At 43.2% G+C, this 57,671-nt stretch carries 48 protein-coding genes (1 of these 48 running past the window's edge); 17 read left to right on the top strand and 31 right to left on the bottom strand.

Annotated features, from left to right (window positions below; genetic code table 11):
* From VIR50_RS05575 to VIR50_RS05500, 16 genes are all read right to left on the bottom strand, one after another.
* On the bottom strand, positions 1-949 hold the beginning of the coding sequence (locus VIR50_RS05575; protein ID WP_331934148.1) for an inorganic phosphate transporter. 1,319 nt of this gene lie to the left of the window's left edge; 949 of the gene's 2,268 nt are visible here — the first part of the coding sequence; its start codon is at positions 947-949; its stop codon lies off the left edge, out of view.
* 282 nt (positions 950-1,231) lie between these two features.
* Positions 1,232-2,689, bottom strand: a complete 1,458-nt coding sequence (locus VIR50_RS05570; protein WP_331934147.1) for an NADH-quinone oxidoreductase subunit N — start codon at positions 2,687-2,689, stop codon at positions 1,232-1,234.
* A 20-nt stretch (positions 2,690-2,709) separates the two neighbouring features.
* On the bottom strand, positions 2,710-4,221 hold the full coding sequence (locus VIR50_RS05565) for a complex I subunit 4 family protein (RefSeq protein ID WP_331934146.1): 1,512 nt from the start codon (positions 4,219-4,221) through the stop codon (positions 2,710-2,712).
* 30 nt (positions 4,222-4,251) lie between these two features.
* A complete protein-coding gene (gene nuoL / locus VIR50_RS05560) occupies positions 4,252-6,219 on the bottom strand; it encodes an NADH-quinone oxidoreductase subunit L (RefSeq protein ID WP_331934145.1) in 1,968 nt (655 codons plus the stop codon).
* A 4-nt stretch (positions 6,220-6,223) separates the two neighbouring features.
* Positions 6,224-6,535, bottom strand: coding sequence for an NADH-quinone oxidoreductase subunit NuoK (nuoK, locus tag VIR50_RS05555; protein ID WP_314755077.1), 312 nt, complete (start codon positions 6,533-6,535; stop codon positions 6,224-6,226).
* Positions 6,532-7,053, bottom strand: coding sequence for an NADH-quinone oxidoreductase subunit J family protein (locus VIR50_RS05550; RefSeq protein WP_331934144.1), 522 nt, complete (start codon positions 7,051-7,053; stop codon positions 6,532-6,534). The genes nuoK and VIR50_RS05550 overlap by 4 nt, the downstream gene beginning before the upstream one ends.
* 6 nt (positions 7,054-7,059) lie before the next feature.
* Positions 7,060-7,593, bottom strand: a complete 534-nt coding sequence (locus VIR50_RS05545) for a NuoI/complex I 23 kDa subunit family protein (RefSeq protein ID WP_331934143.1) — start codon at positions 7,591-7,593, stop codon at positions 7,060-7,062.
* Positions 7,594-7,618: 25 nt separating this feature from the next.
* Positions 7,619-8,692, bottom strand: a complete 1,074-nt coding sequence (gene nuoH, locus VIR50_RS05540; RefSeq protein WP_331934142.1) for an NADH-quinone oxidoreductase subunit NuoH — start codon at positions 8,690-8,692, stop codon at positions 7,619-7,621.
* Between the two features lie 37 nt (positions 8,693-8,729).
* Positions 8,730-10,301: an NADH-quinone oxidoreductase subunit D-related protein gene (locus tag VIR50_RS05535; RefSeq protein ID WP_331934141.1), complete on the bottom strand. Its 1,572-nt coding sequence runs from the start codon at positions 10,299-10,301 to the stop codon at positions 8,730-8,732.
* Positions 10,302-10,321: 20 nt separating this feature from the next.
* The gene (locus tag VIR50_RS05530; protein WP_331934140.1) at positions 10,322-11,044 is read right to left on the bottom strand and encodes an NADH-quinone oxidoreductase subunit B; all 723 of its coding nucleotides are present in this window, start codon (positions 11,042-11,044) and stop codon (positions 10,322-10,324) included.
* Complete coding sequence (locus tag VIR50_RS05525) at positions 11,035-11,385, bottom strand: NADH-quinone oxidoreductase subunit A (protein WP_331934139.1); 351 nt, start codon at positions 11,383-11,385, stop codon at positions 11,035-11,037. Before VIR50_RS05525 ends, VIR50_RS05530 begins: the two co-directional genes overlap by 10 nt.
* A gap of 201 nt (positions 11,386-11,586) precedes the next feature.
* Positions 11,587-12,768, bottom strand: coding sequence for an AGE family epimerase/isomerase (locus tag VIR50_RS05520; protein WP_331934138.1), 1,182 nt, complete (start codon positions 12,766-12,768; stop codon positions 11,587-11,589).
* 38 nt (positions 12,769-12,806) lie between these two features.
* Positions 12,807-14,156, bottom strand: a complete 1,350-nt coding sequence (locus tag VIR50_RS05515) for an MFS transporter (protein WP_331934137.1) — start codon at positions 14,154-14,156, stop codon at positions 12,807-12,809.
* Between the two features lie 80 nt (positions 14,157-14,236).
* Complete coding sequence (locus tag VIR50_RS05510) at positions 14,237-15,403, bottom strand: glycoside hydrolase family 130 protein (protein WP_331934136.1); 1,167 nt, start codon at positions 15,401-15,403, stop codon at positions 14,237-14,239.
* 66 nt (positions 15,404-15,469) lie between these two features.
* Positions 15,470-16,534 (bottom strand): glycoside hydrolase family 26 protein, encoded by a 1,065-nt coding sequence (locus VIR50_RS05505; protein ID WP_331934135.1) that lies wholly within the window; start codon positions 16,532-16,534, stop codon positions 15,470-15,472.
* Positions 16,535-16,590: 56 nt separating this feature from the next.
* Positions 16,591-17,883 carry an acetylxylan esterase gene (locus tag VIR50_RS05500; protein WP_331934521.1) on the bottom strand — a complete coding sequence of 431 codons (1,293 nt, stop codon included), beginning with the start codon at positions 17,881-17,883 and terminating at the stop codon, positions 16,591-16,593.
* Positions 17,884-18,913: 1,030 nt separating this feature from the next.
* Between VIR50_RS05500 and VIR50_RS05495 the strand changes: the two genes are divergently transcribed.
* From VIR50_RS05495 to VIR50_RS05465, 7 genes are all read left to right on the top strand, one after another.
* Positions 18,914-22,198: a SusC/RagA family TonB-linked outer membrane protein gene (locus VIR50_RS05495; RefSeq protein WP_331934134.1), complete on the top strand. Its 3,285-nt coding sequence runs from the start codon at positions 18,914-18,916 to the stop codon at positions 22,196-22,198.
* A gap of 24 nt (positions 22,199-22,222) precedes the next feature.
* Positions 22,223-23,956 carry a RagB/SusD family nutrient uptake outer membrane protein gene (locus VIR50_RS05490; RefSeq protein WP_331934133.1) on the top strand — a complete coding sequence of 578 codons (1,734 nt, stop codon included), beginning with the start codon at positions 22,223-22,225 and terminating at the stop codon, positions 23,954-23,956.
* A gap of 33 nt (positions 23,957-23,989) precedes the next feature.
* Positions 23,990-25,306 carry a glycan-binding surface protein gene (locus tag VIR50_RS05485; RefSeq protein ID WP_331934132.1) on the top strand — a complete coding sequence of 439 codons (1,317 nt, stop codon included), beginning with the start codon at positions 23,990-23,992 and terminating at the stop codon, positions 25,304-25,306.
* Positions 25,307-25,325: 19 nt separating this feature from the next.
* Positions 25,326-27,296 (top strand): IPT/TIG domain-containing protein, encoded by a 1,971-nt coding sequence (locus VIR50_RS05480; RefSeq protein WP_331934131.1) that lies wholly within the window; start codon positions 25,326-25,328, stop codon positions 27,294-27,296.
* A gap of 71 nt (positions 27,297-27,367) precedes the next feature.
* Complete coding sequence (locus VIR50_RS05475; protein ID WP_331934130.1) at positions 27,368-27,829, top strand: T9SS type A sorting domain-containing protein; 462 nt, start codon at positions 27,368-27,370, stop codon at positions 27,827-27,829.
* A complete protein-coding gene (locus tag VIR50_RS05470) occupies positions 27,826-30,171 on the top strand; it encodes a cellulase family glycosylhydrolase (protein WP_331934129.1) in 2,346 nt (781 codons plus the stop codon). Before VIR50_RS05475 ends, VIR50_RS05470 begins: the two co-directional genes overlap by 4 nt.
* A gap of 64 nt (positions 30,172-30,235) precedes the next feature.
* Entirely contained in the window at positions 30,236-31,285 is a 1,050-nt protein-coding gene (locus VIR50_RS05465; protein ID WP_331934128.1) for a hypothetical protein, read from the top strand.
* Between the two features lie 919 nt (positions 31,286-32,204).
* Here VIR50_RS05465 and VIR50_RS05460 read toward each other — a convergent pair.
* Entirely contained in the window at positions 32,205-32,951 is a 747-nt protein-coding gene (locus VIR50_RS05460) for an MvaI/BcnI family restriction endonuclease (protein WP_331934127.1), read from the bottom strand.
* Entirely contained in the window at positions 32,941-33,228 is a 288-nt protein-coding gene (locus tag VIR50_RS05455; RefSeq protein WP_331934126.1) for a helix-turn-helix domain-containing protein, read from the bottom strand. Before VIR50_RS05455 ends, VIR50_RS05460 begins: the two co-directional genes overlap by 11 nt.
* Positions 33,229-33,331: 103 nt before the next feature.
* Here VIR50_RS05455 and VIR50_RS05450 point away from each other — a divergent pair, with 103 nt between their 5' ends.
* Complete coding sequence (locus VIR50_RS05450) at positions 33,332-34,609, top strand: TRM11 family SAM-dependent methyltransferase (protein WP_331934125.1); 1,278 nt, start codon at positions 33,332-33,334, stop codon at positions 34,607-34,609.
* Between the two features lie 40 nt (positions 34,610-34,649).
* Here the strand turns inward: VIR50_RS05450 and VIR50_RS05445 are convergent, their stop codons facing one another.
* The gene (locus VIR50_RS05445) at positions 34,650-35,885 is read right to left on the bottom strand and encodes a glycoside hydrolase 5 family protein (RefSeq protein ID WP_414703536.1); all 1,236 of its coding nucleotides are present in this window, start codon (positions 35,883-35,885) and stop codon (positions 34,650-34,652) included.
* Positions 35,886-36,229: 344 nt separating this feature from the next.
* Between VIR50_RS05445 and VIR50_RS05440 the strand changes: the two genes are divergently transcribed.
* The 5 genes from VIR50_RS05440 (at position 36,230) to VIR50_RS05420 (ending at position 42,379) form a co-directional block, all read left to right on the top strand.
* Positions 36,230-38,665, top strand: coding sequence for a mechanosensitive ion channel family protein (locus VIR50_RS05440; protein ID WP_331934123.1), 2,436 nt, complete (start codon positions 36,230-36,232; stop codon positions 38,663-38,665).
* Positions 38,666-38,670: 5 nt separating this feature from the next.
* On the top strand, positions 38,671-39,441 hold the full coding sequence (kdsA, locus tag VIR50_RS05435; RefSeq protein WP_331934122.1) for a 3-deoxy-8-phosphooctulonate synthase: 771 nt from the start codon (positions 38,671-38,673) through the stop codon (positions 39,439-39,441).
* A 24-nt stretch (positions 39,442-39,465) separates the two neighbouring features.
* Positions 39,466-40,443, top strand: a complete 978-nt coding sequence (locus tag VIR50_RS05430; protein ID WP_331934121.1) for a KpsF/GutQ family sugar-phosphate isomerase — start codon at positions 39,466-39,468, stop codon at positions 40,441-40,443.
* 74 nt (positions 40,444-40,517) lie between these two features.
* On the top strand, positions 40,518-41,747 hold the full coding sequence (gene cls / locus VIR50_RS05425) for a cardiolipin synthase (RefSeq protein ID WP_331934120.1): 1,230 nt from the start codon (positions 40,518-40,520) through the stop codon (positions 41,745-41,747).
* A 38-nt stretch (positions 41,748-41,785) separates the two neighbouring features.
* A complete protein-coding gene (locus VIR50_RS05420) occupies positions 41,786-42,379 on the top strand; it encodes a LuxR C-terminal-related transcriptional regulator (RefSeq protein WP_331934119.1) in 594 nt (197 codons plus the stop codon).
* 153 nt (positions 42,380-42,532) lie between these two features.
* Here VIR50_RS05420 and rny read toward each other — a convergent pair whose 3' ends face one another.
* The 4 genes from rny to VIR50_RS05400 form a co-directional block, all read right to left on the bottom strand.
* Complete coding sequence (gene rny / locus VIR50_RS05415; protein WP_331934118.1) at positions 42,533-44,068, bottom strand: ribonuclease Y; 1,536 nt, start codon at positions 44,066-44,068, stop codon at positions 42,533-42,535.
* 41 nt (positions 44,069-44,109) lie between these two features.
* A complete protein-coding gene (locus VIR50_RS05410; RefSeq protein ID WP_331934117.1) occupies positions 44,110-44,409 on the bottom strand; it encodes a cell division protein ZapA in 300 nt (99 codons plus the stop codon).
* Positions 44,410-44,413: 4 nt separating this feature from the next.
* Positions 44,414-44,710, bottom strand: a complete 297-nt coding sequence (locus VIR50_RS05405) for a hypothetical protein (protein ID WP_331934116.1) — start codon at positions 44,708-44,710, stop codon at positions 44,414-44,416.
* 77 nt (positions 44,711-44,787) lie between these two features.
* Positions 44,788-45,405, bottom strand: a complete 618-nt coding sequence (locus VIR50_RS05400) for a hypothetical protein (protein ID WP_331934115.1) — start codon at positions 45,403-45,405, stop codon at positions 44,788-44,790.
* A 430-nt stretch (positions 45,406-45,835) separates the two neighbouring features.
* Here VIR50_RS05400 and rfbA point away from each other — a divergent pair, with 430 nt between their 5' ends.
* The 4 genes from rfbA to VIR50_RS05380 all read left to right on the top strand — a co-directional run bounded on the left by rfbA (position 45,836) and on the right by VIR50_RS05380 (position 50,009).
* On the top strand, positions 45,836-46,720 hold the full coding sequence (rfbA, locus tag VIR50_RS05395; protein WP_331934114.1) for a glucose-1-phosphate thymidylyltransferase RfbA: 885 nt from the start codon (positions 45,836-45,838) through the stop codon (positions 46,718-46,720).
* 37 nt (positions 46,721-46,757) lie between these two features.
* Positions 46,758-49,310 carry a GumC family protein gene (locus VIR50_RS05390; protein WP_331934113.1) on the top strand — a complete coding sequence of 851 codons (2,553 nt, stop codon included), beginning with the start codon at positions 46,758-46,760 and terminating at the stop codon, positions 49,308-49,310.
* Positions 49,310-49,744 (top strand): BT0820 family HAD-type phosphatase, encoded by a 435-nt coding sequence (locus tag VIR50_RS05385; RefSeq protein WP_331934112.1) that lies wholly within the window; start codon positions 49,310-49,312, stop codon positions 49,742-49,744. Before VIR50_RS05390 ends, VIR50_RS05385 begins: the two co-directional genes overlap by 1 nt.
* A 73-nt stretch (positions 49,745-49,817) precedes the next feature.
* The gene (locus VIR50_RS05380) at positions 49,818-50,009 is read left to right on the top strand and encodes a hypothetical protein (RefSeq protein WP_331934111.1); all 192 of its coding nucleotides are present in this window, start codon (positions 49,818-49,820) and stop codon (positions 50,007-50,009) included.
* A 398-nt stretch (positions 50,010-50,407) separates the two neighbouring features.
* Here VIR50_RS05380 and VIR50_RS05375 read toward each other — a convergent pair whose 3' ends face one another.
* The 8 genes from VIR50_RS05375 to VIR50_RS05340 all read right to left on the bottom strand — a co-directional run bounded on the left by VIR50_RS05375 (position 50,408) and on the right by VIR50_RS05340 (position 57,442).
* Positions 50,408-50,932, bottom strand: a complete 525-nt coding sequence (locus tag VIR50_RS05375) for an HAD domain-containing protein (protein WP_331934110.1) — start codon at positions 50,930-50,932, stop codon at positions 50,408-50,410.
* A 14-nt stretch (positions 50,933-50,946) separates the two neighbouring features.
* On the bottom strand, positions 50,947-51,852 hold the full coding sequence (locus VIR50_RS05370; RefSeq protein ID WP_331934109.1) for a helix-turn-helix transcriptional regulator: 906 nt from the start codon (positions 51,850-51,852) through the stop codon (positions 50,947-50,949).
* A gap of 162 nt (positions 51,853-52,014) precedes the next feature.
* On the bottom strand, positions 52,015-52,632 hold the full coding sequence (locus VIR50_RS05365) for a hypothetical protein (RefSeq protein WP_331934108.1): 618 nt from the start codon (positions 52,630-52,632) through the stop codon (positions 52,015-52,017).
* Positions 52,629-53,546, bottom strand: a complete 918-nt coding sequence (locus tag VIR50_RS05360; RefSeq protein ID WP_331934107.1) for a PDDEXK-like family protein — start codon at positions 53,544-53,546, stop codon at positions 52,629-52,631. Before VIR50_RS05360 ends, VIR50_RS05365 begins: the two co-directional genes overlap by 4 nt.
* Positions 53,512-53,811: a PD-(D/E)XK nuclease family protein gene (locus VIR50_RS05355; RefSeq protein WP_331934106.1), complete on the bottom strand. Its 300-nt coding sequence runs from the start codon at positions 53,809-53,811 to the stop codon at positions 53,512-53,514. Before VIR50_RS05355 ends, VIR50_RS05360 begins: the two co-directional genes overlap by 35 nt.
* A gap of 160 nt (positions 53,812-53,971) precedes the next feature.
* A complete protein-coding gene (locus VIR50_RS05350) occupies positions 53,972-54,496 on the bottom strand; it encodes a hypothetical protein (protein ID WP_331934105.1) in 525 nt (174 codons plus the stop codon).
* Between the two features lie 118 nt (positions 54,497-54,614).
* Positions 54,615-55,886, bottom strand: a complete 1,272-nt coding sequence (locus VIR50_RS05345) for an RtcB family protein (RefSeq protein ID WP_331934104.1) — start codon at positions 55,884-55,886, stop codon at positions 54,615-54,617.
* A gap of 899 nt (positions 55,887-56,785) precedes the next feature.
* Positions 56,786-57,442, bottom strand: coding sequence for a flavodoxin family protein (locus tag VIR50_RS05340; RefSeq protein WP_331934103.1), 657 nt, complete (start codon positions 57,440-57,442; stop codon positions 56,786-56,788).
* Between the last annotated feature and the right edge of the window lie 229 nt (positions 57,443-57,671).

Raw genomic sequence — 57,671 nt, 5'->3', positions numbered from 1 at the left:
CAAGATAGAAAAATGGTGAAGAAGCAGAAGACTCAAGGCTGGTCATCATGAATGTATCAGCATGTCCCATTCCGTTAGCCGCATAATCCTGATAAGCAGAAAGACCAGCTAAAGGCACTCCGATAAAATTAACCAAGTCGTTTCCTGCAAATGCCAATGCCAAAGAGAAAGTACCAAAGAGAACAATGATTTTCAATACATTTACACGCAACAGATGGAGAACCTGAGACAAAACAGTGCTGGCCACAAAAATACCACCTAACAAATAAAGGAAGTTTTGATTTACCCACTCGCGATCAGCCGGTGTTACAAATGAAGCCGACTTTAATCCCTGATAGAAAACAAAGAAGAGCATTACTGTAATAGAGAAGCCTCCAAATATACCTATACAATACTTCAGATGTTTCTTATATTTAAAGGTAAATGCCAAACGAGAAATCCACTGAACAACAGTTCCTAATATAAAAGCAACCAGCACCGAGAAGAAGATTGCCGCAATCATTTTCAATGCAGAACCGGCATTAAGAAGATGTATAAACTCTAAATTCGAGTCATTCGCAATCTTTATACAAGCCAAGGCAAAGGTTCCACCGATAAGTTCAAAAACCATGGAAACTGTTGTCGAGGTAGGCAAACCAAGGTTATTAAAAATATCAAGAATAATAACATCAGTTACCATAACGGCCATAAAAATAGTCATGGCTTGCTCAAAAGTAAACTGCGAGGGTATCATCACCCCATGACGAGCCACATCCATCATTCCATTACTCGTCACCGCGCCAAAGAAAACACCCAAAGCAGCAATTACTAAAATAAGCTTAAACGGCGCAACTTTAGCTCCCACAGCCGAATTCAGGAAGTTAACCGCATCATTGCTTACACCAACCCACAAATCAAATATTGCAAGAAGGACAAGAAAACAAATAACAATTACATAAAATAATTCCATAGTCTTTGCTTAATTAATTGAAATTATATAAAACATTTATAGTTACTGAATGATAACGGTAAAAACAACTTCTGATTCCCGTAACATAATATAGCATTTCCATATATCGATTGCAAAAATAAAACGATGGTGTTACAGATACGTTTCAAGCATATTATGATTATGTTACAGTTAAAACAAATCAAAACATTTAAAGAAAATAGTATAGAAATAAAACAGCCCTTAAAGGCTTTAAAACCTTTAAGGGCTGTCATATTAGTTATAATCTACTGGATATAAAACTTACATTAATGTTGCAGCATTAATCCACTCATAGACTCCTGAGCATACACCAAACGCAACAATTCCGGCAACACAAAGTGCTAAAGCCAACTTCGTATTAACACAACTATTGAACGCTGGCAATGGATTGTCGTTACGCTTAATGTACATAGCCTTAACAATCAACAAATAATAGTAAAGACTCACTACTGTATTTATCAAAGCTACAAACATAACTCCATAAGCAAGTGCTCCACTTGTTACAGTAATGTCAGCACCTTTCACCGCAGCCATGAACACAAAGAACTTTGAGAACATACCTGCGAACGGAGGTATACCACCAAGGGAGAACAGCGCTAAAGTCATCAAGAAAGCCAATCGAGGATTTGTCTTATAAAACCCGTCATAGCTGTTCATCTGCACCGTTCCATTATTATGTTCTTCCACTGCGCTTATAATTGTAAACACAGCCATATTTGCAACAACATAAATCAGTACATAGAAAGAAAGTGCCGTCACGCTCATTGCGCTGTTGCCAACCACAGCCAACATGATATAACCAGCTTGTGAAATAGAACTGAAAGCCATAAAACGCTTAAGATCGCTCTGACGAATGGCAAAAAGGTTTGCAATGGTAATAGACAATACTATAACTATATATAATAAGTACTGCCAATATTCAACCATAGGAGCAAAGACTTTCATAAGTATAGCACACAATGCAAATGCAGCGGCTCCCTTAGAAACAACCGAAAGATAACCGGTTACTGTTGTCGGAGCACCTTGATAAGAATCGGCTGTCCAAAAATGGAATGGTACCAAGGAAATCTTAAATCCTAAACCACTAAAGAAGAAAACAAGTCCCATGATCGTCAGCGGGGTTATTGTTATCTTTGAAGCGATGTCATCGAAATAGAGTGTACCAGCTGCACCATAAAGGAAACTGATACCAAAAAGCATTACACCGCTGGAGAATGTTGCGGTAAGGATAAACTTTGCACCTGCCTCTGCTGAATTATGACGATATTTATCAAAACCAACAAGACAAGCCATTGGTACAGACGCCATTTCAAGACCCAAGAAGAATAAGAGGAAGTGATTAGCACTTACCATCATGTTCATACCCAAGAGCGTAGAAATGACCAACATATAAAATTCACCTTCCTTAAAAGCCGTATCCTCGCGGGAAAGCCATTCCTTGGCTTGAATGAGGACGATAAGAGTTCCCAAAGCCAAAATCGACTTAATAACACCTATGGATGAATTTGTAATATACATTCCACCAAAAGCTGTTGCAAGGTCAGTAGGAGCAAGATTGATGAGTATATGAACCAACATCAATACACATACAAGTGGATTAAACCACTTTCTGAGCACATTTTTTGCGCTGCAAAAGTCTGCAATAAAAGCGATAACCAAAAGTACTGTCAAAGAAACTTCCGGTATCATATTGAGAAATTGACTATAATCTATATTCATAATTTAATGCAATTAATATATTACAAACCTGCAACTGCTGTAAAATGACCAATATGACTAATAACAGGTGCTACTGCTTCATTGATAATCTCATCAGCCCAAAGCGGGAACATACCAAGACCTGCCACGCAAGCTATCAAACCAATCACGGCAACACGCTCGTCCCAAGTTGCATCGTGCAATTTATAAAACTCCTGATTTGGAATCTTCTGATAAAGAATCTTACCAACAACACGAAGAATATAAACAGCAGTAATAACAATAGATGTACAAGCAATGATAGTACAAACACGATGGAATAAATCCTCATTTTGGAATGAACCCACAAAAATAGTCATTTCTGCAACGAAGCCTGAGAAGCCGGGAAGACCAAGGTTAGCCAAACCTGCTACTACATAACCAACAGAAAGGAAAGGAACAACCTTCATCAAACCACCTAAGTAGCGAACATCACGTGTTCCTGCACGGTGATAAATCATACCAATAACAGCAAAGAAAAGTGCTGTCATCAAACCGTGTGAAAGCATTTGAAGCACTGCACCGGTAATAGCTGTCTGCGTCATCATCAACAAAGCGAACAACACCATTCCACAGTGAGACACTGACGAATAAGCATTGATATACTTCAAGTCTGTCTGAACACAAGCTGAAAGTGCACCATAGACAACAGAAATGGTTGTCAAAACAAGGAACACCGGTGCCCACGCATCAAGTGCACCGGGCAAAAGATACATAGCAATGCGGAAACAACCGTAACCACCCAACTTCATCAACACACCGGCATGGAGCATTGACACTGCTGTTGGTGCCGAAGCATGACCGTCGGGCGACCATGTGTGGAAAGGAAATAAAGCTCCAAGAATACCAAAACCGATAAAAAGGAAGGGGAAAAATATCTTCTGAACCTCAACCGGAATATTTGCCATAGCGGCTATTTCATTGATATTCATTGTTGTAGCACCACTAAAATAGTAGATTCCAAGGATACCGATAATCAGCAAAGCAGAACCACCCATCAACATCAAAGTCAATTTCATAGCTGCATACTCTTTAGGACCGGTCCCCCAAACACCAATGAGCAGATACATCGGAATCAATGCTACCTCATAGAACATAAACATGGTAAAGAGGTCCACTGAAATAAAGAATCCGAAGACTCCAATGCTCAGCAAGACAAACCACAAGAAATATTCTTTCTTCATTGGTTCCATCTGCCAAGAAGCAAATGTTCCAGTGAAGATAATGATAGCCGTAAGCAATATCATGACAACAGAGATACCGTCTACACCGATAGCATACTCTATATTAAGAGAATTAAACCAAGGTGTGCTGTAGGTAAACAACATTGGATATTGGTCTGCCGGCATTGTCTCCCGCAGCTCTAAAAACGCAAATACCAAATAGATTGATAGGCCCAACAAGGCTGCCGCACCTGTCACCATGACACCACGTACCTGATTATCATTCTTACAAAGCCAAAGGCCTATAAGCATCAGGACCGGGATAACTACGAATAATGTTAATATATTCATTTTCTTATTGATTCTATTATTATTAAGACATTATAGGTAAACAGCCAACAGAGCAAGTGTCAAGGCAACCGTACCTGTCAAGAACCATACCGCATAAGAACGTACATCGCCACTCTGCCACGGACGAATTGTTTCTCCAGCCTCTTGAGTTCCCCAAGCCATAAAATTGAAAGTACCATCTATAACTCGACGATCAAACCAAGCTATAGGCTTAGAGAATAATCCAAAGACAATCTTATGTGTAAAGAATTGCCAAGCATCGTCTATATAGAAACGGTTGAGAGCAGCTTTATGCAAGCGTGGCATTCTACGCTGAAGCATGTCAGGCACGGGATTGTTACCCTTGGCATACATCCATGTGGCAAGCCCGAAGCCGATAAAAGCTACACAAAGGCTCATCCAAGCTGTGCTACCAAAGTGAAGACTTTGAAGAGCAATGTCTTCTGCATGACCATCAGCACTCACAAAATGACCAAATGGAATCCAACCTGCGAAACATGAAATGATGGCAAGGAATACCAAAGGTCCCCACATGATAAAGGGAACTTCAGCCGGCTTACGGCGATTCTCTGGGTCTGCCTCATAATAAGAATTGCCCCAGAATATTACATAATACAAGCGGAACATGTAGAATGCGGTCATACCGGAAACCAATGTCATGAAATATCCCATAAAAGGAGAGAAGTGGAAACAAGCGTCTACAATCTCATCCTTAGAGAAGAAACCTGCTAATGGGAAGAATCCACTAATGGCTATCGTACCGATTAAGAAGCAAATGTTCGTTATCGGCATATATTTATGCAAGCCACCCATGTAGTCTTTAAAGTTACTTCCAATGATAACAATGATGGCACCTGAGCAAAGGAACAATAAAGCCTTAAACATCGCATGTGTAAAAAGGTGGAACATACTGGCCATATAGCCTACACTACCCTCGCCTTCCACTGCTGTACAAACGCCAAGCGCCACAAGCATATAAGCAATTTGGGATATAGTAGAGAATGCCAAGCCACGCTTAATATCACGCTGACAGCAAGCCACGGCCGCAGCATAGAACGCTGTAAACGCAGCAATGTACGCAACCCAATGCAATTGGTTAGGAGCGTACTCTACCCAAATGGGGAACAAGCTGGCTACTTGGTAAACACCGGCCACCACCATCGTAGCAGCATGGATCAAGGCACTGACAGGAGTTGGACCTTCCATCGCATCCGGCAACCATATATGTAATGGGAACATAGCACTCTTACCTGCACCACCAATGAACATCAGGAACAAAGCCGTAGGCAATACCCAAGCAGCACCGGCTAATTTAGACTGCAAATCAGGAGTAGCTTCAAAATCATAGTTGAACGTTCCTACATAGAAGCTGTAGAAAAGGATACCTATGAGGAAGAATAAGTCGGCAAATCGCGTGACAATAAAGGCTTTCTTAGAAGCATGAACGGCCTCATGTTTGGGATAATAAAAGCCTATCAATAAGTAAGAACATACACCCACCAACTCCCAAAAAAGATACATTTGGAAAATATTGGTTGCCACAACGAGGCCCAACATACTCATAGTAAACAGCGAGAGGTAAGCGTAAAAGCGCTGGAATCCCGGCTCATACTCTTCCTTTTTATAGTTCTCATCACGCTCGGCCATGTAACCAAACGAATAAATATGAACCATAAAACTTACTGTTGTAATAACTATCAACATCATCACACTGATAGGAGTCAGTCTGAAACCAATATTGAAAGTAAGTAGCTCTGTAAATTTCAGCCAAGTGAAATTAAACACGGTAACTGTAGGATATAATCCTGTAGCCGCATCTCTACCAATTGCAAAGAAATATTGATATGCCGTATAAAGAGACATCGCAAAAACGCTGCCCAGCATAATCGTTCCAATAAGTCCAGCTACCGGCTTCTTCATCTTCATTCCCGCAAGACCAATAAGCAAAAAGCTCAAGAACGGGAGAAGAAGTATCAAAAATGCATAACTGTATTCCATTTTCTTATAATTTCATGTTTTCGATACTGTTCACCTGATCACTATGGAAATTACGGTAAACATTAATAATTATAGCAATAGCCACTGCAGTCTCGGCGGCAGCAACACCCATGGAGAACAGCGTAAAGAAGAAACCTTCCAACTGCTCGGGGAATAAAATTCGATTGAATATCGCAAAATTCAAATCCGCGGAATTCAATACCAATTCTATAGAGATAAGCATTGCTATCAGATTACGACGGGTTACAAAACCAAATACGCCAATAAAAAACAAAAGTGAACTAAGCACTAAATAACATTCTACGGGAATATTCATTTTTGTTCCTCCTTTCGTGCTATCATAATACCGCCAATAATACATGCCAATAGGAATAAAGATATGAACTCAAAAGGCAACACATACTCATATTTTCCAGAGCCTACAAGCGCTTGACCAATCCTATCCATAGGTATTTCTCCCTCTGTCATGCCTACCGCAGCATTAATAAACTGATTCTTTAACAAAATAACGACAACCGTAACAAGTCCGGCCAACGTAGCCAAAACACCACCTACAACGCGGCTGCCCTTCAAACGTTCTACAAGACCTTGAAGCGTTCGCTTTGAAACCAACTGAATAGCAAAGATATATAACATTGTTATACCTCCCGCATATACAGAGATTTGAGCTGCTCCCAAGAATGTGTAATCAAGCAGGAAATAAATACCTGCTATACCAAACAAGACAAACAGCAGGAATGTTGCTGCCCGCATAATCCGTTTGGTCATGACGCACATCACGGCTGAACCAAGAATGACTACAGCCAAGATGCAAAACATAATAATATTTGCCATAATCTATTACTTGGTTTTGGTATTAAACTTACCGATAGTCAATGGTGCTCCACCATCTATCAACTCCGGCAGTGAGCCGCCGGTATAAACTTCTTTATCCAAATGCAATACCAACTTATTGCGATCAAAAACAGAGTTTTCAAAATCATTGGTAAACTCTATCGCATCAAAATTACATGCGTTAACGCAAAGTTGGCAAAACATGCAATCGCCTAAATCGTACTGATAATCATCCAGCTTTTTCTTCTTACGTCCCGTTTCCGGATCTTCCTCTATATGAGAAAGAAGCTTGATGGTATCATTAGGACAAGCCTTTTCGCACATCGTACAAGCTGTACACTTGTAGCTTCCGTCTTCATTACGCTTAAAGACGAGGCGACCACGATGGCGTTTTGCCACATGAAGTGTTGTCTTACGGTTTTCAGGATATTGCTCTGTAGACTTAGGAGTAAAATATTCCTTCATGGTCACCTTTAATCCGGTACCAAGCGTCTTAAGAGCAGCTCCTATCTCGCCGAAATATGATTTATTATTTTCCATTTTCCTTAATCCTATTATTAAAGAGTTATACGAGTGCTACCCATGCGGTTGTCAACACCAAAACAAGCAACATCAATGGCATAAGATATTTCCACTCCAGCTTCAATATTTGATCAATGCGCAAGCGGGGGAACGTCCAACGCACCCACATAAGAACCCATACGACTAAGAATGCCTTACCCAAGAACCAGAAGATACCCGGAATAAGATTCATCACATTGTCAAAAGCTTCCAATCCGATATTTATAGGAGCCCAACCACCAAGGAAAACGGCAGCGGCCAAACCTGAAATAACGAAAAGATTCAAATACTCAGCCAAATAATAGAAGCCAAAGCCCATACCGGAATACTCCGTATGATAACCTGCTGTCAACTCACTCTCAGCCTCTGCAAGGTCGAAAGGACCACGGTTAGCTTCCGCATTACCCGAAATCAAGAACACGATAAATGCAATAATAGCCGTTGGACTTTGGAAAATCAACCAATTCCAAGGACCGGTTTGAGCTTCCACAATACCACTCATCTGCATGGTTCCCGTAAGGATTACCGCACAAATCAGGCAAAGACCCAATGACATTTCATAAGAAATCATCTGCACCGCGCCACGCATGGCACTCACAACCGAATACTTATTATTACTACCCCAGCCTGCCATGAATATTCCTACTACACCTATCGAACTGATAGCTGTAATCATGAAGAGGCCAACATTAAAATCAAGGACACCCATACCTTTATTCCAAGGCAAGAAAGAGAAGGTTCCCACAGAAGCAATGATAACGAGGAAAGGCGCGATATAATAAAGCAAGAGATCTGCCTTATCAATTGCGAAGATTTCCTTTATCAACATTTTCAATACATCGGCAAACACTTGGAAGATTCCCCAAGGGCCGACACGCATAGGGCCGATACGGCATTGGAAATAAGCACAGACCTTACGTTCCATGAAAATCAATATAATGGCCAGCAAAGCATAGCCAACCAAAATACCAAGTCCCACCAAAACGCACTCTACCAATATTGTCCAAAAATCTCCAAGCCCCAATGACTGACGCAAAAGATTGTCGACAAATGTAGTTACTATACTAAAATCAAACATATTCTTTTCTTTTTAATTATAATCATTAATTTTAGTATTATCTGTCAAGATCAGGAATAACAAAGTCTATCGTTGCTCCGGTCGTAACCAAGTCCGCAACCTTCTGACCACGTAACATCGTATCGAAAGCACCGGTCAAAGTCAGTCCCATCGGGCGCATCTTCAAACGGTAAGGACTCTTATCGCCACGACTGTCAAGATAAACTCCAAATTCACCGGCACCACCTTCTACAGAGAAATACCACTGTCCTTCAGGAACTTTTATAATAGGCTTTTGCTTTATATAGTACTCTCCTTCAGGAATGTTGTCTATCAACTGCTCGATAATATCCAAACTCTGGTACAACTCCTTGATATGAACCATGTAACGATCCATCGCGTCACCACCATCAAGCGTGATTTCGTCAAACTTCACCTGACCGTAACATGCGTAAGGATGATTCTTTCTCACATCGTTATGCCATCCGGCAGCTCTACCCGCAGGACCTGTCAAAGCATAATTAATGCTATCGTCCAGTCCCATTGGTCCAACGCCTTCAAAACGATTATGGGTAATTACATTATCACCAAAGACATCAAGATATTCTTGAATCATCGGACGGAGATATTTACACAATGTCTTTGTATTCTCAACAAAGTTTGGATCAATATCATCCTGCAAACCTCCGATACGATAGTAGTTCTGTATCAAGCGACCACCGGTAGTTTCTTCCATCACGTTGAGCACATGCTCACGGTCACGCATGCAATAAAGGAATGCTGTAAGCGCACCCATATCTTGGGCAGCCGTACCTAAATAAAGCAAGTGGTTATCAATACGTTGCAACTCATCCATGATGGTACGGATGTATTGTATGCGCTCTGAAAGCTCTACACCCAAGGCTTCTTCTATCACTCCTACCAACGCATGACGGTGCATCATGGCACAAAGGTAGTTCAAACGGTCAGTCAAAGCCAAGGTTTGCGGATAAGTCATACTTTCCATCATCTTTTCCATACCGCGATGGATATAGCCCAAATGTGGATAAATATGCTTCACCGTCTCACCATCCAAAACAGCCTGCAAGCGCAACACGCCGTGCATACTCGGGTGGTTAGGGCCAAAGTTCACTACAAAATCATCTTCATCAAACAAACGATGACGTGTAGCGACAAGGTTTCCATTCTTATCCAAGTTCCATTCTGTCGTGAAATCTGTCTCAGGCTCATCCGTTGTCGGGAAAGGATTAGCTTCCGGACTCTCGTCAAAATCCTTGCGCAGAGGGTAACCCTTAAAGTCATTGCGCATGAAAAGACGACGCATATCAGGATGACCTAAGAATTTGATTCCCAAGAAATCAAAGACTTCACGCTCAAGTAAATTAGCGGCATTCCAAAGATTCAGGACTGAAGGTATAACATAATCTTCACCTATTTGCTTTGCAATGACTCTCGTAGAGCAGCGCTCATGATTGCTTGTATTCTCAAGAATATAAATACATCCCAATCCTTCTTCGCCGAAGTCTTCACCTATAATGGTAACAAGGTAGTCAAAATGCTTCTCACTCTTCAACTTTGCCATTTCCACGGCAAAGTTATCAAAATTGAGTTCTATGTTATTCAGTTTCATATTTTCTATACCTTATTATATTATTCGGCTAATCCTTTCTGTGGGTCAAAATCAGCCGGCACATTGGTCACGATAATCGGTTCACGATGTCCGAGCTTCTCCTTGTCTGTAAGATTCTCATTCGACAATCCATGAAGACCACCCTTGCTCATTGAAAGCTCACGTTCTTCAGCCGTCATCTTATGATTAGCGCCACCAAAGAATTTCTCCACTTTCACCTTACGCTGCAATTGCATCATACCGTAAAGGATAGCTTCCGGACGCGGAGGGCAACCCGGGATGTAAACATCTACCGGAACCAACTCATCTATACCACGTACTACGTTGTAGCTCTTCTTGAACGGTCCGCCACTAATCGTGCAACCACCAACGGCCACTACGTATTTAGGCTCCGCAATCTCGTCATAGAGACGCTTGAACACAGGTGCCATTTTATTGGTAATAGTACCTGCGCACATAATCAAGTCAGCCTGACGAGGAGAGTTACGGGTAACCTCAAAGCCAAAACGTGAGAAGTCATAACGAGCACAGCCCACTGACATGAACTCTATACCACAGCAAGAGGTTCCAAAAGTCAATGACCACAAGGAATTACTACGTCCCCAGTTGATGGCTTGGTCCAAAGAGCCTACCACTACATTCGTACCGCCCTCATTCAACTGTCTGGTTATCTCTTCCAGCGTGTCATTGTCCTTAAACTCTTCGTAAGGAATACTTTTTATTTTGGGTTTTCTTACTTCCATTCCAAAGCTCCTTTCCGCCAAGCATAAGCTAAGCCAAATACCAATACCAACAGGAAGAAACCTATGCTCACAAGGGCAAGAGGACCAAACTGTTTAACAACGACTGCCCAAGGATAAAGCAAGACGGTCTCTATATCGAACACCAGAAAAAGGATGGCAAAGAGATAATATCCCACATGCATTGGCAGCCAACTGCTTCCACGCGTAGGAATACCACACTCAAATGGCTCTCCCTTAACCGGATTGTACGAACGAGGACCGATCAGCTTAGCGATGACATAAGCGCCAACAACCAAGACTACAGCCGTCAACAAAACGGTAATAAATAAAGTAAAGTACATAAAAAATATAACGTTATTAATAATTGGCTAACATAAAAAGCAGAGGCCTATCTGCCCATTAGCGTTGCAAAGGTAAGAATATTTTGTGATAATAGCCCAATATTCATAAAAAATAATAATAAAATGTATATATACCAAATGATTAATCCTCGCCGTTCACAAACACGACGAGGATTAATCATTTTCTTTATAAAAAGGTATTTAAAAATCTCTTTCCATCAGTTCCAAACACATACGGCTGTTATGATACGGGCATTTCCAAAATCCGGCTTTATCATCTTCCCGATTCAAGCTGCCATCGGGTAACACAGCCCAATGCCACTCCCCATTTTCATGGTCCACCAAATGGGATTCCACGTAATTCCAGCAGCGACATGCCTTATCATAGGCCTCTTGATCATCAAAATACTGATAGAGATTGACATGCCCAATGATAAATTCACACTCAACCCACCATTGACGTTGCATATCCATGTGGCCCGTGTCTTTCCACCGCTCATAAATCATACTGCCATCAGCCATCAACCCTTCATCGGCCGCCGCCGCGATATTCTTTATCACCGGCTCCACCCGTTTCAGCAGGCCAGCGTCACCTAACACCATGGCTGACTCATGCAGAAGCCAACTAGCCTCAATATCATGACCGAAACTCTCGACATTCCTTTTTCCCTGCCATGCGTCATTAAAGAACAAGTCCAAATGATTTGTCGACGGATTCAGGAATTTCTCTATAAACAAATCTATCAGATTACGAATCCGTTCGGCCAATCGCTCGTTCTTCCAAACACGATACAAATTGGTGTAAGGCTCTATAATATGAAGATGTGTATTCATCGTTTTACTGCCATTCTCGTCCTTGTCACTCAACCGCATGTCCGCTATCGGCGACCAGTCGCGTGCCAAAGCCTCAAAATAGCCATTGTTCTGATTATCAAAAGCGTGGCGTTCTATATCCTCAAACAAGGCTATGGCTGCCTCCAAAGCCCCCTTGTCACCGGTAGCCCGTGCATATTCACTCAAACCATAGATGGCAAATCCCACCGCATAGGTCTGCTTCTTCGTATCCAAAGGAAGTCCCTCTGCCGTCAGGCTCCAATACACACCACCCCATTCTTTGTCTATAAAATAATTGAGCAGGTAGTCCTTGGCCCGCGTAGCCATATCCAAATACTCTTGTTTGCCCAATACCCGATAAGCCGCGGAGAAAGCCCACAAGATACGGGCATTGAGAACGGCTCCTTTTTCTGCTTCCGGATGGGGCATATCATGGCCGTCTACCCGCCCCACAAAGCCACCGTGCACATGGTCTACCACACGATTCATCCAATATGGCAGGATATTTTGGGTTAAAATATCCTCCATCTTCTGTTTTAACTGTTCCATTGTCAAACGATCCTCTATACCGTTACAAAATTTCCCACCTATTTATTAATAGGATATTTACGAATCAAAAAGAGCATAATAACCGTGATGAAAGCCGGGAACAGCGAGAATAATGACCACACCATTGTCAATACCGAGTCCGTAATCGACGCAGGGTCAATCATCGGGGCGCCAAACTGATCGGGAATCATACGTGCACCGGCCAAACCGAGAAGCAACGCTATCAGCGAACCTGATATGGCTGTACCAAACTTCTGCGCCATTGTGCCCGAGGAGAAGATAAGTCCCGTAGATGATGTTCCGTTTTGCTCAGTGGCGTAATCGGCCACATCCGCATACATGGACCACAACAACGGCGAGTAAATACCCACACCGGCAGAAGTAATAACGACAATAGCTATTAATATCCAAATGCTTGAAGCCTTCATGGGCACAAAGAAGAAGAGAACCGAAGTGATGAGACAAATCCATGCGGCCAGCATGAATGTCTTTTTCTTGGAGCCAACCATAGCTGTCACTTTAGGCGACAAACCACCGAATATCATACAAGTAACCTCACCAAAGGCCATAAACACCGTGTAATTAATAATCAATCCACTCATTGTGATGTCTCCTCCCAAGCAGTATTGGAATAAATAACCCGCTACCGCATAACGGAAACCGTTGAAGAAATTGGTACTAATGGCAATGAGTGTCATGTATATCCACGGCTTGTTCTTAAACAAATCGGAGAACTGACGCAGCGAGAATTTCTCCGCACGAATAGGCTTGAGGCGCTCCTTGGTCAAGAGCCCGCAACCTAAAGTCATCACAGCGGCCAGCACACCGAAGAACGCTCCCAACACCGCATACTGATGAGCGTCGCATCCTCCCACGAATTTCTGCAAATAAGGGAACGACAGCAAGGTGACAAATCCCATGGCATAAGCACCTACCATGCGATAGGAGGAGAACTCGTTTTTCTCATTGTCATCATCTGTCATCACACCCAAAAGCGAACCATAAGGCACGTTCACCATCGTGTAGACAGCCATCATCAGCAGATAAAGCGTATAAGCATACACTCGTTTCAGGCCCGGCTCCAAATCAGGAGTATAAAGCAGCAGGGCAAAAACCAAGCCCAAGGGAACGGAACCAAAAATAATCCAAGGCCGGTAGGTACCCCAGCGTGAGCGGGTACGGTCGGCCAAACTTCCCATCAACGGGTCGGTCACCACGTCAAACATTCTTGCTACGAGCATTAACAAGGCCGCATCGGCAAACGTAAGGCCGAAAACGTTGGTAAAGAAAAGGGGAAAGGCTATCGACATGACCTTCCATGTGATACCGCCCGCGGCCGCATCACCCATGGCATAGCCTATTTTCTCAATGAATTTTGTTTTAGACATAAGGCAATTTGCTTTAATAGATTAATCGGACCGTAAAAATACTACTTTCCTACGGTCCGACCTTATCTATTCCATAATTATTAATATTTTTTATTCTTAGCTATCAACTGCTTGATAGTCTCCACCGAAGCCGACGACCTGAAGCCATCTTCAGGAGTGTTCTTACAGTAATCTATCAACCGGTCTATTGTCGAAGTAGCCACGTGCATGCGTGTATCAGAAGAAGCATAGTAAATAAACACCCGTCCATCTTCATCGGCAATCCAGCCATTGGAGAACACAACATTCATCACGTCACCGATATATTCCTCACCCTGCGGCACGATGAAATAACCTCCGGGTTGAGCGATGACCCGAGTAGGGTCGTCAAGCGCCGTCATATACATGTAGAGAACATAGCGCAATCCAGACGCACAGCCTCTGACACCATGGGCCAAATGCAACCAACCTTGGGGCGTCTTGATAGGATGAGGGCCTTCTCCGTTCTTCACTTCCATGATGGTGTGATAATGACGAAGGTTGATAATGCGCTCCTCTTTTACCTCAGCATGCGTAATATCATCTACCAGCGCCCAACCAATGCCGCCACCTGAACCCGCGTCGATAAAGCCATCTTGCGGCCGGGTGTAGAAAGCATACTTACCATCAATGAATTCCGGATGCAACACTACATTGCGTTGCTGCGACTTCGATTTCAAATCGGGCAATCGCTCCCAATTAACCAAGTCCTTTGTACGGGCAATGGCAGCCGTGGCGGTGGCCGCGCTCAAGTCCCCGGGCTGCGCGTCGTCATGACGCTCAGCGCAGAACACGCCGTAAATATATCCATCCTCATGGGCCGTCAGTCGCATGTCGTACACGTTGGTAGCCGGAATCACGTCCTCGGGCATGGTGATAGGCTCATCCCAAAACTTGAAATTATCAATTCCGTTGGGACTTTCCGCCACGGCGAAGAAGCTCTTACGATCGGCTCCCTCCACTCTTACGACCAGCAAATACTTGCCATTCCACTTGATGGCTCCACTGTTGAGCGTGGCATTCATCATAATGCGCTGCATCAGATAAGGATTATCGCTCTCACTGAAATCATATCTCCACTCCAACGGAGTATGTTCCGCAGTCAAGATAGGGTTCTGATAGCGAGTGTAAATGCCATTACCAAATGGCTCGGCGATATTTTCTTTCGTCAGCAACTGCTCATGACGCTGGCGCAGCTCGGCCAGTCTTTCTTTAAAATCAGTCTTCATAGATTTGTCTTTATATACGTTTGTATCGTTTAATAATACGCGTGTTTACCAATACTTTCTCTGCTCTTACTTCTTTATTTTCGCAATGTCGTTCACGAAAAGTGTTTTCTTTTCCTTGGCGAACTTCACGAAATCAGGAGCGGCAGCCTCACCCTTGGCAGGCAGGTAATGTTCCTTCACCGAATCCCAAGCATTGCGCCAAAACAGTACATAGCTCAGCTTGTAGTCGCGAAGCACGGGCCAAAACGTCTGAGTAAACCAATTCGGGTCTTTCACTTCCTGATAACCGGTCTCCGTCAACGCCGCTATCTTATTGTGTTGTGCGGCAATCACCGCGATTTCGTCCAACGATGTCTTCAGCGCGGCGGCATACTTAGCGTTATCTTGGTCAAACTCATAAACGTCAACACCCAACACGTCCACGTACTCATCACCCGGATAATACTTCATAAAGTCATCATATCCGGCATTGGGTGAGTAAGCCCACACGATATTATCGCACTTGTATTCGCCCGAAAGCTTATGGTAGGTAAATGTGAACAGGCTTTTATACTCCTCGGCGGTACAATGTGTGTTGCCCCACCAAAACCATCCGCCGCTCATTTCATGCCAAGGACGGAAAATAACGGGCACTTTCACGCCATCGGGTGTCTGCAGGGAGTTGATAAAATTGGCCACCAAGCGCAGCCATCCCTCAAACTTACGATGCTCGCTGCCACCACGCAACACCTGACGAACGGCGTTTCCTTCCGTGTTCCAAGCTGTCTTTCCGTTAACAGGATTGTGAGGGTGCCAACTAAGCGTAACGACTCCACCGCGCAGATATTGGTCGACTATCTCCGACCGCATGCGATCAAACGTCACACCATCGAGATTTTTGCCATTTTCCAACTCAATCTCACCCAAGTCAAAGCCCATAACAGCGGGATAGCTGCCTACAAGCTCTTTGACATCGCTGCGCTGCTTGTCCCATTTCCACGTTGTTCCGTACACGGGATCGTCCTGATGGCCGATCATCACTCCTCGCTTCTGAATCTTCTTCAAACGCTTAATCAGTTTCTCCGCGGGTGTCTGTGCCCACAAACTGGTGGCCAAAAACAAGCCACTCAATACCATTGTTATCTTTTTCATGTTTGTAGTTTGTTTATTTATACCTTATTATATATGGTTCCACACATTATTATATATTACTCCACGCCCAATTGCTTGCGCAGATAATCCTGCCACTCGTCCCACTGCTCTTGGTACCAAAAGTGGCCCGTTTGCTGATAAATGCTCAATTGCTTGGGCGCTTTCACTGTGTTATAAAGCCCGTATGCCGACGTAGGAGGCACCACCTCATCGTTGTAGCCAAAGGAATACCATCCCGGAACGGTAATGCGATGGGCAAAGTTCACACCATCATAATAGCCGGCACCGGCCAATCGCTCCGCCAAAGAAGCCTCTTTATTCTCCTTCGATTCGGAATAGAAATAATGGGGCCAACCTCCGGCCACATGGTTCAGCTCTGCCTCATAGTCGCACATGGCGTCATGAACCGCTGCCAAGAACGTAATGCGCTTATCCAACGCCGCCACTGCCAACGAGAGAAAACCTCCCTGACTGGCTCCCGTCACACCTATCGTCTTGCCATCCCATTGGGGCAACGATGCGATATAGTCCACGGCACGCACGGCTCCCGTCACAACCCGCTTATAGTAGTTGCGATGAGGGTCTTCCAAGTTCACGTTCCAATAATTATTCAGTGCGCCGGCCAAGAGGTCATCGTACACTTTCTGCTCCATCGTAACGGGTATTCCGTGAATTCCTATCTCCAAAACGATGGCCTTACCGGGCGCCGTATAGGTGTCACCGCTATAAGGACGCACGCCCGCACCGGGCACACGAAGCAGTGCCGGATACTTACCGGCCTTCACGGGAACGGAGAGAATGCCATACATGCGCGAGTTCCACTGGTTATTTACATAGCTCACCTCATACACATTATTAGATTCGGTGCAACGCTCGGGCAGCAATCGCATGGTGGGGTTCAAGCCATTCTTCCGTGCTTCGCCCAATGCACCCTGCCAAAAAGCCTCAAAATCACGCGGGCTTTTCGCATAAGGACGAATTTTCTCGGGCGAGAACGCCACCGTGCACAGCCCTTCATAGGCCTTACCGTTCACATGGGCCGTCACTTTCAGCCTATAGAAGCCCGGACGGTCAAGGGAACCCGTATGTTGCATTTCGCCTTTCGACAAGACGGTCGACCGCTTCTCACGCGGATACATCTCCGGTCCGGCCTCGTAATCCACGCTCACTTGCGACAACAAAGTGCTCGACTTGAGTACGCTCACCTTAAAACGAGCCTTCTCCCCCACCTTATAATTCCAATCGGCATGGTCGGGTTGCACCAACACTACAATATTATTACCTCTGATTTGCGCACTGACGGCCAGCGCCAAGCAGAGCAAAAATGATAAAAACAGATTTCTTTTCATCATGAATGATACAAGATACAAGAGTTGATTGATTAGTAATATAAATTCTACGCAAAATTAATCAGAAAGTTTAAGACCCACTGATACTATCTTGACCAAATCTAACACTTTGATGCAAAACCCACATCTTAATTGGGAAATATCTTTACAAACGACCTCAAAAAAGTGGACTTATTTTAAAATACTTTTCCTTCAACCCTAAAAACGACAAAAATTCACGCTTTTACAATTCTCTAATTACCAGCAACTTACACAACTATTTATCCATAGCCTTCCTTTAATTACACCTTATTATATATACTTTAGCCCCATCAAGACGCCACTATGAGCCCAAAAGAAGCCAACTATAACATCACCAAAGGGCCACAACCACAGAACAACAACACTACTTTGGCTACACAAAACGCCAAAAACAAGACCTTCACAAGCCCACCAAGCCACCCTCGCAAGCTAAATGAGAAAGAAAAGCCGACAAGAAAATAGACCATAGAATTTTACAAAACACCGATATAAAGCCTACCGACGGCAATATGAAAAATAATCTGATAAAAATTTGGAAGATGAACAAAAAAAGCATAAATTTGCGGTGTTGATATGTGAATATCATACGATAAACAAACTGTCGAATAGAGATTAAAACAAATCAAAGCAAAAAGCAAACAGAAGATTCTTAGCATTTAGCAAAAAAGTATCAGTATTTATCAATATTGTATCATTGCTATTTGTATTTTATCTCTATCTTTGCACAAAATAGATTAGGTGTACCAAACAGAGCCTTTACGCTCTGCCTACCCCCACCTACTATCTTGGCAAACATTGGGGAACCAACCATTCTCCGCTCCTACATGACCTAATAAAATAAATTAAATCATATATCAAAAAACTGAAAGGAACAAACTATGGAATCAGAATCATCCTAAAACAGCTATCATCGCATTAGCTGACAGATCAAAAAAAAGAAAACTAAAATTGTAAACCTAAAAAAACAAGGCACATTAAGACATGTGCCGAAGACCTAAATTTAAAATGTATGAATCCAAACAGTAAAGTTACGTTGCTTGCGGGATTGTGCTCACTCACCATGTTGGGCTACGCTCCGCATACGTTCGCGGCCGGTGCGATGAATACTCCGGCCATCGTGCAACAAGCAAAGAAGATTACAGGTACCGTTTCCGACGCACAAGGTCCGATTATCGGTGCTACTGTTAAGATTAAAGGTTCGTCTACCGGCGTCATCAGCGACTTAGACGGAAACTTCACTATCAACGCCGCCCCGGGACAAACCATCGAGATTTCTTATGTGGGTTTTGTCACACGCTCTATTAAAATAGGTAATCAGACCAATTACAATGTCGTTCTTCAAGAAGATAATAACAATCTTGACGAAGTTGTGGTTGTGGGCTATGGTACCATGAAAAAGAGCGACTTGGCAGGTGCTTCCGCGTCAATGGACGAGAAAACATTGAAGTCGGCTCCCATGACCAACATCGACCAGAGCTTCCAAGGCCGCATTGCCGGTGTCAACGCCGTGCAGACTTCGGGTGCCCCGGGCTCTGCCATTTCGGTGAATGTGCGTGGTATCGCTACCATCAATGCTGGTTCTGAACCGCTCTACGTGGTCGACGGTGTTATCTTCCAAGGCGGAGGTAGCAATAGCGGAGCCTCTTACGGCTTGGGCGATAAGCTGGGTAACGGTGCCCACTCCACTATTTCTCCACTGTCAACCCTCAACCCCTCTGACATCGTTAGCGTGGAAGTATTGAAAGACGCTTCGGCTACAGCCATCTATGGTGCCCAAGGTGCCAACGGTGTTGTGCTCATCACGACCAAGAAAGGAAAGGCCGGTGAGGCCCGTTTCTCTTACTCCGGCTTGTTGACCGTACAGCGCCAGACCAAGCGTCTCGACATGCTCAACCTGCGTGAGTTTGCTCAGTACTATAATGATTTGGTCGACCAAGGTGAGCTTTCCAAGCCCGACCCCATCTACAGCGACCCTTCCATCTTAGGCAGAGGTACCAATTGGCAGGACGCCATCTTCCAAACAGCGCTCATGCACCAGCATGTTATCAACGCTGAAGGTGGCAACGACAAGGTAAAATACTTTGTTTCGGGTAGCTACATGGATCAAGATGGTACCATCATCGGCAGTAACTTCAACCGTTTCTCCGTACGTGCCAACCTCGACGCACAGCTCAAGAGTTGGTTAAAACTCGGCCTTAATGCCACTTACAGCCAGTCGAAGGATGACTTGAAGTTGGCCGACTCTAACCAAGGTTTGATATTCTATTCGCTCGTAACGCCTCCCGATATTCAGATTTACAATATTGATGGCGGCTACTCCAGCGTCTCTAAGGAAGGTTTTACCAATCCTAACCCCATCGCAATGGCCATGATGGACGAGATACTCCTCAAGCGTCAGACGCTCAACGGTAGTATCTACTTCGACGTGACGCCCATCAAGAACCTCACATGGCATACACAGTTCGGCTTCGATGTCAACGCATCAAAGGGTGACACCTACAACCCCATCGTACAGTTGGGCTCTTGGTATCGTCTTCAAAACGAAGCTCGTACACAGAAGAACAGCGGCAATTACTGGTCGCTCAGCAACTACCTGACTTATGCCATGCAGTTTGGCAAGCACGGTCTCACGGCCATGTTGGGTCAGGAATGCTGGGAATCAAACTACGATTATCTATCGGTCAGCAATACAGGCTTGCCCAATGACGCCGTTCACAACCCCGCTCTTGGAACCGCGGAACCCAAAGCAGGTGAAGGTTGGGGCAGTTCATCAATGGCTTCTTTCTTCACGCGCGAAACCTATAATTACGACGACCGCTATCTCGCTACTTACACCTATCGCTATGATGGTAGCTCTAACTTCGGTCCAAAAAAGCGCTGGGCCGGCTTCCACTCTTTGGCTTTGGCATGGCGTTTCACCAATGAAGAGTTTATAAAGAAACTTACCGGCAGCTGGTTGAGTAACGGTAAGCTACGCATAGGCTGGGGACAGACCGGTAACTCCAATATCGGTGGTTACAAATGGGGCTCGGCCATGTCTGTAATGGAGACCGGTTTAGGCGTTTCTTTCCGCCCTGCTAACTTGAAGAATACAAGTATCAAGTGGGAAACACAAGAGCAGTGGAACGTTGGTCTTGACCTTGGCTTCCTCGACAGCCGTATCAATCTGACCATGGACTGGTATCTTAAGGAATCAAAGGATATGCTTATGCCACTCAACTTGCCCTCTATCATGGGTACAAGTGGTAATGGTTCTTCCGCGCTTGCCGCTCCTTGGGGTAACTATGGTAACATTAGGAACACCGGTTTTGAAGTGGATTTGAAGACCAGACCTATCGTAAGCAAGGACTTCGATTGGAGTTCGGATGTCAATATCTCTATCAACCGCAACAAACTAGTTAGCCTTTCAGGCAGTACAGCGCTGCCCGGATATGGTCAATGGAATGACGCCGTAGCTCGTTCGGTACCCGGCGAGAGCTTGTTTGCTTTCTATGGCTATGAGGTAGACGGCGTTTACAAAAACTTTGAGGACCTTGTAAACTCTCCGGTCAATACGCTTCAGAAGAACAATCCTATCATCACAAATCCTGACGGCACCAAATCGTGGAGCAAAGATCCTACGGCTTATGCACGCACAAATACCACATGGGTAGGTGACTTGAAGTTCAAGGATGTTAACGGTGACGGTATCATCGACGAAAACGACAAGACCAACATCGGCTCACCACTGCCTAAGTTCACTTATGGTTGGAACAATACATTCCGCTACAAGAACTTTGACCTCAATATTTTCATCAACGGAACTGTTGGAAACAAGATTGGTAACTATACCAAAATGCTCGTTTCACACATGAATTCAGCATGGCAGAACCAGTTGAGTTCAGTAAAAGATCGTGCCATTTTGGCTCCCATCGATGGCGTAAAGGGTGATTTCTGGTATGACAACATTGCCAACCTTACTGTTGTCAACCCCAACACTTCTATTCCGAGAGCCTCTATCAACGATCCCAATGACAACGACGTATGGAGCTCACGCTACATTCAGGACGGTTCTTACCTGCGTCTGAAGAGTATCACATTGGGCTACACCTTTGATAAGTCTATCATTCAGAAGCTCAACCTCTCTAACCTGCGCGTGTCGCTCAACGCAACCAACTTGTTCACAATCAGTGGATATGACGGTTACGACCCCGAAGTGGGTGCCTCAACACAGAGTCAGTATGTAATGGGACTTGACAACGGACGCTATCCATTGCCGACAACATTCACATTCAGTCTGAACGCTTCTTTCTAAACTCGTTATAACATAGAACATTATATGAAAACCAAATCTATTAAATATATTGCGGCAGCCATGCTTCTCGGAGCAAGCATGACTTCTTGTGAGAGTTTTCTGGATAAGCCTGTAGCCGATAACTACAACACAGAAAACTACTACACATCGGATGAAGCCTGCATTTCGGGTGTTAACTATCTGTACAATTCACCTTGGTATGACTTCCAACGTGGCTTCATTAAAGTAGGTGAAGTGTTCTCCGGAAACATGTATATGGGTAGCAGTCCTTATCTTAACTTCAGTGTGAACGGTACGGACGCCGACCTGATCAACATGGCTTACTCGTTGTGGTCTGAGATCGGACACTGTAGCACGGTGTATGAGTCACTGAAAAATGCCACTGCTTCCGAGAAAGTTAAGAGACAATGTATGGGCGAATGCCTTACATGGAAGGCCATGGCCTACTTCTATTTGGTACGTACCTTTGGCGAAGTGCCCATCATTCACAACAATAGTGACATTTTGGCCAGCGGCGAATATCGCACGGCAAAGAAGGTTGAGAAAGCCGATGTGTATGAATACATCTGCATGACTTTGGAAAAGGCGATGGAACTCCTGCCAAAGGAGAAATCAACTACGGGTCATATCGACTATTACAGCGCCGAAGGTTTGCTGGCAAAGGTCTATCTGACCAAGGCAGGTGTCAGCGGTCAGCTCAACAAAGATGACTTGCAGAAGGCTGCCGAGTATGCGAAGGACGTGGTAGACAACTCCGGTAGAACGCTGTTGGCTAACTATGAGGACATCTTCCGTGGCAGCAAGAACATCAGCGACGAGAGTTTGATTGCATGGCGTTGGACTGTTGGTGCACATTGGACCAGCCAAAACACGCTGCAAAGCGACCTCGCGCCCGAAGGTTTTGATGAGAACGGCGACGTATGGGGCGGCTGGGGTGGCCCATCATACGACTTAATGCTGGCCTTTGGTGTGGATCCGAAGGACGATCCGTCGAAACGTATCAACAAAGACATCCGTCGTAAGGCTACCATCATGATGGCAGGAGATAGTTATAGCTACTTCTGGCGCGACCACACGATGAAGAATGGAAACAAGGGTTTCGACTATCTGCAGTTCTGGTATGACAAGAACTACAACAAAGCAGCCACAGGATTGTGCCAAGGTCCTTGCGGTGGTAACAACGTTAAGCACCTATATGGTAACAATGCTGACCATATCGCTGAGACAGGTATCACTCCTGCCCGTATGGCATACGCCGTAGCGACACATATTCTTCGTCTTTCCGACGTTTATCTTGTACTTGCCGAGGCTAAAGTTCTCATGGGTCAGCCTTCTGACGCCGACGCTTTGGCTGCGTTCAACGCCGTTCATCAGCGTGCCGTTCCCAACGACGTAGAGAAGAAATCGCTTACTTTTGACGATATATGGTTGGAGCGTCGCTTGGAATTTGCGGGCGAAGGTGACCGCTGGTACGACTTCGTACGCCGTTCATACTACGATGTAGAAAGCTGTATTAAGGAAATCAAGGCTCAAAAACGTAACGCCGTATGGAATTGCGACACTGCTTATAAGACCTACTTTGAAAGCGGCGTATGGAATCCCGCTGAGATTCAATATGATGAAGACACAGCTGCGCCTAATATCACAGCGGCAAGTTTCACTCTCCCCTTCCCAACAGAAGACGTTATTTTGAATCCTAACTTAGGCAGCGGAGCCACACCTATCCACGTGGATGTTCGTAGCACTTACAGTTATTAATCACTTTACCATTAAGAACAATTGATTATGAATATGAAAAAATATAGATGGACGCTGATGGTTATGCTGGCAGCAGTGGGCGCCGGACTTACTTCTTGCGAGGATGAACCTGACAAGTATGAAGTTGCAGACGGAACTCCTACCATCAGTTACATACGACCCGTTGACGTGAACAGCAAAGACTCATTGCTCACCGACGCAACAATGAACAGCACAATCTGCATTGTCGGAAATAATTTGCGTAGCATTACAGGGATAAACTTCAACGACCAGAAGGCCGTTTTGAACACAAGTTACATGACGGACCACACCATCATCGTAACGGTTCCCAAGACAATTCCGAGCCAAATCAGTGATAAGATGTACTTGATAACAAGCGGGAATGACACCATTCCTTACGATTTCAAGGTTACCATCCCCGCTCCTATCGTTTCTCAGATGACCAATGAATGGGCAAAAGCCAATGAAGAAGTTCAGATTATCGGTGACTACTTCCTCGACTATGACAACTTCCCATTGGAAATCAAGGTTGGTGAAAACTATACTTTGCCCCGTGAGAATATCAAATCTATCGCCAAAACAGCCATCACACTCACCATTCCGAAGGATATGCCTAAGGACTTTATCTATGTGAATACGAAATTCGGTAAGACAAAAGCCGCTTTCAAGTACATGGATAAGCGAGGATTGCTGTTCGACTTTGACACGCCATGGGATGGAACCAACGTTTTGGGTAACCACGGATGGCACAACAGACCTATTCAAGCTGACGACACATCACTCGAAGGCAAATATATGCTCATTGGTGACGCCGACTTGGACGCCGACGCTGCATGGAATGATGGCAGCTTCGCCTTTGAATATTGGGCCGGAACATGGAACCAAACCTTTGACGCAGATGGCCCGAAACTGAATAAGGTAGCCGACTTCTCTAACTGGAAGAACAAGAGCTTGAAGTTTGAATTGTATATTCCATCTTCTAATCCTTGGAAAGCAGGTCCCTTGCAGATTATATTTGCCGGCCCGGACAAGGTAACTTTGCCAACCGCCAACAACACTTACTTCCATAAAGAAGATGGTTGGCCACGTGCACTTTACCAGCCTTGGGTTGCCACAGGCTCATTCGACACCGGTGACAAGTGGATAACGGTAACGATACCATTCACCGATTTCAACATGGATTGGGACGGTAACAAGGCCACAGGCTCATTCGCAAGTGAAGAAGACTTTGCCAGCTTAATCTTGTTTGTGACCAAGGGTGCCTACGGAGATAAGTCCGTAACGCCTACCGGTCAAGATTGTCACCCCATTATCAAGATTGATAACATCCGCGTAGTTCCTAATAAGTAACTATAAACCATAATTAGATATGAAAAAACATTATAATATCGTAACCTTACTTGTGATAGCCCTCATGGGACTATCACTGGTAAGCTGCAGCAACGATGACCTCAATACCGATCAATACGGTAAAGAAATATCGCTCCTTTCGTTTGGTCCATGCCCTATCCTACGTGGTGGAACGCTCCACTTATTGGGTAGCCATCTCGACCAAGTGACTGAAATAGACCTCCCCGGAGCCGATCCTATTACTCAGTTTGAAGTTTTATCAAGCGGCGAACACAGCGAGATAACCATTCAGGTGCCCGCAGAGAAGTGTGAATCCGGCAAAATCATCCTCAAGACTGCCAAGGGTGGCACGATAGAATCTGTTTCTCCTATCACATATCGTGAAGATATTGTCGTTAAGGACTTCTACGTTGGTGCCAACACAAGCAACAAAGCCGGTAATGTAGGTGATGTTGTTACCATCACGGGTGACTACCTCAACCTCTTCAAGGCCGTAATCTTCGCGGATAAAGATACCGTAAAGGCAGAGCAGTTTGTCGCACACGACCGCTATACTATTAAGGTAGCGATTACAAAGGGAGCCAAAACCGGCGTATTCAAACTTAGCGATCTCGCCGAGACTCCTAATGAAATCGAGACCGAAAAAGCACTTACGGTTAATCTTCCTACGGTAACTTCACTCTCAAATGATAAGCCCAAAGCCGGTCAAAGCATTACCGTCAACGGCAAGAGCCTCAACCAAATTAAGGGAGTAACCCTGAAAGGCGCGACCATTGAGGAGAAAGACCTGAAGAAATCGGCAGATGGCACCAAGGTAACATTCGTTGTTCCCAACACAGCTAACGACGGTGAAGTACAGCTTCTCACTTATTCTGAGGTTTCAATACCCGCCGGAAGCATTACAACAGTTGTTCCTACCGAACTGACAGCTACTCCCGCACCCGTAAAGAATGAGGCTACCATCACCATCAACGGTAAAGACCTCGACCTTGTTACCACCATCAGCTATCCCAATGCTGAAGGAACGGTTAAGACGGTAGCTGCCAACAAGGTTACCTCCGTTGTTCCCGCAACAGCTCAAGAAGGTGACATCACCCTTGGATTGGCCAACGGTAAGACTGTAACAGTGGCCTACACACTTGTTAAGCCCAGCGTTACCAGCTTCACACCTAACACCATTGTTGCCGGCAACAAGGTCATGATGAGAGGTACTAACCTTGACTTGGTTGAGTCGGTTACCTTCCCCGGCGACGCAGACATCATGGCCGCCAAGGAAGAAACACGCATTACAGCCACAGCCATCGGCACCCTCATCCCGACAGCCGCTTATGGTAAAGGCTGCACTCTCAACCTCAAGAACGGTACAAGCGTGAAGGTTGACGGCCTCACTATCAACGCCGCAACCGATCCGGCCCTCAATGAGGAGAAGGTAGAAGCAGTCGTTGGCGAATACGTTACCGTACAAGGTAAGAACTTCAACAACGTAGAATCCATTTACATTGGCGACACTAAGATTACCAAGGTTAAGTCACGTTCCGACAACTCGCTGACATTCCAAGTTCCAACAACCCTCACCACTGGCGTTGCACAGCCATTCACAATGATTGGTCCCGATGGAACAAGATACAATGTAGGCCAGTTTACTCCGTTATCCGCAGAGAAGACGATTTGGACCGGCAGCTTCAACAACGCCGGATGGGCCGGTAATCAGGACTTGGCATGGGGCGCCTTCGATTGGTCTACCGCCAAAGCAGGTCAAGTTCTTACATTCTATGTGGAAGGCAACGACCCGGCAGCAGGTTGGGCTTGCATCAGCCTTCGCTACGGAGACGGATGGGGTAACATGCCCAATGACCAAATCAACCTGACAGGAAGCAGCACTGTTGCGACCTATACACTCACTCCTGAAGCCTTAGATCTGCTGATCAATAAGAACGGATTAGTGATAACAGGCGATGGAGTGACCATCAAGAAGGTTACATTGAAGTAATTTTCTACTTATTATTATCTTTGTGGCGTGGTAAAAAACTTACCGCGCCACAATCATATCATTCATCATGTATGAAAAAAATCATTATCACCCTCATTGTCCTTGTTTGTTCAATCACCCATCTGAGCGCACAAAGCCCTAAATCACTCATTGTCAGTTTCAATGATGGAACAACCCAATTGTTCGCTCTCTCGGCCCTACCCGACATCAAGATGGAAAACAACAAGATGACCATAACGGCCGGAAGCGCTGTCGCAGAGTACGAACTTTATAAGATAAAGTCTTTTACTTTCAGCGGGACAGCAACCGACATAAAGGACATTGTGCAGCAAAACGGGCTCACGATTGAAGGTAATCAATTGATTATCCCGGGCAAAAACGCTGACGTTTCGGTATATTCCATGAATGGCAACCATGTGAATATCATGCCGACCCGACTGCCGCAAGCCACCATTCTGAATTTAGAATCACTTCCCAAGGGCTTTTACATTATTAAAGCCAACGGTAAATCTACCAAAATCACCAAGCGATGAAAAATCTATTTACTACCCTTTTGTGCCTGATTTGCACACTCCCCGTGCTTGCCCAGTCAGCGCAAGACTCTTACACGGTGCATACCAAGGACGGCAATGCTACCCCTGTAAACATTGAAGAGAACAATCATCTTCGATTCACAGACGCCAACACGCTTGAAAGTTACATGACAGGCTTTGAGGAATTTGGCGCAAGCAACTCATGGAAAGTCGCCGACATCCAAAATATTACTTTCAACATACAACATGAAAGTCCCATTAACACCTCCGGAATAGAGCTTGCCGACAAGCAGGCAAACGAACAAACCAAACGCCTTTATCGCTATCTGAACCTTGTCTACGGCGTTCACACTATCTCGGGTGTCATGGCCGACGTGTCATGGAATCACAAAATAGCCGACCAAATCTTTCAGAAAACGGGCAAATACCCGGCACTCAACTGTTATGATTTCATCCATATACAAGTGCCCGAGGGCAATGGTTGGATTAATTATAACGACATTACCCCCGTCACAGAGTGGTATGAGGCCGGTGGTATCGTAAACCTGATGTGGCACTTCAATGTTCCCAAAACTGCCACCACTGTCATTGAAAAAAATGGAAGTGGCGTTACCACCCGTCCCGAGGAGACGACTTTCAAGGCCTCAAATGCCCTTGTAGCCGGCACTTGGGAGCATAAATGGTTCATGGAGCAGATGGAATCCGTTGCCAATGTCATTCTCAAACTTCAAGATGCAGGCGTAACTGCCCTATGGCGCCCGTTCCACGAGGCTGCCGGAAACGCCACATTGAAATCCGGAGCAGCATGGGGAAAGGCATGGTTTTGGTGGGGAGCCGACGGCGCCGAGACCTATAAACAGCTTTGGCAGACCATGTTCAACTACTTCCAGTCGAAAGGCATCCACAACTTGATATGGGAATGGACGTCGCAAAACTATAACGGAGACGCTAATCAGTTCAATAATGACCAGTCATGGTACCCCGGTGACGCCTATGTAGACATCGTAGGACGCGACCTCTACGGCTACAACGCCGCAAAGCAGGCCACCGAGTACAACCAGCTGAAAGCCCTCTACCCGCACAAGATGATCACCCTTGCCGAATGTGGAATCGAAAGCAACAGCAACACAGCTACCGCCGACGTGAACGAAGCATGGCAAGCCGGAGCCAAATGGCTAAACTTTATGCCATGGTATGGCTCACCTATGCCCTCCGACCAATGGTGGAAAGACGCATTCAAATCAGAGGCAACACTTACTCGTGATGAAATAAATATCAACACGTCCTTCATAGAAGAGAGCGCACAAAGCGCCGTCAACAACTTCGGAATAGGCTGCAACTTGGGCAACACGCTTGACGCCTACGGTGGTGGCAAAGGCAAGACGCTGAAAGAATACGAAACTTATTGGGGCCAACCCGTCACCACGCAGGCCATGATGACATTCCTCAAGAACAACGGAATGGGTGCCATCCGCATTCCGGTGACATGGTATGAGCACATGGACGAGGCCGGCAATGTGGACGCAGCATGGATGGGACGTGTCAAAGAAATAGTAGATTACGCCATCAACGCGGGCCTTTACGTCATCGTCAACGTACATCACGACACTGCCGCAGGCAAAGGCGCATGGGTAAAAGCCGACATGGGTGTTTACGAACAAACCAAGGAACGCTTCAAGAAGCTATGGACTCAAATAGCCAACACCTTTGCCAACTATGACCATCGCCTGCTTTTTGAAGGCTATAACGAAATGCTCGACGCTGCCAACACATGGAACGCCCCGAAGAACACCAGTAGCTATACCGCTCTTAACAATTACGCACAAGACTTCGTTGACGCCGTGAGAGCCACGGGAGGCAACAACGCCAAGCGCAATCTTATCGTCAACACCTACGCCGGAGCCAAAGGCAAGGAAGTATTGCAGAACTTCAACATTCCCAACGACCCTGCCCAGAACCACCTTATCGCACAAGTTCACTCTTACGACCCGTGGAACTGGATCAATACGTACGGCGAATGGAACGAAACCTGCCATACCACACTAACCAACATCTTCAATGATTTGAAGCAGAAATTCACGAATATTCCCTTCATCATCGGCGAATATGGCACCGCAGGCGAAGCTGACGCCAGCGGACAAGAGACCACCGTCACCGCCAAATCGAGCGAAAAGCTCAAGAAAGCGGCCGCCGATCAGGCCGCGGACATGGCCCGTCAGGCCAAGGCTTGCCATGCGGCAACCTTCAATTGGATGACTATTTTCGACGCAAAGGACCGCACCGTGCCACAATGGACCCTGCCCAACGTGGTAGAAGCCCTGCGTGCTGTCTACAGCGAATAACCAACAACCACGCATGGGGCTTTCTCCGTAGAGAAGGCCCCATGCCTTTTATACGACTATCATAATGAAAACTCACAGTATTTTTGCCTTGCTGGCACTCCTGCTGGCACTCTCCTCCTGCGGAAAAAAGAACAAAAGCTATGACGAAACCGGGCTTTCAGGCTTGACGACACGCACTGAAAACCTGAAAGAAAACATCACCCAACTACCCGAGAAAGGAGTGCTCATCGGCCAATTTTACGGCACCTTGGAAGGCGTGGAATGGCAAAACGACTCCGCCCGTAGCGACATTCACAGCATTTGCAACGACTGGCCGGCCGTCAACGGCTATGAGTTGGCAGGCGTGGAAAGCGGTAAAAAGAGCAACGTGGACGGTTTTTCATTTGCTCAAATCAGGAAAAACGCCCTTACGTACTTCAAACAAGGCGGCCTTATCGTCATGAATTGGACGATGCCCGATTATCAAAACAACGATAAGCAGCTGGCTTCCTACGTTCAAAAGCTGGCAGAATTCATCAACAATCTGCAAAACGAATACGGCATAAAGGCCCCCGTCGTGCTCAACCTGCTGCCCTACGACCATAAAGCATGGTACTGCCAACTGTCAGCAGAGGACTATCAGTCGCTCTATTCCGACATTCAAAACCAATTAAATGACCACGATGTCAACAATGTTGTCTACGGCTACGCGGAAAACTACACCTCGGGAAGCGACTTCCTAAGCCACTGCCCCGACGACATCAGTTGTCTGCAACTCAACTACTGTCAACCCAAAGCCCAAGCCAACACCCAACTTTACCGACAGACCTTGGAAGACATGCTGGTCAAGGGCATACCTTTCGCGCAAGAACACCAACTTTCTCTCGGTTTGATGACAGGCATGGAAGGCATTACCGACGCCGCTTACTTTGAGCAGGTGCTCATTCCTTGCATCGAAAGCCATCGTTTGCTCTATCTCATGATGGGCCGTAATCACGGCAATCGCTCGGGAAACAACTTCTACACGCCCTTTCCCGGCCATGACAACACAGCCATATCAGGCTTCATGACCTTATTCAATAACGAGAAATCCATCTTCCTGAGCCAGCTTAACGGCCTTTACCTCAAGCGCTAAGCAGTTATGACGATAGAAGATGATGTGATGAAAGATGACATGATGTGGCCTCCCGGCATTGGAAATAGATACACAACATAATAAGATGATGCGATGAAGGACAATTCGATGTAGCTTTTGTGCTTCAACAATAGCCGTACGACCACACAGAAATCTCTCCTCACCTATCCCCCTTATAAAGTCCCTCCTATCGACCGATACGAAACATCCGTCGCATAGGAGGGGCTTTTTATTTTTACCAATAACTCATTTTTCCCATTTACCAATGATTGTTTTGCCCCATCAGCCCTATTTAAATCACTCATTTTTGTAAAGAAAATTATCCGAAAAAACCGTCCCATTTTTCTATACAATGAGCACATTCCCCCACCCTGAATCCCCCTTTTTCAATCCCATACCACAACCTTTCCCGGTCTATCGCATGCCTTTATATATGCCAAAACAGCCCTTTCGCTTCTTCAAAAAAGGCTTTTCATAAAGTAGGATCAGCCCTTTCATAGCCTCAAAGGGCCACAATCACCCTACCCTTTTATACGTTATGGCAGTCCATTTCCATGCCTTTGACTCACTACACCCGACAAACCATTGATTATCAAACTATTATAAAACCACTCAAAATTACGATATTTCCACCCAACTATTTTATTTTTTGAAATATCGAAGCCTGCAACTGCCTTTTGTAAAATAAATTCTTAATTTATCTTTATACCACACTACAAATATTTAAACCAAACTCTATCTTATAACACTAAAACTAATCAGGTATAATACTTTAACTCCATATAGATTATCTTACATCTTGCAGAGTCTTCCACAAATAGTTAATAAGGAAGAGAATATATAAAACAACATGGTCTTTTAATGTGATAAATAAGAACGCCGACACTCTACTATTGTAAAATATCGGCATTCTTATTTATCATTCAATAATTTCATGGTTTTCATAGAGCAGTTTAACATTATGCTCAAGCATACGAAATCCTGACCCATGATCATGAGCCTTACCCATGTTTTTCCCTGTTTTATACGAACCTATTCGTATATCATACATAATAAGACCTTCATCTAATAGCTCTAAAAACTTATCCAAAGATAGTTCACTATAAATATCGGCAGATGTAAAATGAAAATATTCATCAGCCCCTATGTATTGACGTTCTGCCGTAACATAAAATAATTCCTTTAGCTTTCTATGCAGAATCTGATCTATAATGTTATAATTATATCTAACAATATCATCTATAAGTTTATGAGTTTCTATATCAAAGAAACCTATTTTTACTACTTGAGCTTGACGGTCATTAATTAATTTAACAGCATACTTCTTATAGCAAGAATTAAACTGATTTGCAAACATTGAGACGTGCAACCGGTTGAGGGCTGGATTATCATCATAAGGCACACCAAATTTATCTTTAAGATAATTGTTTGCACCCTTGGGGAAAGAAGGAGCTTTGGTGAATAAAGTGACGTATGAAGCAGAATCATCACGGTGAGATTTAATCTCATATCCTGCTAAATCTGGCGCATCCAAATTATTCTCTGCCACTCCCATTAAATCCTCAAAAGTCTTTCCTATTCCCGTGTTATCTATACGATTTGACTTAACAAACCCCATTTCTCTTACAGCTTTAAATCTATTGACTACTAGTTCTTTATTGTTCATAATCTATTATTTTATCAATTAACAAATTTATAATACTAACGCATTCCCTATAATCAGAATCCTCAAAAAACAACTGCTCTATTTGAATATGAAATTCCTTACAAATATCTCTAATTTGAGCAAGAGTATATTTATGAGGTTGCGCAAGACTTTCTATATTTCCTACCTGCCCCGGGGATATACTTAGGATCTTTGCCAACGCGTATTGACTACAATTATTCTCTTCTCTGATTTTTTTAATCCGAGAAATTATTTTTTGTTGAAATTCCGTTTTCATCGTTCCTTTCTGATATTCTTTTGTTACTTTTGCACAAAAATAGAGTTAAACCACAACAAGCCTACTCTCATTTTGAAAGTATTTACATCTTTTGCACTCCAAAATGAAGGTAACACAACCATACAAAATGAAAATATACGAAAGAGTATTTGATGATACGTGGAGTTTTTGGGGAGCAGATACCAAAGAATTTACACACAAATACCATATCTATCCTGCCATGATGATACCACAAGTGTGCAGAACCCTTATTGAGAAATACAAGCCCGAGGGGAAATTAGATATGATTTTTGATCCCTACTGCGGCTCGGGAACGACTCTTGTGGAAGCTTCTCTTATGGGGATAAATTCAATAGGTACAGACTTAAATCCTTTGGCTCGACTGATAGCAAGAGCCAAAACTACACATTATAACTATAGTGATATTTCTTACCAATTTCACTCCATACAAGGAGAACTAACTTTCTACACAGAAGATAAAGTAATTAATAAAAATTTTGATAGGATAACCAATTATAGTTTTTGGTACAGAGACGAAGATTTACTTAAATTATCTTATCTACAACAATTAATCGATCAATTTGCAAATATAACAACAGCAGATTTTTTCAACATCTGTTTAGCCGAAACAGTACGTGACGTTTCTTTCACTCGTAATGGTGAATTTAAACGTTTCAGGATTAAACAACAATCTATTGAGTACTTTAATCCAAATACATTCGACCTATTTGAACGTAAAGTTATACGCAATATGAATGGACTTAAAGAATTTAATTCCATTTCTAAAACAACTCCAACAACTAAGGTATGTGATTTTAATTCATCAATTAAGATTCCTTCTAATATTATTGCACCACAATCTATTGATATGGTCATAACCTCACCTCCTTACGGTGACTCACAAACAACTGTTGCTTACGGACAATTTTCTCGTTGGGCAAACGAATGGTTCAACTATCCTAATGCCAAAAATTTAGATAAACTTTTGATGGGGGGAACTAAGGAAAAAGGTGAGAGATTTGAAACAATATCTATTAGGGAAGTATTAGACAAGATAAAAGCACTTGATGAAAAGCGTTATATGGAAGTTTCCACTTTCCTAAATGACTATTGGGAGTCCATTCATCATGTCGCAGAAACAATTAGACCTGAAGGAATAGTATGCTATGTAGTAGGGAATAGGACTGTAAAAGGCATTCAAATACCCTTAGACTATTTCACGGCAGAAATGTTTGAGAAATGTGGATTTAAGCATTTAACAACTATTGTTCGCCAGATTCCCAATAAAAGAATGCCAGCTAAAACGTCTCCTACTAACAAACCCGGCAACAAAATAGACACAATGTCTAAGGAGTTTTTAGTTATCCTAAAAAAATATTAATGGGCTTCATCTTTTATACAAATGAAGCCCATATAATGTCCTACAAGCGCAGTTTCTTCATTCTTTTTACTTGTTCTTTAACAACAGAAAGGGTCGACTTATCAGAAGCAAACACGGAGTTAAGGCCTTGCTGCTCCTGTGAGGGATCGCCGGTATAGTCATCGCCCACCGTCCACTGCTCATGACGAGGATTGGCAAAGCCACCCCAGCCCCAGAAATTACAGCCTGCAAAGAGGCCGCCTTGCTCGGCATTATCGGCTACCAATTTGAACACAAACTTATAGTAGCCATCACGGGCCCGGGTAGTGGACGACTTTGTAAAGGCAAAACCATCACGGGGATAACCAAACTCCTCCATTACGAGGGGCTTACCAAGTTCTTTACATACCTGCAAATGGTCGTTGATATAATCCTGCGTGTGCTTACAACTGGCCTGCAAGTCATCCAAGAGGTGGTCTTTCCGTGCCCATCCCCAGTTATAAGGCCACAAATGAACATTGCAGTAGTCAATATTCTTATCCGCACAAATCTGCCGATAGACCTCCATATCGTTCTCGCAGCCCCAAGAGCCCTCGCTGCCAATAGAGATAAGATGGTTCTTATCGAGCGTCCGAATGAGCGAAGACGTCTCTCCCAGCCACTTTACAAAACCGGGTATGGCCTCTTTCGAGAAAGCCCTTGGCTCATTACCTATCTGCCAACTCATAATGGCCGGATCCTCCACATAGCGTATGCCCGTGTAACGATTGGTCCTGCCAAGAATAAATTTTACGTAATCATAAAATAATTGGTGGGCTTTCTGATTATCTGCAAAGCGGCTTACGAAATTCATAAAGGCCGGGTAGCCATCAATACTAGGCTGAGGAGCCTTGCCGGCTCCGGCATGCTGCAAATAAAAAGAGTAGCCTCCACTCCATTCCCATGAGTTGTTGAGATAGAGAACAGCCACCATATCGCGCTTCTTCATTTGATAAAGCAAGTAGTCAAGCCCAGCCAATATCGTGTCATTATAGACGCCGGGCGCTTTTTGGAGCGTAGGTTCCACCTTCGCGGCTACCCCATGCTCACCATCAGAGCCGACAAGAATGCGAAGATTGTCAATACCTTTCTTCTTCATAAAGTCGAGTTCCTTGCAGAGACGCTTACGATCGCCTCCCTGCCCTTCTGATCCCAAGATGGCCCCATACCAAAAATTGGTGCCTACATAATAATAAGGTTTACCATCTCTTTCAAAGTGACCATCCTTTACTTTTACAAAAGATGACTGTCCCATCATGGCAAGAGAAAAGCCCAAGCTGCCCAAAAGGCTAAAAAAACGGAAGTATTTCATGAATTGATACTTATATGTAAGTGTTTGTTTATGTATTAACTATTTGTTGCAAAATTAGGCAAACACTCCTGAAAACACTGATACTATTTTAACATTGTCTGATACTTTCTTGTAAGAAAGCACGAAAAACAAGCCCGACAGCACCATGAAAAGCGACAAAAATATCATTTCCACACTGAAAAAAATAAACAGTGGCAGCCTTTTTATCCATTCTTTTAACTACCTTTGCACAAATATCATTAGATAGGCTTCCCACATTTTGGAAGTCAGCTATACGAAATGGGGCATTTATGAACAAAAGAACATTTGTTTGGCTGCTATTGGTCAGTCTTATAGTTTTACCCTCAAAGGCCGTGCTGAAAGAGCGTGACCTCTCAAAAACTCTCTCCATACTACGTCAGGAACTGAACGAACAGCATATTGATTTGGAACGTCAGTCCGACTATCTGAAAGAACAGCAACAGCAGGTGCAGCAGAACATGTACCGCATCATGAATCAAAGCAACCAAAACTCGCTCATGCTTTACTCGCAAAAGCAAGGTTATGTGTTTGATTTGAGTTATGCGTGCCATGAAGCAACCGCACAATACCACGAGTTCAAGGAGACGGTAAAGCCTTTTAATGCCTTCATCACACAGACCAACAATGAGATTGCGCGCTTCGACAGCCTCATCATCAACCTGAGCAACATGCCCTTGGTATCGCTCTCGCCCAGAGAACAGATAGACCGAAGCGTATGTTTGGCCTTGGCGGTCAACATCAGGCGTACCCTAAACGAGAACGCCACACAGTTTAAGGAGTTCATACGTTACTATAAACAGACGGAAGAACACCTCCGCAATCTTGACGACTACGCCAACAAGCGTTATAAGGAGATACAGAGTAACATATTCAACAACAGCAGTTCCAACTATCTGACAATCCTTAAAAACCTGCATCATAACCTGCGGGAAACCAGTCAGACCGTAATAGATAAATACCGAACGGATCGCAAAGTAAAATCCGATTGGGACGCCCGTGTGCTTTTGGGACTGCTCATGCTCATCGTCGGTTGGGGTATTTTCTCTATATTCCTCAATTTTATCTTCATCAGATTGTTGCTATCCAAGGTCTTGAGCAGTGCAAAAGCCAATGCCTTCTTCTCAAAACTGATGAACAAGACAAAAGAACGAACGTTGACCGAGTCGTTCTTTGCCAAGCGCACCTGCATATTTTTGGCCACTACGGTTATCACGTTTGCCATTGCGCTTGGTATCATCCGTGTAATTTGGATAGACCAAAACTTCATCATCATGGCCAGTCAATTGCTGGTGGAATACGCATGGCTGATGGGTGTTATCTCCATTTCGCTACTAATACGTCTCGACGGCGACCAAATCAAGGCCGGTTATCGCAGTTACATTCCGTTGTTGGTAGTAGGTTTCCTTGTAATAGCATTCCGCATAGTCCTTATTCCTAACGACTTAGTAGAACTGATATTCCCTCCCATCCTATTGGTATGCACCATTTGGCAATGGACAGCCATTCGTCATAACAGCCGCCACCTGCCTAAATTCGATATATTTTATACCTATATGTCGCTCGTGGTGTTCTTGTTCTCGCTCATTTGCTCATGGAGTGGCTACGTGCTATTGTCCGTGCAATTACTTATTTGGTGGATTATGCAACTTACATGTATCCTCACCATTACATGTATTCAGGGAATCTTGAAACGCCACGGAGAAGATAAACAGTACTTCTCCCCCGACACCACCATCGTAAAGACATGGGCCTTTAAGCTCATTTATCAGGTCATACTGCCTATTTTGGGCATTGCCTCGGTCATTATCTCCATCTATTGGGCCACCGACGTGTTCAACCTCAGCGACACTACTTGGAGAATATTTACCGAGAAGATTATCAATACAGCCAACTTCTCGCTCAGTATATTTGGCATATCCCAAGTATTGACACTATATTTCTTATTCAAATACCTCAACCATACGGCTATAGAGTGGCTGGAATACCATTTCCAAAGAATGGACCCCACAACGTATATCAGCCGCACGGCCATGTCGAAGAATGTCATGCAAGTGATAATATGGGGTATTTGGCTGTTGATAAGCCTTTCCATATTCCATGTTAACAACTCATGGCTGGTGGTTGTATCAGGAGGTTTGTCTACCGGTGTGGGCTTTGCCATGAAAGACATCCTCGAGAATATCTATTATGGCATTTCGCTGATGGCCGGTCGTATCAAGATAGGAGACTGGATTGAATGCGATGGTATTCGCGGAAAAGTAAGTTCCATATCCTATACCAGCACGCAACTTGACGCCATCGACGGCAGTATCATCGCGTTTCAAAACAGCCAACTCTTCACAAAGAACTACAAGAACCTTACGAAAAACCATGGCTATGGCCTGTCGGTTATTCCCATTGGTGTGGCCTACGGCTCAAACGCAGCGGAGGTTAAGAACATGCTGACAACAGCTATTCAAAAGCTGGACTGCCGTGACAAGGCACGCGACGTGAAGGTTGTATTTGCCGGTTTTGGAGCCGATAGCATAGATTTTAAGGTCATCGTATGGGTTCCCGTATTGGTACAAACCTATGCCGAAGGCGAAATCATGGAAACAATTTACAATACTCTCAACGAAAATCATATAGAAATTCCATTCCCGCAGCGGGATATACATATTATCCGGGCCGACGACGAACAGGAACTGAAATTGACTTCAAAATAAACATTATGAGCAATCACCATTTAAACCCTATACTCATAGCAGGTCCTTGCGTTATAGAATCAGCAGAATTGCTGGATACGGTAGCCCAAGAATTGGTAAGGCTGAATAACAAGCTTGGAACTGACATTATTTTCAAAGCCTCGTTTGACAAGGCCAATCGCACTTCCATCCAATCATTCAGAGGGCCCGGATTAGACAAAGGGCTGACTATGCTGGCTGACATTAAAGAGAAATACGGTCTCAAAATCCTGACCGATATTCACGAAAGCTATCAAGCAGAGCCTACGGCTGCCGTCTGCGACGTAATACAAATACCGGCCTTTCTCTGTCGACAGACCGATTTGCTCGTGGCTGCGGCCAAGACCGGACGCATTGTCAATATAAAGAAAGCCCAATTCTTGAGTGGAAAAGACATGCGCTATCCCGTGGAGAAAGCCTTACAAAGCGGCGCCAAGGAGGTGTGGCTCACGGAACGCGGCAACAGCTTTGGCTACAATAATCTTGTAGTTGATTTTAGGAATATCCCCGACATGAAAGAGATTGTGCCTCATGTCATCATGGACTGCACGCACAGTGTGCAACGCCCCAGCGCCGGCGATGGCAAGACGGTCGGCGATAGGAAGTTTGTTCCCATGATGGCTATGGCAGCCAAAGCCTTTGGAGCCACCGGTTATTTCTTTGAAGTGCACCCCACTCCCGACCAAGGCTTGTCTGACGCGGCCAACATGTTGGAACTAAGCAAATTGGAAGAAGTAGTTCAGAATATTATTAAATAAGACTATACCTTTAAACACACTCAAATGAAGACAAGTATAGAGGACAGAATAAAAAGCGCCAAGCGGTATGGAATACAGTGCCTGAAAGATGAAGCGGAGGCGATCCTGAATCTGACAGAGCAGCTGGATGACAACTTTGAGAAGGCTGTAAAAATGATTCATGCCTGCCACGGTAAAGTTATCGTGACGGGAGTTGGCAAAAGTGGGAATATCGGAGCCAAGATAGCAGCGACACTTGCTTCGACAGGAACACCGGCTTTCTTTATCAATCCGCTTGACGTTTACCATGGTGATTTGGGCGTCATGACCGCTGACGATGTGGTCCTTGCGCTCAGCAACAGCGGACAGACCGATGAATTACTCCGATTTATCCCTATGGTACTCCACATGCACGTGCCTATCATTTCTATGACGAGCAACCCTGATTCGCTTTTAGCAAAATATAGCAATGCCCACATCAAGGTTTGGGTGGATCATGAGGCATGCCCGCTCAATTTGGCGCCGACCAGCAGCACCACGGCAGCATTGGCCATGGGTGACGCCTTGGCCGTAGCACTCATGACGGTAAGGGATTTCAAGCCCAAGGATTTCGCACAGTTCCATCCGGGAGGAGAATTAGGTCGCAAACTATTGACCACGGCTGAAGACGTCATGCGCACTGAAGAGCTTCCTATCATTCCACAAGACATGAATTTGGGAGAGGCCATCATCCATGTGAGCAAAGGCAAATTAGGACTTGGTGTGTCTTTGGAAGATAATCAGGTAATAGGCCTTATTACCGATGGAGACATACGTAGAGCAATGGAGAAGTGGCAGGCTGAGTTCTTCAACAAGACTGTAAAGGACATCATGACCCGGGCTCCGAAACAAGTTTCTCCACAAACCAAGATTTCGGAAATACAGAAAATCATGCACGACAACAAGATTCACAGTGTACTGGTCGTTGATAAGAATAATCATCTGATGGGCGTCGTGGATAGCTACGCTGCTACCCTACTGTAACAATAAACCGATAAATGAAGCTTTCATATAGATATACTCTACATTTTTTCCTCCTTTTAATACTGCTATGCGCAATGTGGGACGGGAACGTCCAAGCGCAAACAGCAGACTCTCTGATAGCCAACGACCTTAGAAAAGAAGGCGTCAGCTTTAGCCATAACAACTCCGTAGCGCTCTTAACAGATGGGCAGCAGAAGTTTGATGACATGTTCAAGTCTATCAGGCAGGCACGAGAGAGTGTTCATTTAGAATACTTTAACTTCAGAAATGACTCTATTGCCCGCATGCTATTTGAACTACTGGTTGAAAAAGCCCGGCAGGGAGTAGAAGTAAGGGCACTGTTTGATGCGTTTGGCAACTCATCCAACAATCGCCCTCTCAAGAATTATCACTTGGATAGCCTAAGAACAGCCGGGATAGAGATTTATAAATTCGACCCGATTACTTTTCCTTGGATAAATCATGTCTTTTCGCGTGATCACCGCAAAATCGTAGTTGTCGATGGAAGAATAGCCTATACCGGGGGCATGAATGTAGCCGATTACTATATAAAAGGGACGAAAGTCGTCGGCGAATGGCATGATATGCACTGTCGAATAGCAGGTGAAGAGGTTAATACGCTTCAACGCATATTCTTAAAAATGTGGAATAAAGTTTCACGACAGAATATTCCTGCGGAGCCATACTTAAATGGTGGCAAGGATATTTCGTACTTTAAAAATCTGAAAGCGGATGAATGCGAAAGTTGCGGTCAGAAAATGATAGGTATCATTAACCGTGAGCCCCGCATCAGCAACCAAATCATCAGAACGTTTTACCTATCGGCGATAAACAATGCAAAGGACAGTATAAAATTGATTAACCCTTACTTCACCCTTAATCGCAAGATTAAAAAAGCGCTGAAGAAAGCGGTAAGCAGAGGAATAAAGGTTGAAATCATGTTGAGTATTAAGAGTGATATACCGCTGACCCCTGACTGCGGATTTTATAATGCGCATAAACTGATGAAAGCCGGCTGCGACGTATGGATGTATAAGCCCGGATTTCATCATACAAAAATCATCACTATTGACGGTCGGGTATGCACAGTTGGCAGTGCCAACCTCAATGCAAGGAGCCTCAATTGGGACTACGAAGAGAATGCTGTCATTATGGATAAATGCACAACCCAACAGCTTGACAATCTCTTCGATCGAGAAAAAGCAGATTGTTTCAAGTTAACCAACGAAAGTTGGGACCAATGGAGAACCGGATGGCAGAAGTTTAAAGGATGGTTTGCCCATCTTTTAGCGCCATTTTTATAACAGAAGACTACAACCTTTAGAAAGAACAAAAGAAGAATATGGATAGGAGACCCAAGATAGCTATCATTGATAGCAACACGCTTGCGATGATGGGATTGAAGCAAATCCTACAAAATGTCATGCCAATTATGGATGTGCACAATTTCAGAACATTGGAAGATATACCGACAAACGATGTAGATACGTACGTACATTACTTTGTCGCAACTAACGTTGTGCTTCAAAATCGGTCTTTTTTCCTTGATAGAAGACGCAAGACGATAGTATTGACCCTATCAAACGACCCCAACTCACAATTAAAAGATTTCCATTGCTTGTGCTTAAACGTTCCGGAAGAACAACTCATCAGGAACTTATTGATGTTAGAACAACATGGTCACCCACATGGAGAGCACTTCCCTGATATGCCCAAGGCATTAAAAGCGAAGATTCTCAGTGACCGTGAAATCGAGGTTTTGGCCTTAATCGCCCAAGGCCTTATAAACAAAGAAATCGCTGATCACTTGAATATCAGCATGACAACGGTCATCACACATCGGAAAAATATCATTGAAAAACTTGGCCTCAAAACCGTTTCCGCACTTACAATCTATGCCGTGACGCATGGATATGTAGACATCAATAAAATCTAAGAAACCGTTTGATTCACGGATATTCACCATAAAATCAAAGAATATATATACTCAACAAATAGAATATATAAACCAAAACAAATAAGCTATATAAAATTAAAGGCTTCCAACACAAGAGTTGGAAGCCTTTAATGTATCATCTTTCATCTATTATTACTTAGCATAGGCTACAGAACGTGTCTCACGAATAACCGTAATCTTAACTTGTCCGGGATAAGTCATTTCATTCTGAATCTTTGTTGCTATTTCCGACGACAGCTTTTCAGACTCTGTATCATCCATCTTGTCAGCTCCTACAATAACGCGCAGCTCACGACCAGCCTGAATAGCATAAGTCTTAGTAACACCGGGATAGCTCATTGCAATGGCCTCTAAGTCGTTCAAACGCTTGATATAAGCCTCAACGATTTCACGACGGGCACCGGGACGTGCACCTGAAATAGCGTCACAGACCTGAACAATTGGGGCCAACAGTGTATTCATTTCTATCTCATCGTGGTGTGCACCGATAGCATTACAAATATCAGGTTTCTCTTTATACTTTTCCGCAATCTTAGCTCCGTAAAGCGCATGGGGCAACTCGCTCTCCTCATCAGGCACCTTACCTATATCATGTAACAAGCCGGCACGTTTCGCTTTCTTAGGATTCAATCCTAACTCTGAAGCCATCACCGCACAAAGATTAGCTGTTTCACGAGCATGCTGCAACAAGTTCTGACCATAAGAAGAACGATATTTCATCTTTCCTACAATACGAATCAACTCAGGATGAAGCCCATGAATACCCAAATCAATAGCGGTACGCTTACCGGTTTCGATAATCTCATTCTCAAGTTGCTTCTTAACCTTAGCCACAACTTCTTCGATACGAGCCGGATGAATACGACCATCAGCAACCAACTGATGCAAAGCTAAACGACAAATCTCACGACGTACAGGGTCAAAAGCTGAAATCACAATAGCCTCGGGCGTATCATCAACAACAATTTCAACCCCAGTCGCAGCTTCCAAAGCACGGATATTGCGACCCTCACGACCGATAATTCTACCTTTGACCTCATCGTTATCAATATGGAAAACACTGACAGAGTTCTCTATAGCGGTTTCTGTAGCCGTACGCTGTATGGTCTGTATAACGATTTTCTTTGCCTGCTGATTAGCATTGAGCTTAGCTTCATCCATGATTTCATTGATATAGCTGGCTGCATCTAACTTAGCTTGGTCTTTCAAACTCTCAATCAAGCGCTCCTTAGCTTCTTCTGCACTCAAGCCTGAAAGCTCCTCAAGTTTCGCCCGCTCTTTGTCTTGCATCTTATCAAGCTCTTCCTGCTTAATGCTCAACAACTTCTTTTCGTTATCAATGCGCTGCTGATTTTGCTCCACTTCAAGCTTACGACGTCCTAATTCTTCCTGACGCTGATTCAAAGAAATCTCACGTTGCTTCAGGCGATTCTCGCTCTGTTGGATTTTCTGATTCCTCTGTTGAACCTCTTTCTCCAACTCGCTCTTCTTATTCAAGAACTTTTCCTTTACTTCGAGAAGCTTTTTCTCTTTAATGACATCAGCTTCTTTGTTGGCTGAATCAATCATTGCATTGTATTTCCCGGTTATCACATAACGGAAAATACTATATCCTGCTACTCCTCCAATAATTAAGGCTATAGCAACTGTAACTAATAATTCTAACATTTTGTATTAATTAAATAGGTATAAAATCATATTCTCATTTACTAAGCCAAAGCCGCTTCTATTTCGGAAGTCAATTTATCGAGAATATCATTATAAGGCTGTGCATCGTTACGATCATGCTCCCGTTGATAGCGCAAGGCAATATCCACTAAAGCCATATACAGAATTTCCTTGTCTGTTTTTTGGCCTTTAAAAATACTTGCGTACGTATTAACGGCTTCATTTATCGTCTTACCGGCATCCCTATACAGCTTTTCCTCCTCGCGATTGATAATCACGGTGAGATCTGTATCATATAGATGCAAGTTTATATGTAATTTCTCTTTAGTTTCTTCCGACATACCACTATGACTTTTCACTCAACAAAGTGATACATTTATTAACGTCTCTGATAAGTTTAGACAGCCGTTTCTTTGCACTTTCCATATCCGTGTCAGAAACTTCTATCATCCTTGCTATTTTCAGACTATCATAATTTTTATGGGCCAACTCAAGCTGAGCCTCAAGCTGTTGTATCTTGAGATCTCGCTCATCTACCATGTTATACAGATCAGCATTCTCCTCTTTCAGTTTCTGAAATTGAATGATCATCTGCCGCACACGAGTAGAAAACATATTCAATCTTTGCTCTGCTGACTCCATTGAATTACAATTTGTTTACAAAAATAGAGGTAATTATTGACAAATCCAAACTTTTTAGAAGTTTTCGCCTTTTATTCCTATGCTTCCGCAGCCTTTGGTTCCTTTTTAGCAAGCATAACAACCTGATAAACAAAATCAGTAATCCACTTTTGGCTGAACCCCAAACGGTTGTTATACTTCCTAATCGCTAACACTGCTTTTATAACACCTGCATCAGAATAGTCGTTCTTTGAAAAAATATCAGCAATCGTTTTTTGTGTCATTGTGTATATGGCACTCTTGAAAAAAGAAGGCAAACGCAATTTGAACTTCATCAAGTTACCGGTCAACATCATCAAATCCTGACTAAAACCTTGGAACTGAATCATATAAGTCTGCACATCTGTTATTTTATGACAGTTCTTGCGGATACTTTGATCTATTTCCTTAAAGAAATCATCGTCTACTTTATAAATATCTTTCATCATTTTTCGACAATGATTTTTCTCGCCTATGCCCAACTTGTTATTAACAGTCGGAACATGTAGTGTAGCCTTGAAGGTACGCAAATCGGGAAGCATAGCCAAATTATTTATTCCCAAGTTGGCAGCAATGGAGGCTTGAAAATATACCCTGACAAGAGTCATATAATCTTCCATTCCACCGGATTTATTTTCATTTCCTTTTCTTTTGAATATCGTTTCGAAAATTCCCATAATTAAAATAAAACTCTATATAATGAAATTTTGTTGCAAAGATAGCAACTTTCATCTTATTTCCTGCAAAAAACACTCATAAAACAAAGTTTTTAAAGCACAAGTCTTAGGTTTTCAACAAAAAACATTATCTTTGCCGCTAAATCAAGTTCAGTTCCTATTAGTTTTAGTTCGGCAAACCGAGATTCAAGTATAATATGGATTATTATAGCAACGGCAACGAAGCCATTCTACTTTTGGTTCCCATCATAGATTTTATACTATTTAATCTATGCTTTTTACTTTGCAGCCATGCAACGAAAAGCATAGTACTTCTTCATAACACAATAAAAGGTTCTTTGTTGACTACTGACAACTCGCAGTTGACAAAAAAGAATTCCAAATTTATATTCATGACAAATGTTTTCCACTTCCAACCCACACTAATCGTATGAAAGGAATTGTATTAGCAGGAGGTAGTGGCACTCGTCTCTACCCTATTACGAAAGGAATCAGCAAGCAGCTAATCCCCATCTTTGATAAGCCGATGATTTACTATCCAATATCGGTCCTAATGTTAGCAGGCATACGCGAGATCCTTATTATAAGTACCCCTCATGATTTACCCGGTTTTCGTCGATTATTAGGTGACGGAAGCGATATAGGAATACACTTTGAATACGCTGAACAACCATCACCAGACGGATTAGCCCAAGCTTTTATCATTGGAGAATCATTCATTGGCGATGATAACGTTTGCCTTGTCTTAGGCGATAACATTTTCTATGGCGCCGGCTTTTCCGGACTTTTGCAAAAAAGTGTTAAGGCCGCAGAGGAAGGGCAAGCCAGTGTTTTCGGTTATTATGTCAATGATCCGGAAAGATATGGCGTGGCTGAATTTGACGCTACGGGCAATTGTTTATCCATAGAAGAAAAGCCCATAAACCCTAAAAGCAATTATGCGGTTGTCGGACTTTACTTTTATCCAAACAGTGTAGTGGATATTGCCAAGAGCATTAAGCCTTCAGCCAGAGGCGAACTTGAGATAACAACCGTAAATCAACAATATCTCAAAGCCCAATCTCTTAAAGTAAGAACCTTACAAAGAGGATTCGCATGGCTTGATACCGGCACCCACGACAGCCTATCAGAAGCCAGCACCTTTATTGAAGTGATCGAAAAGCGCCAAGGATTAAAGGTTGCATGCTTAGAAGAAATCGCATTCAGAAAAGGCTGGATTACCGCGGAACAATTGCAGACAGCCGCTGCTCCCATGCAAAAGAACGAATACGGAAAATATCTACTTAGCCTTATTGAAAGTAAGTCTTCACGCTAAGAAAATTTAACTCGAAATAATAAAAGAAATATATTCAATGGAAGAAACTAAGAATGTAGCCATAGAGGAACTTCTTCAAAAAGAAGAGCGGTCTTCATTTGACCTTCAGGCTATCTACACCACACTTATTCTAAACTGGAAATGGTTTGTGCTTTCACTGGTAATCTGCCTTGGCACTGCATATATTTACTTGCGATACACAACGCCAATGTACCAGACCTATGCCAAATTATTGATCAAGGATGACGAGAAGTCACCACGAGGCAACAGCATACAAAACGCCGCCAACTTGGGACTCATCACCAATTCAAATGGTATAGACAATGAAATGGAAATCTTAACATCACATTCTATTGCACAAGCAGCAGTCCGTGATTTAAAGATTTATGCCACTTATTTTATGGAGGGAAAAATAAAGGATAATGAACTTTATCGTACCCAACCTTTCAACGTGGACGTTGACGCAGTCCATTTGGAACGTCTCAATGCCCCTATCAATCTTGTTATCGAAAAGAAAAACGATAACTACACCATTACAGGTACATACTTTACTCCTCGAACAGAAAGTCAGGTTGATGATCCCTACACGATCGACAAGACAACCGACCAAATACCAACTACCATCAATACAAAGGCCGGCCTCATCAGCATTACAAGAAACATGCTGGCTACTTTCCCCGATCTAAAGAAAGGGCAAATTATGAAAGTAGTAATTGTATCGCCAAAGATGGCAGCGTACAAGTATCTCAAAAATCTTTCTGTCAGCCAAACTTCTAAAACAACCACCATTGCTCGACTTACGCTCCAAGACGAGATTCCAATGCGCGCAAGCGATTATCTGAAACAGCTTGCAATTGCTTATAACCGTCAGGCCAACGAAGACAAGAATGAGGTAGCTCAAAAGACAGAAACCTTTATAAATTCACGATTGGAGAAAATCAATGCGGAATTAGGTAACACCGAAGGAGCGCTCGAAAGTTACAAACGCCGCAACAACATGGTTGAATTAAGAATGAATGCCGGCCAATCCGTAGCTAATCAAGATGCCTATGCACAGAAATTGGCCGAAGCCAACATGCAGGTTGCTTTGCTCAATGAAATGAGCCAATATATGAACCAGCCCGGCAACAAATACGAGGCTCTGCCTTCAAGTGTAGGGTTGAACGACCAAAATGCAACTACACTCATTAACAAATACAACGAGATAGCGATGGAGCGCAAACGCCTTCTGAGAAGTGCTTCAGAAACAAGTCCCACTGTTACTCCTTTGACTGCGCAACTTGACGACTTGGATAATAGTATCCGACGTGCAATGGACCTCTCACGCCGAAACATGGAAATCCAGCGTAATTCCGTCGCTACCCAATTCAGTAAATACAATGGTGAAGTAGGTGCTTCTCCCGAACAAGAGCGCATGTTGACCCAAATAGGTCGCCAGCAAGAAGTAAAATCAGGCTTGTACCTTATGCTGCTCCAAAAGAGAGAAGAGAATTCCATCTCACTCGCCGCTACAGCCGACAAGGGAAAACTCATCGATGAACCCGAATTGATAGGTAAGGTAAGTCCTAAGTCAAGTATCATTCTATTAATAGCCTTGGTTCTTGCTTTTGGTATTCCGGCCCTTATCATCTTTGTGCTCCAATTCTTCCACTACCGTATAGAAGGCCACATGGATGTCGCTCGACTCACAACTCTTCCCATCATTGCCGATATTCCGGTAGCGAGTGAAACGGCTAAGACCAAGGCTGACATCGTTGTGCATGAGAACAAGAACAACTTGATGGAAGAAATATTCCGCAGCCTGCGTACCAATTTACAATTCATGCTGAAGGAAAATGAGAAAGTTATCGCCTTTACTTCTTCAACCTCGGGAGAAGGCAAGACTTTCACGGCAGCCAACCTTGCTGTCAGCTTTGCGTTGCTTGGCCGCAAAGTTATCCTTGTGGGCTTGGATATTCGCAAGCCCCGCCTTGCCGAATTATTTGAAATTGACGACCACCAGCATGGTATTACCAATCTTTTGGTGAAACCTGCACCCAACCAAGACGATATAAAAAGCCAAATATTAGCTTCCGGTATCAATAAAAATTTGGAACTGCTCATGGCCGGTCCCACTCCTCCTAACCCTGCGGAATTATTGGCACGCAAGAGTATGGATGTTATCTTTGAGCAACTACGGACCATGTACGATTACATTATTGTAGACACAGCGCCTGTTGGCCTTGTTACCGACACAATGCAAATAGCTCGTATCTCTGACGCGACAGTCGTTATGACCCGTGCAGATTATACGGCCAAAGAAAGCATTGGACTTATCAATGCCTTGGCTGACAGCGACAAAATGCCTAACGTCAGCATAGTCATCAATGGTATTGACATGTCTAAGAAGAAGCATGGCTACTATTACGGCTATGGCAAATATGCCAAGTATGGACGCTACGCACGCTTTGGCAGTAACTATGGTAACTACGGACGCTATGGTAACTATGGCAATTACGGTGCTTACGGCAATTATGGAAGCTATGGCAGCTACGGAAATTATTCTAACAGTCACTATGGTGACAAGAACGATGACTCTATTAAGAAATAATGAAGATCGCAGTAGATTTTGACGGAACAATCGTTACTCATTGTTATCCGGCTATAGGCGAAGAGATTCCTTTCGCCACAGAGACGCTAAAGATGTTAGCCAAAGACGGCCATCAACTGATATTATGGAGCGTGCGCGAGGGCAAACTCCTTCAGGAAGCTGTTGATTGGTGCAAGGAAAGAGGATTGGAATTTTGGGCTGTCAATAGGGATTATCCCGAAGAAGAATTTGCCAATAACAACCACTTTTCACGCAAACTGAAAGTTGACATGTTCATTGACGACCGTAATATCGGTGGACTATTAGAATGGGGACAAGTCTATCACATGATTCACGACCACTATAGTCTGAAAGATATTATCCAAGAAAAAATAAACCAACAGACGCTTGCACATGCCAATGCACCCAAGAAAAAGCATTGGTGGCAATTTTAAATCGTATTATACATTAATTTGGTAATCAGGATTTCACTTAGAAAAACCCTGATTACCATTATATTTTTTACCCATGAAAAAGCAATTAAGAACCTACACAAAACCTAAGGTAAATATTATTTCCATTAATATGGAATCTCATCTCTTAGCCGGAAGTGGTGACACTAACCATGCGATTCCTATAAAAGAAGACGGATTACCTGACAATATTTCAGCCCAATCAAAGCCATATACTATATGGGAAGATGATCTCGAGTGGGATTAATAGGCAGAAATAATATCATTTAAACACCCATACCATTTTCTTAAACTCTCAAACGAGGCTTTAAGCATTTCTTTTACGTTATAAAAGTTTATATTTCCATCGTATCATATCCACTTCCCCTCATCAAATTTAAACTCATGCTCGCTTGTAATAACAGCTTTTCAATGCAATAATAGCTACCTTTTCACACGATAAAAGCAGCCCTTTAACAATGCAAAAGGCCTACTTTAAAATGGGCTCAAAAAGATTGAAAAACATCAATAGTGAAAAGCAAAACTTTTAACAAGATGAGAGTGGAAAGATTCAAAATCAACCATATAAGATTATAAGGCTAATCGTGGTCTCAAAGTTACCACCTCAATAAGTCCCTCTCTCGACACACACGTCATTCAAGATATTCAGGATTTCTTATTAAGAATGCAGATAGCTCTACTGGCCATCTCTTCAGTAAGGCCATCGTACGGATTGGTTGGTATAAAGTGTGACAACTGATTTGCCAAGCAAATATCCTCATCATCAATAATAACATATTGCGTATTAGGCGTAACATTCTCTGTAAGCCATGAAGCAATTTTAATCCCTTTACATTGTCTTACGTGTGAATCAAAATCTTCCAAATCAGAATTGAGCAACCATTCGTCACTGACGGAAGAGGAAGTCATGCCTATTAACTGCCCCGGCATTGCGCGAGACATCCATAAACGACGCATTGCCTCCAACCCAATATATTTCCATGATGATTCTATCACAATATCGGCGTTAGTCTCATCAACAACCCGCTTTAATTGTGCAACGGCCTCAGGATCGAAGAACATACCATTCTCATCCTTACATGACCTTCCTTGACGCAGAAGCTGAGCTTGGTAATATTCCGTGTTCAACACTCCATCAAAATCCAGAAATATAATTTTCTCTATCGGCATGGGGCTTAACAAAATTAGCCATACATCTCCCACATATCACTCACCCAACCCTTCATCGTCTCTCGAAGTGATAGAGGCTCAAGCACTTCAACCATCGCACCGGCGTGGAGAAGCTCCATTACGAAGTCGTATGTCGGACGAAGATATAGTTCAAAGTCTGCATACTCATCGCAAGTATAAATTTCGTGCTGCGTCTTGTGAAGCGGTAATGTACGGAGATAATGTTGATGTTGGCGATTAGCACGAACAATGATACGCTCCACAGGCACATTTTCATCAAGTACGATACCAAAGAAGGAATCAAAATAACCACTTGCATCAAAATCCTTGGGAAGTTCAAAACGCTCGCCAGTCAGTTCTACATCCCCTATTCTATCAAGACCATAGAGGCGTATCTTGTCTTCCCCAATGCTTTTGGCAAGGAGATACCACCTCCGATGGAACATCTTTATACAATAAGGAGCAACGGGGAAAGTATAGGGACCATCACTTTCAAATTTCTTATGCGTTAGCATGACCACATGATTACCTCGCATGGCCTCCATGATGGTGGCGAGAAAATCCTGACTTGAAGGCACTTCGTCTACTAAAATACGGTCACTCAAACTGAGTTTTCCTGAAAGTACATTGGCGGTGGAATAGGTTTCGAGTAACCAACGTGCCAATGACCCTTGTTGCATCTTTTCAGGATTGCGGAAATAATAGCGATATTCTCCTCGCCCCTGATTCTCAATGCTTATGCCAAACAAATCTTCTATTGCCCATTTCCAACGGTCAAAGGTCTTGCGAGGTATCTCCACACCACAACTGAGATCGGTATTCCTCACCCAACGCTCATTTAGTTCGCGCAGGGAAATGCCTCTTTCACCGGCTCGCAACAATTCGTTGGCTACCCATATATATTTCTTCAACGTTGTCATTTTTTCTGTTTTAAAAGCGTGGTTTGTGGAAATATTATATCTAATAATATTGAATAGACATTGTTTATCGCCATTTTATTCTCATCAACTTCGATATTTCTTAGTTCAACAATTTATCGATAGTATTCTTGAAAATTTATCATGTTCTTTACAATCATAAAGTCATGATTTTAACTTATTGTAACTATAAACAATAATGAGGTCATTATTCGGAGCGGAAGAAATAGACCACTTGATTTCAGTGTCCTCTCTGAACTTTTTGAAAAAATCGTCCAAATCGTTCATCAGTTCCACTGTGGAATCGGATGGATTGGCAAGGCCAATACCACAAGCTAACGCCATAACATTTGCCGGCATATTTACCTCCTTCAATTCTTCTATTCCTTTGTCCGTACGAATACTTCCAAGATATTCTCCAAAGCTACAAATACCCAACAAATCACGACTATCGAAGGCAATCAGGGAAGGCTGTATGAGATGGTATTGAATCAGAGCCACGATACCATTGATAGTTTGAGCCTTCTCTATCTTATTATAATATGTCCATGCCCCCTTGAACTGTGCATAGTCAGAGAATGTGTTCATATCTATCACGAGATATGTAGGCCTTCCATGAATATTCTCGTTGAATAGAATATTACCAATGACATTTTGGTACGTGGTTGCGTCATCCGTCACTATCAAAATGAATGTTTCCTTGTTAGCCTCATTCACATTGTAAGGATGATGGCCAAGAACAGCTTGGGCATTCTTGCCAAGTGTTACGATGGATAGTTTCATACTTCTTTTATCATGATTCCTTTTGCCTCTACCTCAGACACAATCTCATCAATTTTCTCGTCAAACCACTTTATTATTTTATTACATTTCTCGGCATTACCAAAAGTTTCAAAGTCTGTCCAATGACGTATTTCTATAGGAAGTGGCGTTTGACCATAGGGCCACCATCCGTCACTTGGGTCAACATTGCTCATACACTGGAGTTTCTCCTGATTGCCCATTTGTTTTTTGAAAGATATTCCAATGACCATACCCTTCCAAAAAAATCCATCTGCCGACTTTATCTGAATCCAGCCTTTCCACCCTTCTTTTTGTAGGAATATCGAATTATCTTCCCCGGGTATATTTCTCCACTCATCATAACTCAAGTGCTTCTCTCTTGCAAGTTTCTCCAAAGGATTGAAGATATTTTTCCTCCAAAATGTTTCCTTTATCTTTTCTTGATTGGCCATGATGGCCCAAGCTGCATCGATGTTGTCAAGCGCTGCACCAACGACTGCTTTTGAAAAATTAGTATCCATATCTTGATGAGTTAGTTTCTTGATAATTTCTATGTACTGTGTGAGCGTTTCTCTTACCAACGGCTTGCCGTATGCCATTCTTACACATTGGTAAAGCCATGCTAAAATGTGCTCTTTATATGACAATGGTGCATAACTTGTTTTATTTCCCAAAGCGTCGGTTATGGAATTATCACTTGCGTTCTTACCGTCCAAGGTTAAATAAAACAGTTCATATTCTTTTTGAGAACTTTTAGCATAATTGTCATAGCGAAGCAACTGATGTATTTGATCATGGGCATAAATTTTATTCTCAATGATAAAGAGCCTATTGCCGATATTGATAGTTATATCAATACGTCCACCTTCTGTCGCATCTTCATTCTTGTTGCCTATTACTTTTCTCGGCTTCATCCAAATTCATTAGAGATATATCAGCCTTTTGAGCTACTTGCCGCAAAAACGCAGAAAGGAACGCACTTCCGCATCCATGACTGCCATGAGGATTCAACAGTTCGGCAAGAAAAGCAGAATGAGTTGCAGTTTCATTGCTTTCCATTTTCAGTATGGAGAACATATTGAAAGTCTCACCTCGATTAAACTTTTCTTCCTGTCTCTTCTGTTCCCCTGCAACAAGGCCATCAAGTTTTAACAGCAATTCGGTTAGTTGTTTTGCCATTGTAATTATGTTATTGCGCTATTAATATGATTCTTCTGATAGATAACCATGAAATACGCTCATTATTGTGCCATTACGCAGATTATATCTTACAGTCTTCACGCGACATCCTCTTCGGTTATTAAATACCGAAGAGGATAAACTGTTATTATTAGGGGTACTACGCAATGATTTGCGCACGGAGATCGTTCTTGCATTTCTCTACAATTCGGCGCCACAGTTCACTATCGTGCAGGACTAATGCGGCAATGTGTTCTTTGTACTTCTCATAAAACTCAATGGGACTGTTCTCAAATAATTCATCATGACTATAACTGATAATTTCTTTCCAATTCCATCTATCGATGAATTTCTCCAGTAATTCCTCTGTCAATGGCAGGGAGCTGTTATCAGAAAGCTCATTCCAATCCCATTTATCCTTGAATACTTCAAGAGTTTCTTCTGTCAAGAACTTCTCGTCAGCATAACATGAGAAAGTCTTCCAGTCAATGCGATTTTTGAACTTCTGTACCATAGGAATGGTCCATTGGATATTTCTGTTTTCTACTACTTCCGACCAATCCAACCGATCTTGATACTTATCCAAAAGAGTTTCTGTCCAGCAGAAGTCTCTTGATAACTCTTTCCATGCCTGCTCATCTGCGATTTGCTGCATGAAATCACTACTCAACTGTTTCGTTACCATAATCCTTTTATTAATATTACATATTCTAATTGTATGCAAAGATAGAATGTACCTACCTCATATTGCGACACACCTTTTAATAATCTTTTTTCTACCCATTCACTTTCAAGGGTAAATATCATCTGTATGCCTTGAAATTGAAAACCGGTTTGATGATATTTACTATATCTACCGTATCACGAACGTTCTCGATGATTTCCTTTGCAGGCTTATAAACCATAGGAGCTTCATCCTTGGTTTCTTCCGCTATAGTCTCACTATAAACTCCCTGCATAGACTGACGGAAAGCATCGAGTGTTATCTTCTCACGAGCAGCCGTGCGGCTCATTACTCGACCGGCGCCGTGGGGAGCGGATGAATTCCAATCATCATTGCCTTTGCCTCGACAGATTAACGAGCCATCACGCATATTGAGTGGGATAATACAAAGCTCATCCTTATAGGCAGAGATAGCCCCCTTACGTATGATATTGTCATCGTCTATATAATTATGTACGCTCTCAAATATTTCGGTTTCATCCACCACTGCGCCGAATTGCTCTTTTAGAAAGTCCATTAGGATATGGGCTATCAGCTTACGATTCATTGTGGCCCACACTTGGCAGAGACGCATATCGTGGAGATAGTCCTCACGCAAAGTACCCTGCAGGTAGCAAAGGTCTTCCGGAATAGACGGCTTACGCATCACAAACGAATTATGCAGTTCACGAATAGCCTCCTTCAACTCGGAACGTAGACCTTGCGCCTTGTAGTCGGCTATCATTTTTGTTTGCTGCTCCATCAGTTCATCCCACCCCGACTGATTCTTAATGGCAATCTTTTGGTATAATTCCGCCACTTGCTTACCCAGATTACGACTTCCCGTATGAAGTACAAGATAATATTTGCCACTATTATCACGGTCTATTTCTATAAAGTGATTGCCACCACCAAGCGAACCGATGGCTTTATAGATTCGTTTGACATCTTTCAAGTATCGATAACAGCGTACGTCCTTCACAATTTCCTTCGACAAGATATATCGGTCAATATACTGCTGTCGCAAGGGCACATACTTCTCAGAACGAACATCCCTTCCCGAAGGAACGTTCTTCAAGATAAACTCATTAAACTGATGGAAGTCAATCTCACGGCAAGTAGTGAATGGAGTAACATGAATGCCACAGCCTATATCCATACCAACAATGTTAGGTACCACACGTTTACCCAAGTCTGCAGTAAAACCGATAACACAACCTGCCCCGGCATGCACGTCGGGCATGATACGTATTTTGCTATGCTTAAAAACATCGATGGAGAGCAAAGTAGCTATCTGTTCTATAGCCACATCCTCAATATCATCTGTGAATATCTTCACGTCAAATTTTCTGTACAATTCTTCTTTTGTCATATCTACTTTAATTCTTTCTTAGGATAAAATCATATTGCTCTTATATATCTTTTCACCACATGGAATATGTCCCCTCCATATTTACCAACGCTCATTACGGATTTTATCAAAACGATGTTAAATATCATAGTGGTAATATCGGTAACATGTAGAGCTTTGGCCTATCTCCATAGGATTAACCTCTTCTTTGCAAACTCCTGCATTAGGAATGATTTAAAAATTAATCTTATTTTTTGTGCAAAATAAAGAGAGGGGTGTGCCAAAAAGTGACTCAGCTAAACTTTTTTACTCCAAAAAATGTCTTCCACATACAAATACTTCCCACTTTCAAACTTCTTACGCATAAATAAATGATGCAAAGATATAAGATAAATGCCAATCTGTTACCACACTAAATATCCACGTTTAACTATTGCAAAAGGTATATTTTGCGGTAAAAGTCTATGTGTACATATTTTTACTTTAGACCTATATAATATCAACGGTCTGCCTACCAATTTTAGGAAATCGGTTTATAAGAACTGTAAAAGTCTAATAAAATACCACCGAATAAGGAGTTCTCAATCCTTACTCGGTGGTAAAATGATAAAAAAGAAGGCTAATTTGTAACAAATAGCCGCTCATATTCTTATCAAACAGGTAACTCTACAACAAAAAAATCTACCATTTCTCCAAAGTAGATTATATACTCATCCTTATCTGCACCATGATTTCGGATGAAGATAGATAAAAATATTTCTGTATATACTCAGCTAACAATGTATACTCCTCTCATAACTATACTGCTCACTTGATCCCCACACTTAGTTGTTATTAAAACTTCCTTTTACAATGTACACAAGATGACGCAGGCATTGTTAATGATGTCAATAGGCTTCTTAGTTGTCTCAATTATATTTCTATACAGACATTATTTTCTCAACCATGCGTCTACCCGCATCAAAAGAATTCTGCAAATCCTTCTCCCAATGCTCATCACGCCAAGGCTTTTTAAGGTCAGGACGAAGACCATCCATCTCATAACGGTCATAATTCTTCACCTGCGTAGTATTAAGAGCGAGGATTCGTTCCGGCTTCGATAAGAACTGCTCAATGACTCCTTCTAAATGACTATACATGGGCAACATCAGTTCCTGCTGCATGTCATTGGTATTCATTGTATAAATAGTAGCTGTAGGCACATGCTTAGGAGGATTAGCAGAAAAATCCTTATAACTAAGCCAAGGATAAAATAAACGTGTGATTACAGCATGCAGTTGAGCTGTAACATCACTGAAATAGATTGGCGATGCAAACACAATACCATCTGCGTATGCAGCCTCACGCAGAGAATCTGTCAACCCATCCTTGCGCCCACACACATCACGGAACTTACTGTCCTTCATCTTACACGCCATACAAGCATAGCAGTCCTTAAAATCTATCTCATAAAGGCGGATGCGCTTTACCTCCACCTCCTGTCCCATAGACTCAGCACCTGCTTTGAAAGCTTCAATCATACACCCGGTGTTCATGTTCTTGCGTGGACCACCATCGAAAATAACAATCTTCTTCATCCTTTTTTATTATTACCTACTTTATGACAATGGGAACAAACTGTTCCCACCATTTCTATTGATACTGCAAAGATATAACATTTAGACAAAAACGTACAATGAGCGTTGAAAAACATCAACATACTTTTCACATTAATCACTACTCCCTTTTGCAACATTTACATGCAAAAGAGATACTCTACACATGAAAACATAACGAATTATTACTGTCGATATAGTAAAACAGATA

Source organism: Prevotella sp., from assembly GCF_036570325.1.
Taxonomy (GTDB): domain Bacteria; phylum Bacteroidota; class Bacteroidia; order Bacteroidales; family Bacteroidaceae; genus Prevotella.
Note: the sequence above shows the minus strand (reverse complement) of the source record. Positions and strands in the feature narration are given on the sequence as shown.

What these genes read in the sequence shown, in the direction of transcription:
- VIR50_RS05510 (WP_331934136.1), bottom strand. Translation starts at nt 15,403, where the DNA reads ATGAAGACTGATTTTAAAGAAAGACTGGCCGAGCTGCGCCAGCGTCAT.
- kdsA (WP_331934122.1), top strand. Translation starts at nt 38,671, where the DNA reads ATGAGCAATCACCATTTAAACCCTATACTCATAGCAGGTCCTTGCGTT.
- VIR50_RS05495 (WP_331934134.1), top strand. Translation starts at nt 18,914, where the DNA reads ATGAATCCAAACAGTAAAGTTACGTTGCTTGCGGGATTGTGCTCACTC.
- VIR50_RS05480 (WP_331934131.1), top strand. Translation starts at nt 25,326, where the DNA reads ATGAAAAAACATTATAATATCGTAACCTTACTTGTGATAGCCCTCATG.
- VIR50_RS05375 (WP_331934110.1), bottom strand. Translation starts at nt 50,932, where the DNA reads ATGCCGATAGAGAAAATTATATTTCTGGATTTTGATGGAGTGTTGAAC.
- VIR50_RS05455 (WP_331934126.1), bottom strand. Translation starts at nt 33,228, where the DNA reads ATGAAAACGGAATTTCAACAAAAAATAATTTCTCGGATTAAAAAAATC.
- VIR50_RS05380 (WP_331934111.1), top strand. Translation starts at nt 49,818, where the DNA reads ATGAAAAAGCAATTAAGAACCTACACAAAACCTAAGGTAAATATTATT.
- VIR50_RS05535 (WP_331934141.1), bottom strand. Translation starts at nt 10,301, where the DNA reads ATGAAACTGAATAACATAGAACTCAATTTTGATAACTTTGCCGTGGAA.
- VIR50_RS05350 (WP_331934105.1), bottom strand. Translation starts at nt 54,496, where the DNA reads ATGGTAACGAAACAGTTGAGTAGTGATTTCATGCAGCAAATCGCAGAT.
- VIR50_RS05550 (WP_331934144.1), bottom strand. Translation starts at nt 7,053, where the DNA reads ATGGCAAATATTATTATGTTTTGCATCTTGGCTGTAGTCATTCTTGGT.
- VIR50_RS05530 (WP_331934140.1), bottom strand. Translation starts at nt 11,044, where the DNA reads ATGGAAGTAAGAAAACCCAAAATAAAAAGTATTCCTTACGAAGAGTTT.
- nuoK (WP_314755077.1), bottom strand. Translation starts at nt 6,535, where the DNA reads ATGAATATTCCCGTAGAATGTTATTTAGTGCTTAGTTCACTTTTGTTT.
- VIR50_RS05360 (WP_331934107.1), bottom strand. Translation starts at nt 53,546, where the DNA reads ATGAAGCCGAGAAAAGTAATAGGCAACAAGAATGAAGATGCGACAGAA.
- nuoH (WP_331934142.1), bottom strand. Translation starts at nt 8,692, where the DNA reads ATGTTTGATTTTAGTATAGTAACTACATTTGTCGACAATCTTTTGCGT.
- VIR50_RS05370 (WP_331934109.1), bottom strand. Translation starts at nt 51,852, where the DNA reads ATGACAACGTTGAAGAAATATATATGGGTAGCCAACGAATTGTTGCGA.
- VIR50_RS05410 (WP_331934117.1), bottom strand. Translation starts at nt 44,409, where the DNA reads ATGTCGGAAGAAACTAAAGAGAAATTACATATAAACTTGCATCTATAT.
- VIR50_RS05545 (WP_331934143.1), bottom strand. Translation starts at nt 7,593, where the DNA reads ATGGAAAATAATAAATCATATTTCGGCGAGATAGGAGCTGCTCTTAAG.
- VIR50_RS05445 (WP_414703536.1), bottom strand. Translation starts at nt 35,885, where the DNA reads ATGATGGGACAGTCATCTTTTGTAAAAGTAAAGGATGGTCACTTTGAA.
- VIR50_RS05505 (WP_331934135.1), bottom strand. Translation starts at nt 16,534, where the DNA reads ATGAAAAAGATAACAATGGTATTGAGTGGCTTGTTTTTGGCCACCAGT.
- cls (WP_331934120.1), top strand. Translation starts at nt 40,518, where the DNA reads ATGTGGGACGGGAACGTCCAAGCGCAAACAGCAGACTCTCTGATAGCC.
- VIR50_RS05500 (WP_331934521.1), bottom strand. Translation starts at nt 17,883, where the DNA reads ATGAAAAGAAATCTGTTTTTATCATTTTTGCTCTGCTTGGCGCTGGCC.
- VIR50_RS05490 (WP_331934133.1), top strand. Translation starts at nt 22,223, where the DNA reads ATGAAAACCAAATCTATTAAATATATTGCGGCAGCCATGCTTCTCGGA.
- nuoL (WP_331934145.1), bottom strand. Translation starts at nt 6,219, where the DNA reads ATGGAATACAGTTATGCATTTTTGATACTTCTTCTCCCGTTCTTGAGC.
- VIR50_RS05520 (WP_331934138.1), bottom strand. Translation starts at nt 12,768, where the DNA reads ATGGAACAGTTAAAACAGAAGATGGAGGATATTTTAACCCAAAATATC.
- VIR50_RS05355 (WP_331934106.1), bottom strand. Translation starts at nt 53,811, where the DNA reads ATGGCAAAACAACTAACCGAATTGCTGTTAAAACTTGATGGCCTTGTT.
- VIR50_RS05400 (WP_331934115.1), bottom strand. Translation starts at nt 45,405, where the DNA reads ATGGGAATTTTCGAAACGATATTCAAAAGAAAAGGAAATGAAAATAAA.
- VIR50_RS05450 (WP_331934125.1), top strand. Translation starts at nt 33,332, where the DNA reads ATGAAGGTAACACAACCATACAAAATGAAAATATACGAAAGAGTATTT.
- VIR50_RS05405 (WP_331934116.1), bottom strand. Translation starts at nt 44,710, where the DNA reads ATGGAGTCAGCAGAGCAAAGATTGAATATGTTTTCTACTCGTGTGCGG.
- VIR50_RS05340 (WP_331934103.1), bottom strand. Translation starts at nt 57,442, where the DNA reads ATGAAGAAGATTGTTATTTTCGATGGTGGTCCACGCAAGAACATGAAC.
- VIR50_RS05430 (WP_331934121.1), top strand. Translation starts at nt 39,466, where the DNA reads ATGAAGACAAGTATAGAGGACAGAATAAAAAGCGCCAAGCGGTATGGA.
- VIR50_RS05565 (WP_331934146.1), bottom strand. Translation starts at nt 4,221, where the DNA reads ATGAATATATTAACATTATTCGTAGTTATCCCGGTCCTGATGCTTATA.
- VIR50_RS05345 (WP_331934104.1), bottom strand. Translation starts at nt 55,886, where the DNA reads ATGACAAAAGAAGAATTGTACAGAAAATTTGACGTGAAGATATTCACA.
- VIR50_RS05515 (WP_331934137.1), bottom strand. Translation starts at nt 14,156, where the DNA reads ATGTCTAAAACAAAATTCATTGAGAAAATAGGCTATGCCATGGGTGAT.
- VIR50_RS05390 (WP_331934113.1), top strand. Translation starts at nt 46,758, where the DNA reads ATGGAAGAAACTAAGAATGTAGCCATAGAGGAACTTCTTCAAAAAGAA.
- VIR50_RS05570 (WP_331934147.1), bottom strand. Translation starts at nt 2,689, where the DNA reads ATGAATATAGATTATAGTCAATTTCTCAATATGATACCGGAAGTTTCT.
- VIR50_RS05465 (WP_331934128.1), top strand. Translation starts at nt 30,236, where the DNA reads ATGAAAACTCACAGTATTTTTGCCTTGCTGGCACTCCTGCTGGCACTC.
- rfbA (WP_331934114.1), top strand. Translation starts at nt 45,836, where the DNA reads ATGAAAGGAATTGTATTAGCAGGAGGTAGTGGCACTCGTCTCTACCCT.
- VIR50_RS05525 (WP_331934139.1), bottom strand. Translation starts at nt 11,385, where the DNA reads ATGTACTTTACTTTATTTATTACCGTTTTGTTGACGGCTGTAGTCTTG.
- VIR50_RS05460 (WP_331934127.1), bottom strand. Translation starts at nt 32,951, where the DNA reads ATGAACAATAAAGAACTAGTAGTCAATAGATTTAAAGCTGTAAGAGAA.
- VIR50_RS05470 (WP_331934129.1), top strand. Translation starts at nt 27,826, where the DNA reads ATGAAAAATCTATTTACTACCCTTTTGTGCCTGATTTGCACACTCCCC.
- VIR50_RS05420 (WP_331934119.1), top strand. Translation starts at nt 41,786, where the DNA reads ATGGATAGGAGACCCAAGATAGCTATCATTGATAGCAACACGCTTGCG.
- VIR50_RS05475 (WP_331934130.1), top strand. Translation starts at nt 27,368, where the DNA reads ATGAAAAAAATCATTATCACCCTCATTGTCCTTGTTTGTTCAATCACC.
- VIR50_RS05385 (WP_331934112.1), top strand. Translation starts at nt 49,310, where the DNA reads ATGAAGATCGCAGTAGATTTTGACGGAACAATCGTTACTCATTGTTAT.
- VIR50_RS05485 (WP_331934132.1), top strand. Translation starts at nt 23,990, where the DNA reads ATGAAAAAATATAGATGGACGCTGATGGTTATGCTGGCAGCAGTGGGC.
- VIR50_RS05365 (WP_331934108.1), bottom strand. Translation starts at nt 52,632, where the DNA reads ATGAAACTATCCATCGTAACACTTGGCAAGAATGCCCAAGCTGTTCTT.
- VIR50_RS05440 (WP_331934123.1), top strand. Translation starts at nt 36,230, where the DNA reads ATGAACAAAAGAACATTTGTTTGGCTGCTATTGGTCAGTCTTATAGTT.
- rny (WP_331934118.1), bottom strand. Translation starts at nt 44,068, where the DNA reads ATGTTAGAATTATTAGTTACAGTTGCTATAGCCTTAATTATTGGAGGA.